Below are 57671 nucleotides of genomic sequence, written 5' to 3' on the forward strand. Positions count from 1 at the left end.
CGTAGCCGTCCGCCGGCATCACGAGCGCGTCACCCGCGCGGAACCCCTGGGCCTCGAAGACGGAGCGCAGCGCGGCCATGCCGCTGGCGTACGCGACACAAGCCTCCGCGCCCTCCAGCGCGGCCACCGCCTCCTCCAGCAGCGTCGTGTTGGGCGCGCTGATGCGGGCGTAGGCGTAGTCCTTCCCGTCCAGCGCCGCGTCCAGGTCCTCGCTGCTGTCGAACCAGTTCACCGCCGCCGGGTAGATGGGCGGCGACACCGGCACCGCCTTGCTTCCGGCCAGCCGTGTCCCGGCGTGCACCGCCACCGTCTTCTGCTTCGAGCTCATGGGCCTGAATGGGTCCTTCGCGGGAATGGAAAGGCCGGCCCTCGAAAGAAGGGCCGGCCTGGGATGCTCGTGGACTCTCGCGCGAGCGAAGTGGCTACTCGCCGTGCTCGATGAGCCAGCGCTCCGCATCGATGGCGGCCATGCAGCCCGTGCCCGCCGCGGTGATGGCCTGACGGTAGTAGTGGTCCTGCACGTCACCGCAGGCGAACACGCCCTCGATGTTCGTGCGGGTGGAGCCCGGCACCGTCTTCAGGTAGCCGCCCTGGTGCGTCTCCAGCACGCCCTGGAACAGCTCCGTGTTGGGCGTGTGGCCAATGGCCACGAACAGGCCCGTCGCCTTCACGAGCTGGCTGTCACCCGTCTTCAGGTTGCGCACCACCGCGCCATTCATGCCCTTGCCGTCGCCGACGACCTCCTCCACCGCGGAGTCCCACATGAAGGAGATCTTCGGGTTCTGCTTGGCGCGCTCCTGCATCACCTTGGACGCGCGCAGCGTGTCGCGGCGGTGGACGAGGGTGACGTGGTTGACGATCTTCGCCAGGTACGTCGCCTCCTCCATGGCCGTGTCACCGCCGCCCACCACCAGCACGTCCTGCTTCTTGAAGAAGGCACCGTCGCAGGTGGCACACGCGGAGACGCCGCGGTTCTTGTACGTGTCCTCGCCCTTCACGCCCAGCCACTTGGCCGTCGCGCCGGTGGAGATGATGACCGTCTCCGAACGGTAGCTGACGCTCTCTCCCTGGATGAGGAAGGGGCGCTGGGAGAAGTCCACCTTCACCACGTTCTCCATGTGGAGGGTGGTGCCGAACCGCTCCGCCTGCTTCTGGAAGCGCTCCATCAGCTCCGGGCCGGTGATGGCCTCCGGAAAGCCCGGATAGTTCTCCACGTCGGTCGTCACCATGAGTTGCCCGCCCGGAACGCGCTGCGGGTGCTCCAGCGTGGGACCGCCAGCGAACACCACCGGCTGCAGGTTGGCGCGCGCGGCGTAGATGGCCGCGGTGTAGCCCGCGGGCCCCGAGCCGATAATGGTCACCTTGTTGATCTTCTCCTCCGCCACGACTCCTCCCAAATCTCGTTGATGGCCCCAAGGTACCAGAGCGCCTTGGGCGCGTGATACGAAGCTGGCTCATGGATGCCGCCGTCCTCAAGAAGGTTGCGCTGTTCGAGGGTTTGACCCAGGGACAGCTCGCCAAGGTCGCGCAGATTGGCCACTTTCGGGCCTACCCGGCGGGCGCCTTTCTCTTCCGTGAGGGGGAGACCGGCCAGGAGATGTTCGTAATCGCCGAGGGCAAGGTTCGCATCTCCAAGTCCGTGCCCGGCATTGGCGAGGAGGCGCTCGCCATCCTGGAGCCCGGCCAGTATTTCGGTGAGATGGCGGTTATCGAAGACTCGCCCCGCTCGGCGGATGCCATCGCCCACGTGAGCTGCTCCGTCTGGGTCATCGCGCGTTCCCAGTTGGATTAGCTCATGTTCACCGACAAGGACCTGGCGTACGTGCTGCTCTGGACCTTCGTGCGGACCCTGAGCGAACGGCTCCGCGAGACGAACGAGAAGATCAAGGGCTTCTTCGCCCTCTCCCGCTTCTGACGCCTCTCAGCTCCTGAGAGACGAAGTGGAGCAGGACTGTCCGTCCGCCATCCGAGCCCGATTCTACGTGTCGGGACGGGTAGGCACGTCACTCCCCAGGTAGCACAAGCAGGCACACGAGTTGCTTTGTCCCCGCCTCGTGGAGGGCGGCGGGATGGAGCAGACGGCGGGAGCGGCGTGGGCGGACGGTGGGTCCGCGAGCGATGGGTCGGTGAGGGCGAGGGGTGAGGAAAGCGCGGAGGAGTCGCGAGAGCGCCTCTTTCGGCTGGGGGCGGCGGCACTCACCGACCCGGAGTTGCTGTGCGTGGTGTGGAACCCCGGGCCGCGGGCGCCCGGAGCCAGGGCGCTGGCGCGGACGCTGGTGACGCACGGCGGAGGGCTCAAGGCGCTGGCGCAGGAAGAGCCCCTCGCCTTGAGCCAGCGGCCGGGCGTGGGGCCGGTCCGGGCCGCGCAGGTGTTGGCGGCGCTGGAGCTGGGGCGCCGCTCGCAGCATGCCCGGGAGCGTCGGCCCAAGCTGCGCACGCCCCGGGAGATTGCCGGGTACCTGGCGCCGGTGCTGGGAGCGCTGCGGCGCGAGGTGTTCCACGTCCTGTGCTTCAACGCGCGCAACGTGCTGCTGCACGACGTGCGCGTGGCGGAGGGCACCATGAATGCGTGTCCGGTGGACCCGCGTGAGGTGTTCGCGGCGGCGCTCACGGCGCGCGCCACGGCCATCGTCCTGGCGCACAACCACCCTTCCGGAGACCCGGAGCCCAGCATCCAGGACGTGGCGCTGACGCGGCACCTCGTGGCGGGCGCTCGGCTGCTCAACATCAAGGTGCTGGACCACGTGGTGACGGGGGACGGCGGTTACGTGTCCATGCTGGAGCGGGGACTGCTGCCGGACGAGACACAGGAGACGGGGCGCGCATGGAGCGCGAATGGAGGCGGCGAATGATGGTGAGCATGGTGGGGCTGTGGGGCGCGGTGCAGGTGGAGCTGCTCGAGGACACGCGGGCACAAGTGGTGCGGCTGGAGACCGGACAGGCGTGCACCGTGGAGCGCGCGGTGCTCCCTCCGGAGGCGCGCGAAGGTGACGTGGTGGTGGATGGCCGGTTGGAGCCAGGGCAAACGGAGGCGCGGCGGCGGGACGTGGCGCGGATTCGGACGCGGCTGACTGTTCCGGTTCCACCGAACCTCGAGCTGTGACTGGAGGCCGCGCGGCGGCCTCGTTTCCGTTGACGGCTGGACCAGGATGATGAACATGCGCGCGATGCCGGTGGACCTGCCCTACCTCGAGGAAGCACAGCAGGGGCTGGAGCGCCACTTCGCCCTGACCCGGTTCCGGCCGGGGCAGGACCAGGTCATCTCCTCGGTCCTCAGCGGGCGGAACACGCTGGTGGTGATGCCCACCGGCGCGGGCAAGAGCCTGTGCTACCAGTTGCCCGCCACGCTGCTGCCGGGCCTGACGCTGGTGGTGTCGCCGCTGATTGCACTGATGAAGGACCAGGTGGAGCAGCTCGCCGCGCGAGGCATCCCGGCCACCTTCATCAACTCATCGCTGTCCGACCTGGAGCGCGCGGACCGGATGCGCAGGCTGCGCGCGCGTGAGTACAAGCTGCTCTACGTCGCACCGGAGCGCTTTCGCAGCCTCAGCTTCCTGGAGACGGTGTCCGCCCTGGGCGTGGACCTGCTCGCCGTGGACGAGGCGCACTGCATCTCCCAGTGGGGTCACGACTTCCGGCCGGACTACGCGCTGCTCGGACAGGTGCGCAAGCGGCTGCGGCCACCGCGCACGGTGGCGCTCACCGCCACGGCCACGCCGGAGGTTCGCGCGGACATCGTGCGCGTCCTGTTGATGAAGGACCCGCAGGAGTTCGCCATGGGCTTCGACCGCCCCAACCTCTTCCTGGGCAAGCAGGAGGTGGGCGGAGACGCGGACCGGCACGAGGCCTGCGCGCGGCTCGCGGGCATTGGCGGCAGCGGCATCGTCTACTGCTCCACGCGCCGGGCGGCCGAAGGCGTCTTCTCCGAGCTGCACGGCCGGGGCGTGAAGGCGGTGCTGTACCACGCGGGCATGGACGACGATGCGCGCCGCCGCGCCCAGGACACCTTCATGTCCGCGAAGGAAGCGGTGGCGGTGGCCACCAACGCCTTCGGCATGGGCATCGACAAGCCGGACATCCGCTTCGTCGCCCACGCCAACATCCCCCGGGCCGTGGAGGCGTACTACCAGGAGATTGGCCGCGCGGGCCGTGACGGACAGGCCGCGCGCGCGGTGCTCCTCTTCAACCACTCGGACGTCTTCACGCAGGAGCGGCTCATCCAGGGCAGCCACCCGTCCGAGGCCGTATTCGGTGACGTGTGGAACGTCCTCCAATCGGTAGAGGAGTTCGACCGGGGCGTGCACGTGCTCGCGGGCAGCGTGAACGCGAGCGAGTTCGAGGTCTCCGCCGCGCTCCGCGTGCTGGAGCGCGAGGGCAAGGTGGAGCGCGGGAGCCGCGGCGAGGGCGAGCACGGCATCACGCTGCTGGACAAGGCCACCTCCGCGCAGCCGCACTCGCCCGACGCGCAGCGGCTGCTCAAGTCCCTGCTCGAAACGTTCCCCGTGGGCCGGCAGGTGACGACGGAGCTGACCATCCTCGCGCGCCGCATCGGCCTGTCCGTGGACGAGGTCCGCCACGCGCTCGGGCTCCTGGAGAAGGCCCACGTCGCCAAGGTGCGGCGGCCCTTCGCCGGACGCTCCATCCGCGCGCTGGAGCGGGTGCCCTTCCGCGAGTTGGCGCTCGACCTGAGCCGCTTGCGGGAGCAGGAGCGGCTGAACCTGGCCCTCCTGCGGCGGATGACGGAGTACGCGTACACGGACCGGGACAAGAAGTGCCGGCGCGGCTCGCTGCTTCGCTACTTCGGCCAGCGGGATGTGGACGCGGCCTGTGGCAACTGCGACGTGTGTACGCCGGAGAAGATGCCCACGCTGCTGTCCCACGGGCCGTCCGCCTCACGCTCGCGGGGCGCCTCCTCGGCGGCGGCGCCGGTGGTGACGAACTACAGCGAGCTGGCCTCCACGGAGCTGCGGCGATGGCGCAAGGAGCTGTCGAAGGACCTGGGCGTCGCCCCCTTCATCATCTTCAACGACGCCACGCTGCTGGGCCTGTCCGCCGCGCTGCCCGTGGACCGGGAGGGCTTCCTCGCGGTGAAGGGCACCGGGGAGAGCCGCTGGGAGCGCTTTGGCCCCAAGGTGGTGGAAATCTGCCTCATGGCGCGCGCGGCGGGCCATGAGCCCCAGGCCGTCCCCGAGGCCGCGGCCCGCGCGCGCAAACCCACCGTCCGGCGACGGAGCTGAGCGCGGCCCCCCCGGGTCAGGGCCCGCGTCCACCCTGGCGATAGGCACGCCGCGCCAGCAGGGTCCGCACGCCGCCCATGAGCGTGCCCACCACCATGGCGAGCAGGAAGATGACCACCATGGTGGTGATGCCGAAAACGACGCGCACGCCGGCCTCGGAGATGCGGCCGGAGAAGTAGGCCGCGCGCAGCGGCGCCATGGCGCCCGTCAGCTCCAGCGCCCTCGCGGGGAGCGAGTCCAGCGACAGCGACAGCCGCTGGAGGAAGGGAAAGGGGAAGTAGCGCAGGGCAATCTCCACCCCGAGCCCCAGAAACAGGTAGATGAGCGACAGCAGGAACGCGTTCCCCCACATGATGCGCAGCAGGGGGGAGTCGGTCCGAGAGGAGGAATGCCGCACGCTACCTCGCCGCCTTCTTCTTGAGGCTGGGCAGGGCCTTCTTCACGCGCGCCGCCTCATTCGAGCCACCCGCGAGCTTCAGGAACGCCTCGTACGACGCCACGGCCTGCGGCAGCTCTCCGGGCTCGCGCACCAGCAGGTCCGCAAGCGCCAGCCGCGCCATGCCGTCCGCGGGCTCGAGCTCCACGGCCTTCAACAGCGCGGCCTTGGCCACGGGCTCCTGCTTCTGCTTGAGCGCCACCATGCCCAGGGCGAGCTGCGCCCGCCCGTCGAAGGGCGCCAGGCGCACGGCTTCGTCCGCGGCGGTGCGGGCATCCTTCACGGCCCCCGCCCCCAGCAGCGCCCGCGCCATGGTGGTCCGCGCGAAGGCTTTGTCCCAGACGGAGGGCGCCCGCGCGGCCAGGTCCTCGAGGGTCCTCGCCGCGCCACGGCCGCCACCGGGGAGCTGCGCGTACAGCTCACCCACGCGGCCGCAGGTGGCGTCCGGGCCCTCGCGTCGGGCCGCGGCGAAGGCCGCTTCCGCGTTGTTGCTGTTGCCCTGGCGCATGAAGGCCAGCGCGATTTCACAGAAGGTGTCCGCGTCCTTCGGGTCCAACTTGTTGGCGCGCTCCAGCGCGGAGAAGCCGCCCCGCGCGTCGCCCGCGGCGAACAGGATGGCCGCGCGCAGCTTGTGCGCCTCGGCGTCATCCGTCGTCAGTTTCACCGAGCGGGCCACCGCGGCCTCCGCGTCCTTGCGGCGGCCCGAGTGGTAGAGCGCCAGCGCGAAGCCCTTGTGCGCCGCCGCGCTGCCGGGGTTCTCCAACTGCCACGCCTCGAACTGCTTGAGCGCCTCCGGCGTCTGTCCCAGCGACAGCAGCGTCCGCCCCAGCGCATCCCGGGCCTCGCCGTGCGCGCCGTTGCGCTCCACCGCTTGCGTCAGCGGCTTGAGGGCCATGTCCGGCAGGCCGCGCGCCAGCATCAGGCGCCCCAGCGAACACGCGCCCTCGTAGTCACGCGGGTCCTTCTGGGCCTCCTCGAACTGCTGCTGCGCCTTGTCGTAGGCCCGCTCGCGCCAGTAGAGCTGGCCCAGCGCCAGCCGCATGTCGTTGCGCGGGCGCTTCGCCGCCAGCAGGGCCTTCTCCAGCAGCTCCCGCGCCTGGGTGCCGTTGCCTTCGGCGGCGTCCGCCAGGGCCAGCCAGGAGACGGCCTCGGGGGGATAACGGTCATTCACCCGGGTCCGCGCCAGCTCCGCGCGAGCCCGCTTCCAGTCCCCGAGCCGCGCGTAGGCGGCGCCGCGCACCAGGGCCACCTTGCGCCCCCCGTCCGCGTCCAGCCGGGTGAGCACCTCGCGCTCGCGGTCGCGGTCCAGCAGCGTGCGGCCCAACCCCTCGCGGGCCTCGTCGCTCTTCGGCCGCAGCTTGAGCGCGGCCTCATAGGCGGACTGGGCCGCGTCCAGCGTTCCGGCCGCGCGGCTGGCGGCACCGAGCGCCAGTTGGAACTCGAAAGCCAGCGGCCCCTGCGTGCCCTTCGCGAGCAGCGCCCGGGCCTCGGCATGCTTGCCCTGCGCGGACAGCAACTCGCCGTGCACCAACTGCTGACGCGCCTTGAGCCGAGGCGCCAGCTTCGGGTCCTCGGCGAGCGGCGCCACGTCCGCCAGCGCGGCGTCCAGGTCCTGGTACAGCGCGAGCCGGGCCTCCGCCTGACCGATGCGGGCGAAGGGGTGCTCGGGGGACTTCTTGCGCGCGCGCTCGTACATCTCGATGGCCTGAGGAAAGTCCTCGGAAGCCTTGTAGTAATCCCCCAGGGCCACCAGCGCGCGGACGTTGGAGGAAGACGCCCGCAGCGCGCGGTCGAAACGTTCGAGCGCCTGCTTCTCGTCCTTCGCCTCCAGCAGCAGGCTCCCGGCGAGCGCATGCACCTCCGTGCTGTCCTGCTCCGAGCCCAGCAGCGCGCTGCGCGCCAACGTGCGTCCGCGCTCGTCCGCAACCAACACGTTGGTGACGAGCACCAGCCCCGGCGCACCGTCCTTCACCCCCGGCCGCTCCAAGGCTTCCAGCGCCTGACGCCGGTCCTCCGAGGCCTCGCCATGGTCCGCGAACCGGAGCGCGTGCGCCCACGCCGTCAGCGACCAGACGCGGGGGCTGCTTTCATCCATCTCCTGGGCCTTGAGCAACTGCGCCAGGGCACCGTCCAGCGACGCGCCCGTGTCCTGGAGGATGAGGTCCTCGGCCCGGGCCAGCGTCTCGTTCAGCGTCTGCCCGCCCTGGTTCGCGCGGATGTTGATGAAGCTGACGACGACGATGGCCAGCACCACCACGCCCACGACGGCGCCGACGACCTTCACGCCGTGCCGGGCGATGAACGACGTCTTCGCGGCCTCGCGCGCCAGCTTGGCCCGGAGCTCCTTCTCGTACTCGGCCGTGAGGGTTTCCGTGTCCGGCTTGCGAGCCTTCGACTTCGCATTCGCCGCTCCTGAAGCAGGAGCCGCATCCGGGATGTCCTCGAGCAGGGAGCGCTTGCCGACCGACGAGGTCCGCCCCGCGGGAGTCACGGCCGCGCGGGGCGTCGACGCCATGGGCTCGGGCGGCGGGAGGTCCCCGAGCAGCCCGCCCATGCCACCAGACGCCGCGGCATCAGCGGCGATGGCCTCCGCCACGGAAGCGGGTTCGTCATGTGCCGCGGACCGAGACGCCTCCGCGTCCGACGCCGAGGAGGAATCCCGCGCGGAGAGCGCATCATCCGAACCCGCGGCCTGCGCGGCGTCGGCGTCCTGCCCCGCCTCGCCATCCCGCGCGGCGGGATCCTGCCCGTCGGAGTTCTCGTCCGCGGGCGCACCGTCGGAAGGCGCATCCGGGGCCGCGTGCCGCGCGTCTTGCTGGGGCGCGTCCTCGTCGTCACCCAGGCCGAGGTCGAGGCTCGGAACCTCCGAGCCCAACGCGGTCTGCGACACCGGCACTCGCCGGTCCAGCAGCCCCAGCGCCGCGCCTGCATCACGGGCCGGCACCTCTCCAGAACGGGAGGCACCGTCTGAGGCACCCGCCCCCGCCTGCGCCGACTCGGCGCTCCGCGAGGACGTCTTGCCTGAAGAATCCGTCCCGGCGCCACCCGAGGACGCGTTGCCCGAAGGCTCCGCCCCAGCGCCACGCGAGGACGCGTTGCCCGAAGGCTCCGCCCCGGCGCCACGCGAGGACGCCGTGCCTGAAGGCTCCGCCCCGGCGCGCCCCTCGGAAGCATCCCCCGAGGAAGCATCATCGCCCCCATCGGCGGAACCCGCGCCGTCCGGGCTCTCCTCACCCCGCCCCGCCGACTTCACCTTCGCGGCGTCGCCCAGCGCAGCGGCCCGCCGACGCGCGGCGGCCATGGGCGCCACGGTGGACGCGGGCGCCTCCGGTGGCTCGGCCTTCGGCTCATCGCCAGGCGAGTCCTCTTCGGCCGCGGGCTTCTCCAGCCCCATCAGGTCCGCGAACACGGGGGCGGGCCCACCCGCCAGCGCCTGTTGCGCCTGATCCAACCAGTTCTTCACGCGCCCATCGTTGGGCTGCAGCGCCACCGCCTTGCGGAGGATGGGCAGCGCGGACCGGTACAGGCCGCGCTGGAGCAGCACCTCGCCAATCAGGTTGTAGGCGTAGGGGTTGTCCTTCTCGATGGAGATGGCCTGGTCGAACTGCTCCATCGCCTCGGCGGGACGGCCTTGTTGGATGAGGCCCTTGCCCCACAACACGCGGCCGACGATGGACGCGGGGTGGTGGGAGATGCCTTGTCCGCAGACCTCGATGGCGCGCGCGGCGTCCCCCTTTTCTAGCAGGGCCTTGGCGAGTTCGACGAATACGGAAGAAGTGGGGTCCTGCCGGAGGAGCTGCTCGTAACGCTCCACCATCGACTTGGCCATTGCGCTCGCGACTCCGGTGCTCGGGCGGGGAGCCGGACCATAGCACCCCTCTCTCGTCCAGGGCTGCTGCAGGGTGCTACCCTGAGGGCGTGAATCGCCTGCCTGCCCTGCTCCTCGCGCTCGTCCTCGGAGCGTGCGCAACCACGGTCAAGAAATCCAACCTGGAAGCACTGAAGCCCACCGTCGAGCGCTTCCATCAGGCCGTCCGCTGGAAGGACTTCCAGAGCGCCGCTCGCATCATCGTCCCGGAGCGTCGCAAGGACTTCCAGAAGGCCCGCCTGAAGCTCAACGACGACAAGGACCTGTCCGTCACCGACTACGAAATCGAGGACGTGAAGCTGTCGGACGACGGGCTGCGCGCCACGGTGCAGAGCCGCATCCAGTGGATGCGCCTGCCCTCGGCGTCCGAGCGCACCGCCATCGTCACCTCGGAGTTCATCTACCGGAACGGGACGTGGCTCCTGGAGAGCCAGGATGACGGGCCATTCGAGGGCGAGCTGCCAGCGCCCTGAGGCACACCGTCTTCCCAAAAAGAAACCGCCCACCGTCTCGGGGCCGGCCGAGGCGGTGGGCGTCGAGTGCTCCCCAATGGAGCGCCCTACAAGAATCCGCCCTCCGTCTCGGGGCCGGCCGAGACGGGGGGCGTCGGGAGCTCCCCAATGGAGCGCCCTACAAGAGTCCGCCCTCCGTCTCGGGGCCGGCCGAGACGGGGGGCGTCGGGAGCTCCCCAATGGAGCGCCCTACAGTTTGACGGAGCGACACCGTTTGCCGGGCCCGTGTCGCCGCGCCGTGATGGGCAGCACCTAGAGCAATGGGAGTGCCAAGCTCCCCGCCCCCGCGAAGCACCGGCGAAGCGTTGGAGATTCAAGGACTTGTACGGCGGCGGGCTCGACGCGCCCCTGTCCCAGGGGGCGGAGCCGTGACACCCATGTCAGTGGCCCCCAGGCAGGACGTCGCGCCTGGGGTGACATGGATGTCAGGGGCCTTGGACTTCTGGGGGCGCTAGTCGCCCTGAACGGAACGGATGGTGTCGCGCATGGAGTGGCGCGGCTTCCAGGCGACGTCCTTCACCCAGCGGTTGCCGTCCACCGCACACAGGAACTGGATGTGGTCCAGCTCCGGCGGCGGGAAGTTGGCCAGCCGGTACTTGAAGAGCATGCCCAACAGCGGGCGCGCCACCGGGTGCGGCACGGGGATGGGCGAGTTCCCCAGCTCCCGCATCACCGAGGACAGGGGCACCTCGCCCGGGCCCACGACGTTGTAGACGCCCTTGGGCTCGGGGCGGAGCGCCTCCACCATGGCGCGCGCCACGTCTTCCACGTGGATGAGCTGCACCATCGGGTCGAAGCCCGCCATCATCCAGGGCCGGCGCATGCGCAGGTAGTTGGACGGCGCGTTCTTGATGGTGGGCCCGACGATGTGGACGGGCCGGAGGATGACGGTCTCGATGTGGGGGTGCTTCCAGAAGAAGCTGTGCGCCAGCATGTCCACTTCGATGAGGTCGCGCACGCCCGAGAAGCGGCTGGCGGCCATCAACGGCGCGTCTTCCGTGAGGAAGTTGGAGTTGTCCGGGCTGGGGCCGTAGACGTTGGCCGACGAGAGGACGACGACCTTCTTCACGCCGTACTTCGCGCAGTACTCCAAGAGGCGCGTGGTGCCCACGACGTTGAAGGAGTGGTGCTCCTCCTCGCTCATCCGCGGGTCATGCATGATGCCCATGTGGATGACGGCGCGGATTTCGTTCTTCCGGAACACGTCCTCCGCCTTCTTCTTGCGGAGGTCCAGCTCGTACATCTCGACGTCCTTCGGCTTCCCCATGAAGGGGCGCCGGTCGATGCCGATGATGCGCTCGTGCTTGTGCAGCAGCTTCGCGAGGGTGCGGCCGAGGTTGCCGCTGATGCCCGTGACGACGACGGCCGGTCTCATGGTGCCTCCCCTCTTAGCACCGCCGGACGCGCCGCTCACCAGAACACGCCCCGGCGCTCCTTGAGGCCCTGGTGGAGCATGGACTGGATGGACGCCTTCACCGTGCGGACCTTCTTGTCCAGCTCGCTGTCCTCGTCGTCCGGACGTCCGGAGAAGCGCAGCGGCTCGCCGAAGTAGATGCGGTACTTGGTGGGCAGGGGGATGGGCAGGCCCGTGGGGGTGATGGGGAAGGACGGGAAGCCCAGGAGCTTCGCCACCGGCTTGAGGTCCATCAGCGCGGGCGCCTGCTCCTCGGCGCCCACGACGGCCACGGGGACGATGGGAGTGTTCGTCTCCAGCGCCAGACGCATGAAGCCCAGGCCGAACTCCTGGAGCTGGTAGCGCTGGGGCCACAGCTTGTTGATGCCGCGGGCACCCTCCGGGAAGACGAGGATGGCCTCCTCCGACTCCAGGAGCCGCCGGCAGTTCTCCGGCGTGCCGACAATCTGCCCCACGCGAGCCATGAAGGTGGACACGTACGGGAGCGACGGCACCCACTTCTCCACCATGCTGCGGATGGCGCGGGGCGGGCTGGCCTCCAGCATCATCGACACGCCAATCATGGCGCCGTCCATGGGGAGCTGGCCGGAGTGGTTGGACACCAGCAGCACCCGACCGGCGGGCACGTTCTCGATGCCGTACGCCTCCACGCGGAAGTAGTTCCGGTAGAGCCACAGGAGCGGAGCCACCGCGGACAGGCTGTAGTCCAGGTCGAAGCCGAACGGGTCCACCCCGTACTCGTTCCCCGGGCGCGCCAGGGCCTGGAGCCGCTGCTTCTGCTCGTCATTGGCGAGCCGGTCCGTCCACTCGCGCAGGCCCTTCTTCACTCGGTCGGTGACGTTCTCCAGCATGGGGGCTCTTTACACCACCGGCCCCGTCGCCGGGAGTGGCCCGCCACCCAGGACATCGCGACAGGCCCCCGCGGACACCCCGGCGCCGCGCGGAAGTACGCTGTCGGACAAGAGCCCCGGGTGGGGCGCCCTACACCGTGGCGGACAGGCGCCCGGCGGCGTCGCGGAGCGTGACGACCTCGCGATCCGCCTTCAGCCAGCCGAACACCTCGCGCAGGCGCGCCATCTTCTGGGAGGCGCTGACGCGCAGGTCCCGCTGCTGCCGGACCAGCTCCGGGGGAATCCCATCCGAGGCGTCCAGCACGTCGACGCCGTGGAGTTCGAAGTTGAAGAGGGTGTCCCGGCGGCACGTGCGCCAGAGCTGGCGCAGGGAGGCGCGGGGCAGCGTGGTGGCGAAGGTGCCGATGAGCGGGAAGCGCAGGGCGGGCGTCACCGTCATGGGCAGCTCCAGCACGGTGCCCTCGCCCCGACGGTAGGGCTGCGCCGGGTCCGGCCGGTACGGCGCCCGGGGCGCCAGCAGCACGCGGGGCGTGTCCAGCACGGAGCGGGACGGACGGCCCAGCACCGACAGCGCTCCCATCACCGCCGCCTTGGCCGCGTAGTACGGCGCGGCGGGAAACGCCGACGAGCCGTAGCGGTAGCCCAGCGCCGCCGTGGCCGCGTACAGGTCCGCGTTCAACGTGTAGCCCGGGGCCCGGAACCCCACGGGACGCGCACCGGTGGCGGCGAGGATGGCCGCGTCCGCGCGCGACAGGTCCTGGAGGATGGCCTCCGCCCCCCGCCGCGTCAGGGCGTAGTCGTGGGCATGGCTGTGGCTGGCCACCTCGATGCCCGCTTTGTGGGAGGCGCGCATGCCCACCGCGGCGGCGGGGTCGGATTCCAGGTCCTCGCCAATGACGAAGAAGGTCCCCGGCGCGCCCAGCCCGTCCAGCAGCTCGCGGAAGCGGGGCACCGCCACCGCGTGCACCAGCGAACGGGCGCGGTCGTCGAGCATCGACTCCGGCAGCCCGTGAATCCGGCAGTAGTGAGGCAGCGAGTCGAGGTCGACGGAGATGGACGCCAGCCGCACGGTGCGCCCCTCCCCGCTCAGGTCCCGCGCACGCGGATGACGTAGAACAACTTGCCCACGTTCTTGAGCACGTTGGGCACGCGCTTGAACAGGTGGATGGACGGCTGACGCTTCTCGTGGAGCTGGATGGGAATCTCCATCACGCGGAGCCCCTCGCGCCACGCGCGGATGACGAACTCGCTGGCGAACACGTCCATGTCCACCACGCACTTCTGGATGACGGGCAGCAGCGCCTCGCGGCGGAACGCCTTCAGGCCGTGCGTGTCGGTGCCCTGGAAGCCCAGCGCCACCTTCAGCAGCTTGTTGTGCACCCGCGTAGCGGCCCGGCGAATCAGCGGGCGCTGATCACTGGCGCCCTTGGCCGCCTTGGAGCCCACCACCATGTCCGCCTCGCCCCGCTCCAGCCGCGGCAGCGCCGCGTCGTAGAAGGTCAGGTCGCACAGGTCGATTTCATCGCAGATGACGTAGGTGCCTCGGGCCTTGAGGATGCCGGCCTTGAGCGCCACCCCGTAGTTGGGCGTCTCCGAATGGAACCAGCGCAGGCGCGGATTCTTCGCGCACAGGTCCTCGAGGATGGTGGTCGTCGCGTCGCGCGAGCCGTTCTCCGCGAAGATGATTTCGTAGTCGAGCCCGCGTGCATCCAGCCCCTGGCGCAACTCCTCCGCCGCCGAGGCGATGATGGACTCCTCGTTGTAGACAGGAATGACGACGGTGAGGTGCGGGGCCATGAACTCGAATCGGGATGGCTAACACGCCCCAAGCCACCCGTCGACACATTGCGACGGGTGGGCAGGAGAGATGTCAACCGTTGAGTGTCCTCGCGCACGCACGCCCAGCGAGGATGGCGTCCTCCATGGAGGAGTACTCCCACTGCCCGTAGCGGCCGGCAATCTGGATTCCGGCATGCTCCAGGAAGCGCAGAATCTCCGTCTTCGCCGGACCATAGGCCTCGTCGTAGAGCACGTAGGCGTGGGGAATCTCGCGCGCCTGGGCGAAGAGAACGTCGTCCGCGGAGTGAATCATCTGCGAGCGCACCAGGTCCTCCACGGCGTACTTCTCCGCGGCGGCCGGGGACAGCTCACCGTGGTGGCTGTACTCCACGTAGAACGTGGACGTGTCCGGCGGCGCCAGCGGCGCGTACACGGCGGAGGGCGAGCCGATGCGGTACGTGTGGAACTCCGGCTCCGGCAGGTAGATCCAATGCCAGGGCTGGCGGTTGGCGCCCTTGGCGCCCACGGCCACGTAGGTGACGGTGGTGGCGCGAAGCTGCTTCGCCGCGGCCTGCACCGCGTCGGGCACACCGGACTCGCTCTGGGCCAGCAGCTTCACCAGCCCCGGCAGCGAGATGCTGGACACCAACCCCGCATAGGGCTGCACGGTGCCGTCCGACAGCGTCACCTTCCGGGCCTTCCAATCGACGGAGGTGGGCTCGGTGTGCGTGCTGAGCTGACCGCCCTTCAGGTGGCTGAGCATGGCGCGGGCGAGGCTCTCGATGCCGCCCTCGCGCGGGTACAGGAAGGACGCGTTGTAGCCCACGGCGTCGCTGCCGGCGCCCAGGGCCCCATCCACCACTTCCTTGAGGTTGGGGCGCGGCACGAAGCGGCCCACCCAGGCGGCGGACATCTCGCGCGGGTGCACCGTCCAGAGCTTCTGGTTGTAGGGCACCATGAAGTTCTTCGCGAAGCCCTCCCCCATGTAGCGGAGGATGAACTCCTCGAAGTTGGTCGGCTCGCGCTCGCGCAGCGCACGGCCCTTCTCACCGTAGACGGCCTCGACGTAGCCGGTGAGGTTCTCCGCCACCACCTCCGGTGGCAGGCCGTGCGTGTTCACCTGGTACGGGAAGCGGGTGAAGACGCCGCGCGTGAAGATGCCCGCCTTGCGCTGGATGCGGACCATCTGATCCGGCAGCCACAGCGTGTTCACCAGGGCCTGGATCTCCGGATCCCTCAAGTGGAGCCAGTGACCGGTGGGGTCGAAATAACACCCCTGGATGACCTCGGTCTTGATGAGACCGCCGACCCGGTCGGACTTCTCGATGAGTCGCCAGGGCTTGTTCAGGAAGTGGGCGGTGGACAGGCCCGCGAGGCCCGCGCCCAGAATGACGATGGGTTCCATACGAGGGCGGGTCTACCACCTTCCACTCCGGGAGCGGCGAAACGAACGCGGGGTGCTGACCGGTGGAACGCGGGGGCCCTCGCCCGCTCGCTCGGGAGGGTGCGGTTCAACCTCCTCGTGCGCGTTCTTTCCGGGCTGGAAACGCCTCTGGTAGCCTGCGCGCACCGCGAAGGCGCTCGGTCCCCCTCTCGCGAGCTCGGAACCCCATGAAAGTCTCCTGCCCGTCTTGCCAGACGAACTACAACATCGATGACAAGCGGATCCCCCCGGGCGGCGCGAAGCTCAAGTGTGCCCGGTGCCAGACCACGTTCCCCATCAAGCTTGATGCGGTGAGCGCGCCCCCGGCGACCGAGGCCGCCGTTCCCCTCCCGGGAACGTCCGCGCCCGCCCCGCAGGCCCCCGCGCCCCAGGCCGCCGCCATCCCGCTGCCCGGTGCCGCGTCTCAGGCCGCCGCCATCCCGCTGCCCGGTGCCTCGTCCCAGGCCGCCGCCATCCCGCTGCCGGGGGCGGCCTCGCACGCTGCGGCCATCCCGCTGCCGGGTGCCGCTGCGCCCCAGGCTGCCATCCCCCTGCCGGGAAGCCCCGCATCTCAGGCCGCCGCCATCCCGCTTCCAGGTTCGCCCGCGGCTGCCGGAGCCATTCCGCTGCCGGGTTCGTCCGCCGCCATCCCGCTGCCGGGTGGCCCTGGGGCTGCTGGAGCCATCCCGCTGCCGGGTGCCCCTGCGTCTGCCGGAGCCATCCCGCTTCCGGGTTCGCCCGCGCCTGCCGGAGCCATCCCGCTGCCGGGCACCGCCGCGCCCCAGGCCGCCATCCCACTGCCGGGCGCACCGACGGGCGCTGGCGCCATCCCGCTGCCCGGAGTGCCCGCTGGCGCGCAGGCCATCCCCCTCCCGGGTGCCACGGCCGGAGCCATCCCCCTCCCGGGCGCCACTGCCGGTGCCATCCCCCTGCCGGGTGCCACTGCCGGCGCCATCCCGCTGCCCGGAGCGCCCGCGGCCCAGGCCGCCATTCCGCTTCCTGGAGCCGCTGCCGGCGCCATTCCCCTGCCGGGCGTCTCCGATCCATTCGGAGCCGACCCCGGTGCCGCCATTCCCTTCCCCGGCGGCGACCCTGAGCCCGATCCGTTCGCCTTCGACATGAGCGAGCCCGAGCAGGCCGCCCCGCAGCCGGACGCGTTCGGCTTCGACATGGGCACGCCCGCCGGAGCCGCCCCCGAGGAGGACGCCTTCGCCTTCGACATGAGCTCGCCGGCCGAGGCCGCGGCGGCCATGCCGCAGTCCGGCGGAGATGTCTCGCTCGACGCGTTCGGGGGGTACGACGAGGACCCCGTCCAAGAGACCCGCGACGTGACCCGCGTGGTCGCCATTCCGATGCCGACCGACGCCTTCCGCGAGCCGCCCGCTCCGGACTCCGGTTATGGCGTGAACGAGCCCGCGGGCACGGCGCGCGACTTCGACTTCGACACCACCGAAGCCCCCGCGGAAGACGCCTCGCAGGGCTACGGGGTCGACGCGCCCGCCGGCACGGCGCGCGACTTCGACTTCTCCGACGACGCCCTGCCCGTTCCCGTGGAGGCCGCGCCCCCCGAGGACGCGTTCGCCTTCGACATCGAGTCGCCCACGGGCGACGCGCAGGCCGCGGTTCCCGAAGCGGACCCGTTCGCCCTGCCGCCGCCCGCCGCCAGCGCGCCCATGGACGACCCGTTCGCCCTGCCTCCGCAGGAGGACGCCTTCGCGCTGCCGCCGCATCCCGACGCGTACGCGATGCCCTCGGCGCCCGAGGACTCACCCTACGCGATGCCGCCGCCCGCGGCTGGCGCGCCCTCGTTCGACTTCGACGAGCTGCCTGTGCCCGCGAACGGGGACCCGTTCGCCCTGCCGCCGCCCGCCGCGGACTTCTCCGACCTGCCCGCGCCCGCGGCGCCCCAGGCCTTGGAGTTCGCGGACCTGCCGACCCCGGCCGCGCCCGCTCCGGACCTTTCGTTCGACTTCAACGAGCCCCCGGCGCCCTCGGCGGACCCGTTCGCCGTCGACTTCAGCGCGCCTCCGCCGGCCGCGGATCCGTTCGCCGCGGACTTCGGCTCCGTCCCGTCCGGGGACCCGTTCGCCGTCGACTTCAGCGCCCCGCCTCCGGCCGCGCCCGCTCCCGCGGCGGACCCGTTCGCCATCGACTTCGCAGAGCCCACCGCGCCCCCGGTCTCCGTCAACCCGGCGGTGGACTTCGGCGACGTGGACTTCGGCTCGCCCGCGCCGTCGCCCTCCATTCCGGACTCGCTCGAGTTCGACCCCACCGCCCGGCCGGATGACGACCTGGAGGCGGACCTCTCCGACCCGCTGCCGCCGCCGCCCAACGCCGGCCCCGCGGACGGCCTGGAGATGCTGTCCTTCATCGACGACGCCGCGGGCAAGGAGAGCGGCGCGCAGGCCGGCGCCAAGGTGCGCCGTTTCCACGTCCGCCGCCGCTCCGGCAAGGTGTTCGGCCCGTTCGACGAAGGCGTCATCGTCAAGATGCTCGAGGACGGGCAGCTCCTGGGGAACGAGGACGTCTCGCTCGACTCGGAGGCCTGGTCCGCCATCGGCACGGTGCCCACCTTCGCCGCCGCCATCCAGCGGCTGATGGAAGGGCCCGCCAAGCTGGTGACGCCCACCGCGGCCCCCGCCACCACCGTGGTCGACGCGCCCCATGTGGAAAGCGCCAGCCCGCAGGCCAACATGCGGCGCCTGGAGCAGCTCTACGAGGGCCGCATGGCCGCGGTCTCCGTGGTGGACCGCAGCGGCCACACGGAGAAGTGGAAGAAGCGCATCCCCGCGATGATCGCCGCCGGCGTGGTGGTGGTGGTGGCGGGCATCGGCGCGGCCACGGAGTTCGGAACGCGCTACGGCGCCTTCGGCCGCCGTGCCCTCTTCCCCGCGCGCATCTCCAGCGGCACCGCCGAGGCCAAGCAGGTCGAAGAGGTCCAGAAGGCGCTGCTCCAGGACACCTTCGAGAGCTACAAGCAGGCCCGCGAGCTCAGCGCCCAGGTGCTCCAGAAGAAGGAGTACCCGGAGGTCCGCTCGCTGTGGTGCCAGTCGGTCTATTACCTCCAGCGCCGCTACGCCGCGGGCAACCCCAACGAGATGACCCGCTGCCGGCAGGACCTGGCGGAAATCGGGATGCTGGGTGAGAAGGACGTGGCCGTCATCAAGGCGTCCGCGGCCATCGCCCTCACGGGTCGCCAGGCCGATACCATCATCCCCACCCTCAGCGGCGCCTACAGCCGGGAGGACACCCAGGGCGACCTGGAGCTGGCCTTCCTGCTGGCCGAGGCCTACGGCCAGAAGCGCGACGAGAAGCGCGCCCTGGACACGTTGAGCAAGGTGCTCGCGAAGGACCCCAAGTCCGCCAAGGCCCACCACGCCGTGGGCAACCTGCACCAGGCCGCCGACCGCGCCGACGAGGCCGTCGCCGCGTATGCAGCCGCCCTGGAAGCGGACCCGAAGCACGTGGCGTCCGCCGTGGAGCTGGCCGCCGTGGAGCTGCTGGTCCGCAAGGACGTCGCGAAGGGCACCGAGGCCGTGGAACGGGCGCTCGCCACGGACGTGCAGTCCGCGCTGGGGCCCGCGGAGCTGGCCCGGGCCCGGGGACTCAAGGGCGTGGCGCTGTTCCAGAAGCACCAGCCGAAGGAGGCCGAGGCCGAGCTGAAGGCCGCCCTGGAGATGGACGGCAAGTCGCCCTTCCTTCGCGGCCAGCTCGCGCGCGTGATGCGGGCCCAGCGCAACTTCGACGCGGCGCTCCCCATCTACGAGGCGCTGGCGGCGGAGGAGGCCGGCAACCTCGAGTTCGCGGACGGCCACATCACCGCGCTGGTGATGACCGGCAAGATGCAGGACGCGCTGGAGGCGGTGAAGAAGGCGAACGGCGTGTTCCCCAACGAGGCCCGCATCGCCTACCTCTACGGCCGCATCGAGGACGCGCTGGACAAGCTCGCCGACGCGGAGGGGCACTACAAGCGCGCCATCGCCGCGGACGAGAACCTGGTGGAGGCGCGCCTCTACCTGGGCCGCTTCTACCTGGCCCAGCGGCGCAACGCGGAAGCCCGCGGTCAGCTCGACGAGGCCGTGAAGCGGGCGCCGGAGCATGCCGGCGTGCGCGCGGGCCTGGGCGAACTGGCCCTGGCGGAGAACAACGCGCTGCTGGCCCAGCAGGAGTTCGAGCGGTCCGTGAAGATCGACCCCATCCTCGCCGACGCCCACCTGGGCCTGTCGCGCGTGGCCCTGCTGACGGACGACCTGGAGACGGCGAAGTCCGAGGCCAACCGCGCCCTGGAGCTGGACCCGCACCTGCTCAAGGACGGCCGGCTGCAGCGCGGCCTCGTGCTGTGGCGGCTGGGGCAGCTCGAGGAGGCCGTGGCCGAGCTGGAGAAGGCGAAGACGGAGGACCCCCGCTCCACCACGATTCCCATCACGCTGGGCGCGGTGCTCCTGGAGCGCGGTGACCTGCCGGGCGCGGAGAGCAACCTGGGCCTCGCGCTGAGCAACGAGCCCTCCAACCACGAGGCGCTCTACTACCTGGCGCTCGTCAAGGCGAAGCGGCTGGAGTTCACCCAGGCGATGGACAACATGCGCAAGGCCGTGGAGCGCGCGCCCAACCGCCCGGACTACCACTACGCCTACGGCGTCATCCTGCGGGACGCGAAGAACCTGCCGGACGCCATGGCCGCCTGGCGCAAGGCCGTGGAGCTGGACCGCAACCACGCGGACGGCCACGAGGCGCTGGGCCACGCCCTGCTGGAGAGCAGCCAGTTCGATGAGGCCATCGCCGCGTTCGAATCCAGCCTGAAGGCCGACCCCCGCCGCACCCGGGTGCTGGGCTCCATTGGCGACGCCTACTTCGCCGCCGCCCGCTGGAACGACGCCATCAAGCGTTACCAGTCCGCCCTGAAGGCGGACCCCAAGCTGGCCTACGTCTATTACAAGGTCGCCCGCGCCTTCACCGAGCAGGCCCAGCACGCCAAGGCCATCGACTGGTACCGCAAGGCCACCAATCTGGAGCCGGAAAACCCCATGGCCTACTACTACCTGGGCTTCGCGTATAAGGAGCGGAACAAGAAGCGCGAGGCCGTCCAGGCCTTCAAGGACTACCTGTCGCGCAAGCCGAACGCGACGGACAAGAAGGACATCGAGGACGAAATCTACGACCTGCAGAACTGAGGTCGCGTCCCACCGCCCCCGCTCGCCCGGCACGCCGTGGCGTCAGGGGGCGGGGCCAGGGGGCGTCCGGCCCTGAGCACCCCGGTTGCGAGGAACCTTGCTGGCCTCACCGGGGGTGACTACAAGGCGTCCTCCATGCTGGACCTCCGGAACGTTGCGCAGAACTTCGATGCGGTGGTCGCCCGGCTCAAGACGCGGGGCGGCAACCTGGATTTGGGCCCTTTCCAGCGGCTCTTCGCCGAGCGCCGCGAGCTGTACGTCTCCGTGGAGTCGCTGGCCGCGCGCCGCAACGCCGCCAACGAGGAGATGAAGCGCAAGGCGAAGGAGGACCCCAAGGCGCTGGACGCGCTGCGCGGCGACCTCCGCGCCGTCTCCCAGGAAATCAAGGAGAAGGAGGCGCGCCTCAAGGAAGTGGAGGAGGAGCTCAACCGCATCCTCCTGCTCATCCCCAACGTGCCCCATGAGTCCGTCCCGGTGGGCAGCGACGCCGAGGACAACGTCCAGGTGGCCCTCTGGGGCGAGAAGCCCGACCTGCTCTTCGCGCCCAAGCAGCACTTCGAGCTGGGTGAGAAGCTGGGCATGCTCGACTTCGAGCGCGCCGCCAAGGTGTCCGGCAGCCGGTTCACCTTCTACAAGGGCGCGCTGGCGCGGCTGGAGCGGGCGCTCGTCACCTTCATGATCGACGTGCACTCCCACAAGGGCTACACGGAGCTGCTCCCGCCCTATCTGGTGCTGCGCGAGACGATGATGGGCACCGGCCAACTGCCCAAGTTCGAGGACGACGTCTTCAAGACGGTGGGAGAGCCCGAGCGCTTCCTCATCCCCACCGCCGAAGTCCCCGTCACCAACTACCACTCGGACGAAATCCTGGAGGGCGAGTCCCTCCCCATCCGCTACTGCGCCTTCAGCCCCAGCTTCCGCGCGGAAGCCGGCGCCGCGGGCAAGGACACCCGCGGCCTCATCCGTCAGCACCAGTTCCACAAGGTGGAGCTGGTGAAGTTCGCCCAGCAGGAGAAGAGCCTGGACGAGCTCGAGTCCATGACGGACGACGCCTGCGACATCCTCCGCCGCCTGGGCCTCCACCACCGCGTGATGCTGCTGTGCACCGGGGACATGGGCTTCAGCGCACGGAAGACGTACGACATCGAGGTCTGGATGCCCGGGCAGAACGCCTACCGGGAGATTTCGTCCTGCTCCGACTGCGGCGACTTCCAGGCCCGCCGGGCGAAGATTCGCTACCGGGCCCAGAAGGGGGACAAGCCCCAGCTCGCCCACACGCTCAACGGCAGCGGCCTGGCGGTCGGCCGGACGACCATCGCCATCCTGGAGAACTACCAGCGCGAGGACGGAAGCGTGGCCATTCCGGAGGCGTTGGTGCCGTACATGGGCGGGCTGAAAGAGCTGAAACCGATTTGAGTCTGAATCCGGCTTGCAACGCGCGAAGAATCAGGTAGAAGGGCGGCCCCACGGACGTCGGTCCGGGGGGTGCCAAGTCGGCCCCGGTGGTATGGAGGCGTGGCCGAGCGGTTGAAGGCAGCGGTCTTGAAAACCGCAGAGGGTGAAAGCTCTCCGTAGGTTCGAATCCTACCGCCTCCGAAGTTTTGTTCTTGAATTTGTTGGCTCTTTGACAGAGAAGAGTTGGAGAGATGGCCGAGAGGCTGAAGGCACAGGTTTGCTAAACCTGCATACTCGAAAGGGTATCGAGGGTTCGAATCCCTCTCTCTCCGCCACTTGTTGTTGTAGCAGCGCCGGAAGAAAATGCTCCCTTAGCTCAGCTGGATAGAGCGTCGGACTACGAATCCGAAGGCCGGAGGTTCGAATCCTCCAGGGAGCGCACTTCTTTCGAGCAGTTCTCCATGAGTGACGAAGCTTTCATGCAGCAGGCGCTAACGCTCGCGCGGGAAGCGGCGGAACTCGGAGAGGTCCCCGTTGGTGCAGTTGCGGTATTGGACGGTGCAGTCGTTGGCACTGGCTTCAATCGCCGGGAGGTGGACCGAAACCCACTTGCTCACGCTGAGATGTTGGCAATGGATGCCGCAGCCCGGAAGATCGGTGCTTGGCGGCTCTCGGGTGTCACCCTGTATGTGACGCTTGAGCCTTGTGCCATGTGCGCCGGAGGCTTGGTGCAATCTCGTGTGACACGACTTGTTTTCGGTGCTTCGGATCCGAAAGCAGGTGCCGTGGGTTCGCTCTACAATCTCGTCGAAGAGCCTCGACACAATCACCGGCTCCAAGTCACAAGTGGTATTCTGGCGGACGAGAGTCGCCTGTTGCTGAAGACGTTTTTCGGACGCTTGCGTGCGAAGAAACGTGAAAATTGAATACTGGAGAGCTGGCCGAGTGGTCGAAGGCACCTGACTCGAAATCAGGCATACCGGTAACGGTATCGTAGGTTCGAATCCTACGCTCTCCGCTCCAGCTTTTATGGAGAGGTGGCCGAGCGGTTGAAGGCGCACGCCTGGAACGCGTGTATATCTGAAAGGGTATCGTGGGTTCGAATCCCACCCTCTCCGTTGTTGTTTCTGCAGCACGTCGTTACAATTTTTATGGTCGGGACAACGTGGGGGCGTGAACCCCGCCAGGTCCGGAAGGAAGCAACGGTAGCGTACTTCCGCGTGTGTCCCGGCCGTCCTTTTATGAAGAGCCGGTGTCCTTTTCGGGGCACCGGCTCTTCGCCTTTGCGGGCTTGCCGCGCCCTCCCCTACTCACCTCGGGAGAGCATCGTCTCTCGCCCAATCCGGCCGATGATGCGAAAGCCGCCGGCCTGGAGTTCCTTGAGGGCCCGGTCCTCGAAGGTGACGGCGCGGTTGAACCGCGCATCTCGCAGGGCGTGCTGGAAGGCAGCGTCTCGCGGCCAGTCGCAGGTGAGCCAGGGAATCCGCTTCCCCAGGTAGAAGAAGCCACCCGAGCCCCACAACCCTTCGTTGACGATGAGCAGCCCCCGCGCGTCGCCCCGGGTGGCGGCCACAATCGCGCGAATCTGGTCCGCCCGCAGGTCTCCGGACGGGAAGACGGCGCCCACCGCCAGCGAGCTGACCAGGGCGAGCCCCGTGAGACTCCACCGGGTGCGTGGCCCGAACTCTTGAGCCAGGAAGGTCACCACCGACGGAGCCGCGGCCAGGATGAGCAGCACCAGGGCGGGATAGAGGAAGCGCTCCTCCTTGTGCGCGGTGGCCAGCAGCACCCCGGCGTATGCGGTGGCGCACCAGAGCGGGAGGGAGATGGCGCGCCGCTGACGGAGCGCGGAAAGGGCCGATGGCACGGCGGCCCAGAGCCAGAGCGGGACGGCGGCGAGGAACGGCTTCACGTAGAAGCCAGGCGCGTCCGCGCCGAACTGGGCCGCGGCCCTCCCCGAGAAGACGTTGAAGCGGGCGTACGCGACGAAGGAATGGAAGGGTGTGCCCCAGGTCGCCCAGTCCAGTGTGCCCAGCGCCAGCGCCACCGCCAGGCCACTCGCGCAGGTGAAGGCGAGCAGCCGCCACCGCCTTGATGCCGCCAGCCAGACCAGGGCCGCGAGGACGAAGATGGCGGACGGGTAGCGCGCCACCACCGCCAGCCCCAGCGCCAGTCCGCCCACGAGCCCCGCGCGTGTCTCCCGTTCGCGGCGGTCCAACGCTTCCATGGCCACCACGAGGAGTGAGGCGGAAATCGACTCGGCCATGGTGCGGCCCGCGAAGACGAGCACCGGCCCATAGAGGCCTACGAACAGCGCCGCCCATCCGCCACCGGTGGGGCCGGCGCGGCGCTCGGCGAAGCGGTATGCGGCCCAGAGACTCCAGGCATGAAGCGCGGCCTGGGGAATCGCCAACACGGCGCGGTACGCCCGTGGCTCGGTGATGCCGAGCGCGTCCGCCAGCTTGAGGAAGCCCGCCAGCACGCCGGGCACGGCCCAGTTGCGGAGCCCGTCACGCCACTCCCAGGCCAGCACGCCGTAGCCATGCACCCGCCACCAGGCAGGCTCGAGCGCCTGGAACACCTCGTCCGGGTGGATTCGGCCCAGTTGCGCCACGGCGATGACGCCTGGGAGCAGGGCCACGGCGGACAACACCCAGCGGGTCCAGTTCCTGGCGGGGGCGCCGCGCGGCACGTCCTCCGGGAGTTCGACAGGTGCGAGCAACGGGTCGACAGCGGTGGGTGCGGCGAGGTCTGGCGCGGACACGGGCGCGGTCGACTCTTCCCCTCCGTGAAGCCGGACGCAAGGCTCGCGACGTTCGTCCGCCCGCCCCCCACTCGGCCCGGAGCGAAGGAGGACCACCGTGAGTGGAATCCCACCTCGTGGGAGGGCAACGACATGGATCATTCACGCCGCCGTGTTTAGATGACGCCCCCCATGAGCTACCTCGTTCTCGCCCGCAAATGGCGCCCGCAGAAGTTCGACGACATGACCGGACAGGAGCACGTCGTCCGGACCGTTGCGAACGCCATCAAGATGGACCGGGTCGCACACGCGTACCTGTTCTGCGGACCTCGCGGCGTGGGCAAGACGACGGCCGCCCGCCTTCTCGCCAAGGCCCTCAACTGTGAGAAGGGCCCCACCGCGCAGCCGTGCGGCGAGTGCCGCGCCTGCACGGAGATTGCCGCCGGCACCAGCGTGGACGTGGCGGAAATCGACGGTGCGTCCAACAACGGCGTCGAGAACGTCCGCGAGATTCGAGAGAACGCGAAGTACCTGCCGCAGCGGGACCGGCACAAAATCTACATCATCGACGAGGTCCACATGCTGTCGGGGGCGGCGTTCAACGCGCTGCTCAAGACGCTGGAGGAGCCGCCCGGGCACGTGAAGTTCATCTTCGCGACCACGGAGGCGCACAAGCTCCCGGACACCATCTTGTCGAGGTGCCAACGCCATAACTTCCGGCGGATTCCCGCGGCGCGGATGCTTCAGCGGCTCCAGGAAATCTGCAAGGCGGAGGGCGCTGGCATCTCCGACCGCTCGTTGTCGCTGGTGGTGCGCCAGTCCGAAGGCGGCATGCGCGATGCGCTGAGCCTGTTGGACCAGGTGCTCGCCTCGTGCGGCGCCAACCCCTCCGATGAAGAGGTGGCCGAGGCGCTGGGCGCCATCGACCGCACGCTGGTGCAGGACTTCGCTGACGCGCTGGTCCACAAGGACGCCAAGCGGGTGTTGGAGCGCGTGGAGGAGGTCTTCAACCGCGGGCTCGACTTGAAGCGACTGGCGGAGGAGCTCGCGTTCCAACTGCGGCACCTCTTCGTCACCAAGACGCTGGGCAAGGCCCCCGACGAGCTGGCCGAGTCCGAACAGAAGGCGCTGGTGGCGCTGGCGCAGGACGCGGAGCCCGCGCAGCTCACCCGGCTGTTCGACGTGGTGCACGGCTGCATCTGGGATGTGTCGCGCGCGGCCCAGCCTCGGCTGGCGCTGGAGATGGCGCTGCTCAAGGCCATCCAGTTGTCTCCGGGTGGCTCCATTCCCGAGCTGCTTGCCCGCGTGGACAAGCTCGCGGCGGGGATGGGTGACGGGTCCGCCAAGTCGAACGCTGGAGCGCCAGGAGGTCGCTCCAGTCCCGCCAACTTTCGCGCCTGAGACACGGCACGAAGCACCCGCACACGCCACCGCTCCGGCACCACGTCCGTGGGAGGCCCGAGGTGCGCCCGCAGCGGCGCAGGCTCCGAATCCGGACGCAGGCATGCGAACGGACTTCGGTTCGGGTCAGAGCCCTGTGTCCGCGCAGCCGGGCCACAGCGACATGCCGCGCGCCAGCGGGTTCAGCACTCCGGAGCAAGATGCATCGCCTCGACTGAGTCCTGCGTCCGCGAAGTTCGGCCATGACAGTCCGGCCGTCGCTGGCGGGCACCACGTAGGTGCCATGCGCCACGATGCGCCGCCCCCCGCCGGTGACTTTTCCGCGCCGATGCGTCCCGAGGAGCCGCCGCGCTTCAGCGCCGACGCGGCGGCCATCCGCCACGACGAGCCCCCGCGTGTCGCGACACCACCGGTCCCGCGCATGGACGACCTGTCCCCGTCGGCGGCCAGGCCCTTGTCGTTCCTGCGCAATGGCGGTGGAGCCAACGGTGGCGCGCCCTCCGAGCCCCAGGGCTATCAAGCCACGCAGATGATTCCCTCTGGGCCCGTGATGGAGGGCCTGTCGCCATCGGCGGCGCGTCCGCTCTCCTTCCTCCGAAACGGCGGCTCGGCCCAGCCTCCCGCGGTCTCCACGGAACCACCCGCTGGCGCCACGCCGCTGTCGCGCACCACGGAGCCCGCTCCGACGGTCCGGGTGACCAACATCCGTCGGCCGGAGCCCATCGCCGCCGAGGCAGCGGACTTCGCGGAAGAAGACGCGCGCTACTACCCCGAGGAGAACTCCCCCGAAGGCTGTGCCTCCGGCGAGTGCATCCCCGATGAAGCCGCGCCGGCATCGTCCGTGCCCCCGGTTGCGCAGGCACAGGCCGCCCCCCCACCGGCGCCAATTGAGCCTCCGCGCCCATCCGCTCCGATGGCAGCCACCCGCCCGCCAGCGCCGACCGAGCCCCCTCGCCCATCTTCTCCAATGATGGCCGCGCCTCCTGCGGCAGCGGCATACCGCCCTGCCCCGGCGGCACCCGAGCCCACACTCGCCAGCGAGCCCGAACCGGAGCCGCCCGCCCCCGTCGTCACCCGCTCTCGGGACAACCCGAACCTGCCCCTCATCGAGCGGTGGCGGGCCGCGGTGGAGACCGTGAAGTCCTCCCACCCCCGGCAGGGCGCGGCGCTGGCCAATGGCCGGCTGATGTCCATGCGGGGCGGTGAAATCGTCCTCGGCTTCCTGCCCGTGGCCGGATTCCACCGCATGGCCGTCAACTCCACCGCGGGCAAAGCCGCCGTGGACCGGGCCCTGGCCGAGCACTTCGGCCGCGCGGTGAAACTCACCCTTCAGGACGCGTCCCCGGACGATCCGCGACTGGGCCCCAGCCTGGCGGAGCAAGACGCCCAGAGCCGCGAGGCCCACGAGAAAAACACGGACAGCAAGGTCCGCAACCACCCGGCCGTCCGTGCGGTGCTCAAGTTCCTGGGCGGCGAAATCGAACACATCCAGGTCTACGAGCCCGAGCGCCCTGGGGCCGTGCCGGCGGCCGACACTCCCGACGACAGCGCCTGACAACCGTCGCGCGCAACGGTAGGGTGGCGCCCCATTCCACGCCGGAGCGGTGCCACGCATGGCACGCGCTCCCACGAGCACCGAGGAAGCATATGCCTGGCGTCGACCTGAACTACTTCATCCGGCAGGCGAACAAGCTGACGGAGAAGATTGAAGAGCGGAAGCAGCAGTTGGCCGAGGAGAGCGTCGAGGCCAAGGCCGGTGACGGCCGCGTCACCGTCGTCGCCAATGGCATCCAGGAGATCCGCAGCATCAAGATCGACAAGGAAGCCATCGACCCCACCGACACGTCGATGCTCGAGGACCTCATCACCGCCGCCGTGAATGCCGCCCTGGCGAGCAGCCGCCAGCACATGCAGCGCGAGCTCGCGAAAATCTCCGGCGGCGTCAAGATCCCCGGCATTACCTGATACCGGATGACCCCCGATCCGCTGAATCGACTCGTCGCCCAACTGGCGAAGCTGCCGGGCATTGGCGAGAAGACCGCGCAGCGCCTCGCGTTCTACATCCTGCGAGCGCCGGGTGAGTACGCGGCGGAGCTGTCGCAAGCCGTCCGCGAGGTGAAGGAGAAGGTGCACCTGTGCGTGCGCTGCTTCTCCCTCACCGACGCGGAGACCTGCAACTTCTGCCGGGACTCCCGCCGGGACGAACGCGTCCTCTGCGTGGTGGAGACCTTCGCCGACCTGATGGCGCTGGAGCGCACCCGCGAGTTCAAGGGCCGCTACCACGTCCTGCACGGCGTGCTGTCGCCGCTCGAAGGCGTGGGCCCCGAGCAGCTCCGCATCCGTGAGCTGCTGGAGCGGCTCAACGACGGCCGCGTCGAGGAGCTCATCCTCGCCACCAACCCGGACGTCGAGGGCGAGGCCACCGCGCTGTACCTGACGCGCCTGCTCAAGCCCATGGGCCTGCGCGTCACCCGCATCGCCCAGGGCTTGCCCATGGGCGGCGACCTGGAGTTCGCGGACCAGGCCACGCTCGCCAAGGCACTCTCCGCCCGCCGCGACCTGTAGGCCCCGCACGGGGGCGGCGCGAGGCTGCTCGCGCCGCTACTGCGTCACCCGCCACGTGAAGGGCATCACCACGGTGACTTCCTGGTCCCGATGCGCCGGGAAGCGCAGCCGCTCGGCCTGCGTCTCCAGGCAACGCCCCACGTTCGACGAAGCCAGCGGGCCTCGAGTCCCCGCACGCACCTTGCCCGACCCGACGATGGTGAGCTGCACCTGCACCTCACCCTGGCTCGAAGGCAGGTCCGCCTTGAAGCGCTCGAAGCAAGAGGAGATGCGCGAGCGGCCACGCGACACGACGCGCTGGACGTCCTCGATGCCCAACGTCACCCGCTTCTGCGCCGTCCCCTTCTTCGACGAAGCCACGGGCGCGGACTCCACCTGCTCCTCGTCCGCGTCCTCCTCATGAACCGCCTCGGCCACGGGCGGCTCGGAGTCCGGCGCCGCCACAGCCTGAGCGCTCCCAGCCGCGTCGATGGCCGCCGCACCTGAAGCACCGTCACCCGAAGGCACAAGCCCGGCAGCGGGCGGCGCGGCGACATCGCCCGCGACCGCAGGCGCATCCGCGGTCACCGCCGGAGGCACCGAAGACGGCGTCGTCATCCACTGCCGGTAGCCGACGATTCCCGCCGCCGTCAGCAACATGCCACCCGCGAGCCCCACCGCCAGCGTGCGCCAACGCGGCGCCGCGGCCGCCGTGGCCGGCTCTGGAGCCGAAGCCCCACGCGGCGCCGACGGCACATGCGCGGGCAACCCGCCTGGAGAAGAGGGACGCACGGACATGCCCGGCCGCTGCGCGGACGTGACATCGCCCTCGCGAGCGAGCACGCCGTACAGGTTCGTCCCCTGCGCTTCCGCCCCAGGCGTGGGAGCCAGAGCCCCCTCCCCCGTGGAACCAAAGGCCGCGGTCAGCGTCGCCAGCGTGGGAATGCGGGTGCGCTCGGTGTGGCGCTCCTCGCCGAAGTGCCCCTTCAGGAAGGGCCCGAGCTGCAACGTCCCGGAGCCGCTCAGGTGCTCGCCGAGGAAGGCCTCCAGGGCATTCGCGAACGCCTCCGCCGTGGGGTAGCGGTCCTCCGGCTTGAAGGCCATGGCCTTGAGCAGGATGGCCTCCAGCTCCTCCGGCAGGTCCGGCCGCAGCTCGCGCGGCGGCTTGAGCTCGCCCTGCAACAGGGCGTTGAGCACCGCGAGGTCGTTCTCCCGCGAGAAGGGCCGCACATGGGTGAGCGCCTCGTACAGGCTCACGCCCAGCGCGAAGACGTCCGCGCGGCGGTCCACCTCCTTGCCGCGCGCCTGCTCTGGCGCCATGTACATGTACTTGCCCTTCACCACGCCGGTGCGCGTGTTGACGAGCCGCGACTCGGCCTTGGCGATGCCGAAGTCCAGCACCTTCACCTGTCCCTGGTACGTCAGGTAGAGGTTCGACGGAGAGATGTCGCGGTGGACGACGTTCAGCGGCTGCCCGGCCTCGTTGGTGAACTCGTGCGCGAAGTGCAGGCCGCGCGCGGCGTCGATGAGGACACGCAGCACCACGGGCAGCGGCAGGTAGCTCCGCTTGCGCCCGGCCAGCCGCAGCGTCGTGGAGAAGTCCTCGCCCGCGAGGTACTCCATGCAGATGTAGTAGCAGCCCTCCGCGAAGCCCAGCTCCTGAATCTGGACGATGTTCGGGTGGGCCAGCTTCGCCGCCAGCCGCGCCTCGTCCCGGAACATCTCCACGAAGTCGGGGTTGTTCGTCAGGTGCGGCAACATCCGCTTGATGACGACATTGCGCTCGAAGCCATCCGCGCCGAGCAGCTTGGCGAGGAAGATTTCCGCCATGCCTCCTTCGGCCAGCTTCCGCACGAGCACGTACGGGCCATAGGGCTGCAACAAGGGCACGGGGGCCGCTTCCGGCACGGGCCGGGGGGTCGTCTGGGGGGGTGACATCCTCACGGCCCTCGCTGTTTCAAGGTGCGCACCGTATGGACCGCCGGGGCACCAGGACGCGTCATCTTAAACACCAACACGGGAGGCGAGCCCACCGGCTCCACCCAGGTGTTGAACCGGTGTTTGCCATCCAGCGGCACCGGGCGTCCATTGATGGACAGGCGGGCGTCCACCGGGGCAACCCCCGACGCTCGCACCCTTGCTCCCCCAGCCTGCCCATTGCGCGGTGCGGCCACGACGAGCTCCGGCACGGAGTTGTCGTACACCAGCTCCAGCTTGTTCATCCGCCCTCCCTTGAGCTGTGCACCCGTGGCGGAAAGCGGCGTGACGGACCAGAGGTAGCTGCCCTCGCCCAACGCGCCCGCATCCAGCGCGGCCCGCGTGTCCGTCACGGTGCGCTCCGTCACCGGCGAGTCCAGCGCACCCACGCGGTACACCGCCACGCGGTAGCGCGCGGCATTCTCTTCCGCGCCATAGGTGAACGTCACCGCCGGGGGCTTGTCCTGGTAGTAGATGGTCGTCTTGTCCGGGCCCTCGGGCACCACGTTGCGCACGCGCGCCAGTGAGCGCACCGCGCGCTCCGGCGCGAACGTCGCGTGTCCCGTCACCTGGGTGCCGTCCTTGCGGCGCACACGCCAGTGCAGGCTGCCGCGGGAAGGCGCGGGCACGTTGACGAAGGAGCGGAACACCGTGCCGGACAGCACCCGGCGCGTGAAGGCCGCGTCCTCGGCCACTTCCACCTCGGCCTCGCCCTCCCCCTCCCAGGTGAGCGCCACTTCGTGCAGCCCCGAGTGGAAGACCTCGGCGCCGTCGACGACGCCCAAGGCGAGCGGCGCCTGCGCCAACGGCGCCACCCGCGTCGCCGCGGCCACCGTGGCCCGCTCGCCCGCGCGCAGGGCCTGCCGCGCATCGCCTCGCACCAGCGTCACCTGCCCCGTCAGCGCGTCCACGAGATACCCCGCGGCCGTGCGCCGTACCGCCAGCCGCGCCTCGCCGCCGCCCTCCACCTGCAATCCCGGCAACACCAGGCGGCTGGTACGGCCTCGCGCGAGCTGCAGCCCCAACCAGCCCTTCAACAAATCCAGCCGCGCCTCATCGGTGGTGCCGCCCTGCTCCGCGGACGTCAGCACCACCTCCGCGTCCGACCCCAACGTCAGCACCGAAGCCGAGCCCGCCATCCCCAACACCGCCGTGCCCCCAGGCCGCGTGCGCACACTGTCGCCAGGCGACAGCGCCTCGCCCTGCTTCGCCACCTGACGCCAACGAGCGCTGCCCTTCCCCCGCACCTCCGCGCGCCCCGAGCCCAGGCGCACGGTCACCGCGATGGGCGCCAACTCCATGACGCGCGCGCCCTTCGCCACCAGCTCCGTCCGGCCCGACTTCGCCTCGACCGAGTCACCCTCGGCGGCGCGCACCGACTTGCCATCCCGTCCGATGAACTCGATGGCGCCCAGCCGCACTTCGACGCGGCCCGAGTCCTCCGCCACCTGCACGCGCACCTCACTGGGCTCCTCGGGGCCCACGCGCGTGAGGCCGAACGGCGTGCGGATGGTCAGCGCCACCTTCGAGCGCGGCCCCGTCTGCTTCACCTCGGCTGGCACGCGCGACAACAGGATGCCCCGTTCCACCTGGAGCACGATGCCGCCCGAGTCCTCGCCCAGCGCGAAGCGCGCGTCCGGCCCCACCTCCACCGAGCGGCCATCCGGAAAGCGCACCGTGGCGGCGCCGCCCGCGGACGTCTCCAGCGCGTCACCACCATAGAGCGGGCCCTCCGTGGCGGGCCCCTGCTTGCCCGCCCGCTCCAGGCGCACCTCGCCGCTCAGCCCCTCCAGCCGCCCGAGCGCCTCCCCCAGGCCCGCGTCCACCGACGCGCTGGCGGCGGGACGTGGCGCCTCCTCGTCCTTGTCACAGCCAACGAACACGAGCAGGAGGACCAGGAACCAACGACTCACCGTTTCCCCCTCGGGAAGAGGTCGACATTGAAGATGCTCCGCTCACCATCGCGCAAGGTGACGACCTTCGTCTGGGACTGATGCCCTCGCGCGGAGATGGTGATGCGGTAGGTGCCACCTCGCACCTGGACGTTGAAGGTGCCCTTCGCATCCGTGCGCGCGCGAACCCGGGCCTTCGTGATGAGGAGCGTCGCCACCAGCGGTTGACCGCCGCGCACGCTGCGGACCTGGCCCGACAACGTGGCCCGGACGCCCTTGCGGTCCTCCGCCAGCGGCACCGACAGCGAAGCCGCCTGCCCCGCGACGATGAACGCGGCCTCCTCCACCTTCCGAAAGCCCGCGGCCTTCACGGACACCGACACGGGCCCGGGCGGCAGCGACGCGACCTCCGCCTGCCCTGTCAGGTCCGTGCGCACTTCCACGGCCCCCACCGACACGGGGACACCGGGCAACGGAACGCCCGTGCGCGCGTTCACCACCGTCAGCCGAAGTGAGCCGGTCGGCGGCGGCAACGGGCTGGCCCGCACCTCCAGCTCCGAGCGCGCCCCGGCCTCCACCATGGCCGTCGCCTCCGTGTCGGCGTAGCCCTCCGCTCGGATGCGCGCGGACACCGCGCCGGGCGGCAGGGACTCCACGTCCACCCGCCCCTGCGCATCCGCCACGTGCTCTTCATCCCCCAGCGCCACGCGAGCACCCGGGAGCGGCGCGCCCGTGTTCGCATCCAGCACCCGGAACAGCATCCGCCCAGGCACCACCCGCACCGGCGGCGCCGCGGGCCGCGATGCCCTCGCACCGTCATGCCACGCCAGCTCCAGCGCCGCGCCCAGGCGCCGCAGTCGCTGCCGGGACTCCGTCCCATCCGCCAACGTCACCGCGTCCTGCACGTGCTGGAAGTCCAGCACCAGCGTGCCCGTCCACCAGTCCGCGCGCCGCAGCGGCACCAGCAACGCCCCGCCCGCCGAGAAACCCGTCGCCTCCGCGCGGCCTCCCGAGGCGTCCCGTACCGACAGCGACACCGGCAGCTCGCCACGCGCCTCCAGGCCCAACCCCAGGGGCAGCGGCACCCGCACCCGGCCATTCACCACCGCCGCGTGCCGCACACCTCGGAGCAGCACCGGCTCCGCTGAATCATGGAAGTGCGGAAGCTGCGCGAAGCCGTAGCCGGCGCCCACCTCCGCGCGCACCGGCCCCAGGAAGAAGCGCGCCCGGGGGCCCACCGAGGCCCTCAGCAGGCTGCCGCCCGTGATCCGCAGCGCGCCCTCCCGCAGGTCGAAGCCTTCCCGCTCCACCCCCGCCCAGGCGCCGAACCAGGACGTGCCCAGCCACGCGGTCCCCACCGCCGACAGGTCGTTCGGCGTGAGCCCCTCATAGGTGAGCCCGGGCCCTACATCCGCCTGACGCCCGTCCCGCAGGGCCACGCCATAACGAAGGCGCAACGAGGCGCGCTCGGCCACCTCCTCCGCCAGGACGGAGGGTGCGGCGAGCAGCACGAGGAGCACCAGCACCAGGCGCGCCGGAGGGGTACGCAGGGAAGGCGGGGGCGGCAAAACGCGGCGGAGTATAGAGAAAGCGGGGAAGGCCCCCAACCCCGCGTCCTGGCTGTTTCAGATGGATCCGCCGATCCGTGGCCTTTACCCCCCAAAGCCGCCGGGGGACCGGGGAAGCAGCACGGAAGTCCCTCCAGGAAGCGGATGGCTTCTTGCTGGAGTGGAGACGCTTTGCTAAGCATCCTGACGGTCGGTAGCGCCTCGTCTAACCTCGTGGATTCACTCCAGAAACATCGGAGCGTCGACGCGAGGCGGGGTGAGCGAACGCTGAGGAGCGCATACGCCCATGGGCACGCAACTGGTGATGTACGAAGAGGAGTTCACCAAGATCAACGCCGTTTGCGACCGGCTTACCAAGGACGCGAACGCGAAGGTGGTCTTCCTCGTCGACAAGAACGGGCAGCTCATCTCCTCCGCGGGTCAGACGCAGAACATCGACACGACGTCACTGGCCTCGCTGACGGCCGGTAACGTGGCGGCGATGGGTGGCCTGGCCAAGCTGATTGGGGAGAACGAGTTCCCCAACCAGTTCCACGAGGGGGCCAAGGACTCGCTGTACATGACCATCGTCGGCAGCCGGGTCGTGCTGGTCGTCATCTTCGACAACCGCACCAGCCTCGGCCTCGTCCGCCTTCGCATCAAGAAGGCCAGCGACGAGCTCACGAAGATCTTCGAGAGCCTGGTGAAGAAGACGGACAGTCCTGGAGCTGGGTCGCCCTTCGCCGAGATCTCCGACGACGATATCGACAACCTCTTCAGCGAGTAACCCGGGAAGCCATGTCCTTCATCAATTACTCATCCCGCGAAATCAACTGCAAGATTGTCTATTACGGGCCCGGGCTCTGCGGGAAGACGACCAACCTTCAGTACATCTACAACAAGACCGCCGCGGAGACGAAGGGCAAGCTCATCTCCCTCTCCACGGAGACGGACCGCACGCTCTTCTTCGACTTCCTGCCGCTGTCGCTCGGTGAGATTCGCGGCTTCAAGACGCGCTTCCACCTGTACACGGTGCCCGGTCAGGTCTTCTACGACGCCAGCCGCAAGCTCATCCTCAAGGGTGTGGACGGCGTGGTGTTCGTGGCCGACAGCCAGATCGAGCGCATGGAAGCGAACATGGAGTCGCTCGAGAACCTCCGCATCAACCTGGCGGAGCAGGGCTACGACCTGAACAAGATTCCGTACGTCATCCAGTACAACAAGCGCGACCTGCCCAACGCGGTGACGGTGGAGGAGATGCGCAAGGCGCTCAACCCCCGCAACATCCCGGAGTACCAGGCCGTGGCTCCCACCGGCGTGGGCGTGTTCGACACGCTCAAGGCCGTGGCCAAGCTCGTCCTCACGGAGCTCAAGAAGGGCGGTTGAAGCAAGCGCTCAGGCGGGCGACCTCGGTCCCCGCCCATGGCGTGGCAAGACGGCCCACGGGCAAGGGTGCTATGTCCTCCCTTGCCGTCAGGTCGGACCGTCTGCCCACTGAGGTCGTACAGTGCGTGTCGCCGCAACCCTCCCGCTCCTCGCCCTGCTGGGCGCCGCCTTCCATGGGCCGGCGCTCGCGCAGGAGCCCGCCGCACCCGCGGCTTCCTCCGCACAAACGGCCGCGACCGCGGACGAGGCGTTCAACACCCGCGTGAAGACGCTGGAGGAGAACGTCGTGGACCTGAAGGAGAAGGTCTACCGCTCCAAGGCGCGGCTGCTGCTGATGCAGGAGACGGTGCTCGGCGGGGACGTCTCCACCGGCTCGCGCGCCGTCATCGTCCACAAGAACGAGATGGGCGGCTCCTTCGAACTGGAGTCCGTGACGTACGCGCTCGACGGCGCGCCCATCTACACGCAGGTGGATGAAGAGGGCCTCACGGACCTGGGCAAGCGCGAGCGCTTCGAGGTCTTCAACGGCCGAATCGTCCCCGGGCAGCACCAGCTCGCCGTGCGCCTCGTCTACCGAGGCAATGGCTACGGCGTCTTCAGCTACCTGGAGGGCTACAAGTTCAAGGTGCAGTCCAGCTACACGTTCAACGCGGAGCCCGGCAAGACGTCCACCGTGCAGGTGGTGGGCTTCGAGCAAGGCGGCATCACCACCGACCTGAAGGACCGCCCCGCCGTGCGCTACGACGTCTCCACCGCACGCGCGTCGGGCAGCAAGGCTCCGCCCGCCGCGCCGCCTCCGGTCACCCGCACCACGCCTGGGCAGTAGAGGACCGCACGGTGACTGCTTCACTCCGTGCCCTCGCCCTCGCGGCGGCCCTGATGGGGCCCGCGGCCGTCGACGCCGCCGAGCCCGCCCCGGCGCAAGCGCCCGCCCCTCGCCCGACTTCGCGCGACCTCGCGCCGCGGCTCGACGCGGTGGAGAAGGGGCTGCGCGGCGCGGAGGAGACGCTCCACGGCGTGGAGACGCAGTACATCCAGCGCGCCGACCCCAGCGAAGCGGAAGCACACGCGCGGCGCTACTCCGACGGCGAAATCCATTACCAACTGGGTGACTGGCCCGCGGCGTCCATCCTCTTCTACGACCTGGTCAGCGACCCGCGCTTCCGCGCGCACCCGCGCTATCCGGACGCGCTGTTCTACCTGGCGGACTCTCTGCTCGAGCAGCGCAACTACATCGGCTCGCGCATGTACCTGCGCGAGCTGCTCGCCCTCCCCTCCTCCACCCGCCGCTACCGCGAGGCGCTGTCGCGCTACGTGACGGTGGCTGGACGCCTCAACCACTACGAGGGCATCGAGGCCTCCGTGGAGAAGGCCCGGACGCTTCACGGCGGACGGCTGCCTCCGGAGGTCGCGTACGTCCACGCGAAGTGGCTCTTCCGCCGCACGGACCTGTCTCCCTCCGAGCGCATCGCCCAGGCCCGCGCGGCCTTCATGCCGCTGGCGCAGGCCACTCAGGGTTCGTTCCGCTTCCAGGCCGCCTACCACCTGGGCGTCCTCTCCATGCAGGAAGGCGACCTGCCCGCGGCCATCGCGCGCTTCCAGAAGCTCGCCACGCCCCCCGCCGCGCAGGCGACGCAGGCCGCTCCCGGCAAGACAGGGCCCCGCCGCATCGCCCTGACGCCCGAGGAAGAAGCCAGGCACGTGCGCGAGCTGGCGCTCCTGTCGCTGGGGCGGCTGCTCTATGAGACGGGCCGCTTCGACGAAGCGCTGGACCGCTACGGACAGGTGCCCCGCGACAGCGAATCCTTCCCGGATTCACTCTACGAAGCCGCGTGGGTCCACGTGCGGCAGGGCCACTACCAGCAGGCGAAGAACGCGCTCGACATCCTGATGTTGGTGGCGCCCGGCTCGCAGCTCGCCGCCGAGGGCCGGCTCCTCCAGGGCAACCTGCTGCTGAAGCTTCGCCGCTACGACGAGGCGACCGACGCGTACACCCACGTCATCGACACCTTCCGCCCCGCGCGGGACCAGGTGGACACGCTGCTGGGTTCGAACCGCGACCCGGTGGCGTACTTCGACCGGCTGCTGGGGCGCACCGACGGCCCACCGGACCTGAACTCGCTGCTGCCGTCGCTGGTGCTGAAGTACGCCACCACGCAGCGCGAGGTCGCGGACGCGGTGCGGATGGTCGACGACATCGACAGCGGCCGGCGGGGACGGGACGAAGCGGCGGCCATCGCCCGGCGCATCCTGGAGGCCCTGGACACGCGGGCCCTGGAGTCCTTCCCGGAGCTGCAGGAGGCCAACCGGCGCGGGGACGCCGTCGACACCGCCATCACCCACGCGGACGCGGAGCTGGTGCGGGTGGAGACGCTCGCGTTGGACGGCGTGCTCACGCCCAGCGAACGGGCGCGGCTGAAGGCGCTCCGCGACGAGCGTGAGCCGCTGGAGCGGCGCTTCACCGCCCTGCCCACCACGCTGGAGGGGTGGGAAGCCCGGCGCGAGCGCATGCAGCGACGCGTGGACGAAGTGGACCGCGAGGCCCACCGGCTCACCTACGAACTCCAGTCGCTCCAGGCCATCGGCGCGTCCATCCGCCAGTGGGTGGATGACTCGCGACCGCAGCGGCAGACGCCTCCGGACGAGGAGCGCGAGTTCCTCCTGCAATTGCAGGCGGAGATTCAGACGCTCACGGACCTCCAGGCGGAGCTGGCCACCACGCGCGCGAAGCTGGTGGACGAGCGCAACGCCGTGGACACCACGCTGGCCGGAGAGCAGGCCATCCGCGTCAGCTACGCGGACTCCCTGCGGCGCGAACGCGCGGTGCTGCGCGAGGCGGAGTCCCGGGCGGACGCGGACGTCCTCGTCACGCTCCGGCGCGCCCAGGCGATGCGCCAGCGCATGGACGGCATGCACGGGCGCGTGACGAAGGCCCGGGCCGTGGTGCGCGAGCGGCTGGAGACGCAAGGCCGCGTCATCCGAGAGAAGGTCGTCGCCGAACAGAAGCTGCTCGAACGCTATGAAGCGGAGGTCGCCGCGGTGTCCGGTGACGCCCGCTTCCTGGTGGGCCGCATCGCCTACGACAGCATCCGCCGTGTGCGGCAGCAGTTCTACGAGCTGGAACTCAAGGCGGACGTGGGCGTGGTGGACGTGGCCTTCAACGAGAAGCAGGACAAGACGACGGACATCCAGACGCTGTCCACGCAGAAGGACGAAGCCCTGCGCGAGCTGGACGCCGATTTCCAGGACGTCCTGTCCGAGGTGAAGGAGTGATGCGCTCCCGCCTGCTCGCGGCCCTGCTCCTGCTGGGGGCCCCTGCCTCCGCCTCCGCCGAAGAGGCCCCGGCCGCGACGCCGCCCTCCCCCTATCTCCAGGGCATGGGGCGCACGGCCGAAGAGGAAGCGCTGTTCCAGGAGGTGAGCCGCGCGCTCGAGTTGTACGTGTCGGAAGCGCGCGAGTTCGACCGCGAAGTGCAGGAGCTGGTGGAGCGCCGCTACGAGCAGAAGCGCGGCGCGCTGGCGTCCTCGTACGAGAAGCGCATCAAGGATTTGGAGGCCCAGGAGCGCCGCAAACGCCTGGACGCCATCGCCCGGTTCGAGGCGTTCCTCCGCCGGTACCCCACCGAGCCGCGCTACTCGCCAGACGTCATGTTCCGGCTGGCGGAGCTGTATTACGAGCGCTCGTCGGATGACCACCTGCTCGCGATGCGCGACTACGCGGAGCGGCTGGAGGCGCACGACAAGAACCCGGACGCGGAGTTCCCCTCCGAGCCGCGCGTGGACTACGGGCCGTCCATCGCGCTGTACCGCAAGCTGCTGGCGACCTTCCCGGACTTCCGCCTCAACGACGGCGCCTGGTACCTGCTGGCCTACTGCCTGGAGAAGCAGGACCGGTACGAGGACAGCCTCGACGCGTACCAGCAGCTCCTCGCGCGCTACCCCCAGAGCCGCTTCGCCACCGAGTCGTGGGTGCGCATCGGCGAGTACTGGTTCGACAACTACGAGGACCGGCAGGCCCTCCCCAAGGCGGCCCATGCGTATGAATCCGCCACGCGCGACACCTCGCACCCGCTCTACGACAAGGCGCTCTACAAGCTGGGCTGGACGTACTACCGCATGGACCGCTTCGATCCGGCGGTGGCGTCCTTCCTGACGCTGGTGGACTTCTACGACGCCCAGCGCGCCGCGAAGGGTGACGAGACGGCCGGCGGAGACCTGCGCGAGGAGGCCCTCCAGTACGTGGCCATCTCCCTGGCGGACGAGGCCTGGGGCGGCCTGCCCCGGGCGGAGGCGCTCTTCGCCCAGCGCGGCCCCAAGCCCTACGAGGGCGAGGTGTACCAACGCCTGGGCAACGTCTACTTCGACCAGACGAAGCACGCGGCGGCCGTCGAGGCGTACCGGCGCGTGCTGCAGAAGGACCCGGACTCGCGGGACGCACCGCGGATTCAGCAGCGCATCGTCCAGGCCTACGAGCGGGACCGCATGCTGGCCGTGTCCTTCGCGGAGTCGGAGGCCCTGGCCAACCTCTACCGGCCCGGCAGCGACTGGTACGAGAAGAACAAGGGCGACTCGGAAGCCATCAACCGCGCCAACGTGCTGGCCGAGCGCAGCCTGTATGGCAGCGCCACGTACCACCATCAGCAGGCGCTGGTCTTCAAGCAGGAGGGCAAGTTCGAGCAGGCCCGGAGCGCCTTCGAGGTCGCCGCCCGCGCCTACGGCACCTACCTGGAGCGCTTCCCGCGGACGAAGAGCGCGGGCGACCTGCGCTTCTATTACGCGGAGTGCCTCTACAACGCCTTCCAGTTCACCGCCGCCGCGCGCGCCTACGCGCACGTGCGAGACTCCGACCCGTCCAACAAGCACCACGCCGACGCGACGCTCAACGCGGTGCTCGCGTGGCAGAAGCAGCTCGCCCAGGACGTCCAGGCGGGCACGGTGCCGGCGTCCAAGGCCCTGCGATCCACCGAGCGGCCCCAGGGCCAGGCCGTGACACGCCGGCCCTTCGCGCCCACCGAGCAGGAGCTCGTTTCGGCGGCGGACGCGTACCTGGCCCGGCTTCCCACCGGCGAGCGGGCGCCCAGCATCGCCTACCAGGCCGCGGAGCTGTACTACACGCACGATGACTTCCCGGAGGCTCGCAAGCGCTTCGAGGCCATCATCCAGGCCTACCCGAGCCACGAGGTGGCCCGCTACGCCACCAACCTCACCATCGAGACGTACCTCATCGACGAGGACTGGCGCAGCGTGGAGGCGGTCAGCGCGCGGCTGGCCAGCAACGACAAGGTCATCGACCCGAAGAGCGAGCTCCACCAGCAGTTGGTGCAGTTCAAGCTCGCCGGCCGCTTCAAGCTCGCCGACCAGCTCATGGCCCAGTCCCAGTACGAGGAAGCGGCGGCCAAGTACACCCAACTCGTGGACGAGGCCCCCCGCCACGAGTTCGCGGACAAGGCGCTCAACAACGCCGCGGTGGCGCACGAGAACACCCGCCGCTTCGACTCCGCGCTGAAGCTGTACGAGCGCATCTACAGCGAATACCCGGCCTCGCCGCTGGCGGGTGGCGCGCTGTTCCGCGTGGCGGTGAACGCGGAGAACTCCTACGACTTCGACAAGGCCGTCGTCAGCTACCAGAAGCTGGTGAAGGACTACCCCGCGTCCAAGGACCGGGAGGCGGCGCTCTTCAACGCCGCGCGCCTGTTGGAAGGTCAGCAGCGCTACCCCGAGGCCGCCGCGGCCTTCATGCGCTACACGGAGCTGTTCCCCAAGGCGGAGGACGCGCCCAAGAACCAGTACCGCGCCGCCATCATCTACGAGAAGCAGGGCAACCCACGCGGCGAGGTCCGCGCGCTCGAGGAGTTCGTGCGCAAGTTCGCCTCGCGGCCCGCGCAGGTGGAGCTGGTGGTGGACGCGCACCGGCGCATGGGCGACGCCCAGCAGAAGCTGGGCAGCGCGAACGAAGCCCAGCGCGCCTGGGAGCGCTCCGCCGCGGAGTTCGACCGGCGCAAGCTCCAGCCGGACACGCACCCGCTGGCCGCGGACGCCGCCGCGTACAGCCGCTTCCAACTGGCCGAAGCCGAGTTCCAGAAGTTCGACAAGCTGAAGATTGGCGGCCGGGGCAAGGCCCTGGAGAACAGCTTCGCCGCCAAGCGCAACGGCGTGAAGTCCGTCAACGCGGCCTACGCGCGCGTCTTCCCGTACAAGCAGTTGGAGTGGACGCTGGCCGCCCTGTACCGCCGGGGCTACGCGCTGGAGCGCTTCGCCAACACCATCATCGAAACGCCCGTCCCCGCCGAGGTGAAGCGGATGGGTGAGGAGGCGGTGGTCCTCTATCAGGACGCGCTGGTGCAGCAGACCACCTCGCTGGAGGAGGCGGCCGTGGAGAGCTACGCGGCGACGCTGGCCGAGGCGCGGAAGAATCGCCTCACCAACGAGTGGACGCGCCGCACGCTGGAGTCCCTCAATCGCTTCCGGCCCAAGGAGTACCCGGTGCTCAAGGAGCCCAAGCAGGCCTTCGCCTCGGACGCCACCTACCCCGATGGGCTCGTGGGCAGCCTCGCGGGGCCCGCGCGCGTGACGCCGCAAGAAGGCCCGCGCCTCTCCGGGGAGGGCACGAAGTGAGCCCTCGCCTTTCGTGCACCCGCGCGCTGACCACCGCGGTGCTGACCTCCGGCCTCTGGCTGTCCGCGTGTGCCACGACGGCCCCCCGGCCCGACGCCGCGAGCCCCGCCGCCACGGAGCCACCGGCCAGCGCCCCCGCCGCGGCGAAGCCCGACACGGCCGCGCCCGAGCCCGCCACCGCGCCCCCTGTCAATCCTCGGGGCACCGAGCAGGACTTCGCCCACGCGGTGGAGATTGCGCGCCGGGGTGAGCTGACCGCGGCCGAGGCGGCGCTGCGCACGCTCGTCGAACTGGATCCGAAGCTCGACTACGCGTGGACGAACCTGGGCATCGTCCAGGAGCGGCTGGGCAAGCCCGCCGAGGCCGAGCGCTCCTACCGCAAGGCCCTGGAGGCCGCCCCCGAGCAACAGTCCGCCTGGGACTGCCTGACGCGCCTGTATGGCCGCACGGGCCGCGCCGCGAAGCTGGAGGCGGAGCTGCGCGAGCGGCTGACGTCCCAGCCGGACTCGGTGACGCTGCGCACGGCACTGGCCATCACCCTGCTCCAGTCGAAGGACCCCGCCGCCGCCGCGGCAGAGGCCAAGCTGGCGCTCAAGGGCGACGAGCGGCACGTGCGCGCGATGCAGGTGCTGGCACAGGTCTACTACCGCGAGGGCAAACACGAGCTGGCGCGCATGGTGCTGGAGAACGCCCGCGCCATCGACGCGAAGGACGGGGCCACGCACAACGCGCTGGGGCTGGTGTACCTCGCGCTCGACGCGCGCCCCCAGGCGATGGAGGCCTTCAAGGAGGCCTCGCTGCTGCGGCCGGACTTCGCGGAGGCGCGCAACAACTTCGGCGCGCTGCTCAACGAGGCGCAGGACTACGCCGCCGCCGTCACGGAGCTGGAGGCCGCGGTGCGCGCCGCGCCGGACTTCGCCTCCGCCCGCCTCAACCTGGGCAATGCCTACCGGGGCACGGGCGACTTCGCGCGGGCCCGCGCCGAGTACGAGCAGGTCCTCCTGCTGCGGCCCACGGCGGCGGACGCCTACTTCAACCTGGCCATCCTCTACCTCGACGTGGAGCCGCCGGGGATGGAGACGCTGAAGCGGTACAAGACGGCGCTCTCCCACTTCGACAACTACCAGGCGCGTGGGGGCCGCGACGACCGCATCGCCCAGTACGTGAAGGACGCGCGCAAGCTCATCGACCGCGAGGAGCGGCGGCTGGAGCGCGAACAGAAGGACCAGCTCCGCAAGGCCGCGGAGGAGCAGAAAGCCGCCGCGGCGACGCCGCCCGAGGGAACATCGCCCGCCCCCGAGGTGTCCAAGCCTGCGCCGGACACGCGCATCGCGACGCCTGACGCCTCACCTTCCACCACCTCCGCCCCGGCGGCGCCTCCCAGCGACGCGCCGGATGCCCCGGTGCCCGCCGGCTCGGATAGACTCACCACGGACTCACAGTAGACCCGCCATGCGCCCCACCCTCGCCCTCATCGTGCTGCTCACCGCCGCGCCCGTGCTCGCGCAGGACGCCAAGCGTTCCGCCACGGCCAGCAGCAACGCTCCGTCGAAGAAGGCCCCGCGCAAGGTCATCCGCCTGGAGGCCCTCACCGTGGAAGGCCGCATCCAGAAGCCCCAGGCCATGTACATCCTCCAGCGCTCCAACCTGAGCTTCGACGACCTCAACCGCACCGAGAGCTTCCTGCCCAAGGTCGAGAAGAGCGTGGAACAGGAACCCTTCTAGTCCCATGGCCGCCACCTCGCAGAACAAGCTGCTCCGCGTCGGCGTCATCCAGAACGGCCGCATCGTCGAGGAGCACCACGTCCGCCGCGAAGCGGTCACCATCGGTCACGACGCGAAGAACACCATCGTCCTGCCCGTGGCCGAAGGCCGGCCCGCGCGCTTCGCGCTGCTGGAGAACCAGAACCAGCAGTTCCAGCTCGTCATCGCCCCGGACATGCAGGGCCGCGTCAACCTGGGCTCGTCCGACGTGGACTTCGACTCGCTGCGCACGCAGGGCCTGACCACCCGCCGCGGCGACCTGCACGTGCTGCCGCTCCAGGAGACGGCGCGCGGCAAGGTGGAGCTGGGTGACGCCACCCTCTTCTTCCAGTTCGTCACGCCGCCGCCCGAAGAGGCGAAGCCGGTGCTGCCCGCCGACGTCATGGTCAGCCGGTGGAAGACGATGGACCGCGTCTTCTTCGGCATCCTCGCCGCCTCGCTGCTGGTCCACTTCTCCGGTGCCGCGCTCATCATCTCCTCGGAGACGCCGCAGGTGGCCGAGCTGGAGCTGGACGAGTTGGATGACCGCTTCGTGCGCGCCATCATCCCCCAGCGTCCGGTGGAAGCGCCCAAGCCCGTGGAGGCGGGCCCGGCCCCCAAGGCGGACACGCCGGAGGCCGCGCCCAAGGAAGATGCCCCCTCCGAGCCCAAGGCCTCGGGCGACGCCGTGCAGCAGCGCCGCGCGGAGGTGGTGAAGAAGGTCTCCAACACGGGCCTGCTCAAGATTCTCGGCTCCAACCGCGGCGGCGGCCAGGGCGCGTTCGCGGACGTGCTGGGAAGCGCCAGTGGCGCGGGTGACATCGCCGAGGCCCTGGCCGGCGCGGGCGGCGTGGGCGTGGCCCGCGAGGCCTCCGTGGGCACTCCCGGAGGTCCTCGCGGCGGTGGCACCGGCACGGTGACGGACATCGGCGCCATTGGCACCCAGGGCGCCGGCAAGGTGGACCTGGGCGACAAGAAGGAGACGGTGGTGAAGGGCCGCGTCCAGGACGCCTCGCCCGAAATCGAGAGCGCGGACGTGGACCGGGACGCGCTCGCCCGTTACGTGCGCGCGCGCAAGGCCGCCATCCAGAGCTGCTACGAGAAGGAGCTCAAGCGGAACCCCAACCTCAAGGGCAAGGTGGTGGTGCGCTTCACCATCAAGACGTCCGGCCGCGCGGGGGACATCGAAATCGAGGAGAACACCCTGGGCAGCGAGGCGGTGGGAAGCTGCATCCGCACCACCATCCGCAGTTGGGTGTTCCCCTTCAAACCCGACGACGAGACCGCTGTTTCCTACCCCTTCGTCTTCGCGCCGGCAGGCTAGGCTCCCGCCCCGGAGCACCCATCCCGGGCCCCGGGGGGACTATGGAGAAGCTGTCCGTCATCGCCTCGTCGCCGCTCTTCGAGATGCTCTCCACCGCGGAGCTGCACCGCCTCGCGGAGCTCGCGCGGGCGCGGAACTTCGCGGCGGGCGAGGTCATCTTCGAGGAAGGTGATTTGGGCGACAGCCTCTTCGTCGTCGTGCACGGTCAGGTGGAGGTCGCGCGCCGTCAGCCCGGCGGCGGCATGCACTCGCTCGCGGTGTTGTCACCGCCCGAGTTCTTCGGAGAGATGGGCCTCATCGACAAGGACTTCCGCTCCGCCACGGTCCACGCGAAGACGGACGTGGACCTGCTCCAGCTCAGCGCACAGGACCTCCGCGACTTCCGGAGCACGCATGGAGATGGTTTCACCTTCATCGTGGTGAATATCGCCAGGAGCCTGTCTGCCCGGCTGCGCGAAGCCAACGTCCGACTCGCTTCGAAGGCGTGATTAACCAGTCATGACCACTTTCATCGCCCTCGTGTTGGTTTGACACCCCCCACCCCTGCCTCTACGCTCTGCGGCATCGTGAGCCGCATGCGCAACGTCGGAATGCTCGCCATCCTGGCCGCCGGCATGGCGACGGCACAAAGCCCGTCCCCCGCCGCGCCCCCCGCCCGTCCCGCCGCCACCGCGGCGCTGGAGAAGGCCAGCGACGTACCGGACTCGGTGAAGCTCACGCGCAGCACGCAGGCCCTGGGCGGCATGCGTGAGGTGCTCCGCGCCGTCATCGGCAAGGTCGAGGAGGCCCGGCGCACCAAGGACGTGGTGAAGCTCAACTGCGCCAACGAAAAGCTCACGCAAATCAAGGGCCTGCTGCGCATCTCCGAGCAGGCGGACGTGTCTCTTCAAGAGGCCGTCTCTCGCCAGGAGCCCTCGTCCAGCGAGCACGAATTCACCAAGGTGCTGATCGCCCAGCAGAAGGTGTCGCAGTTGCGCTCCGAAGCCGAGGAGTGCATCGGCCAGCTCGCGTTCCGCACCGATGAGAACCTCTTCGTGGAGGTGGAAGAGCCCACCAACCTCCCCGGCGGAGACCCCAGCCGTCCCATTTCTCCCGACATCGTCCTGGTGCGCCCCCCGCCCGCCAGCCCCGTCCGGTAGCACCGTCGCTCCACAACGAAACGTTCGGTCCGGCCCGACTCGCATGTTATGACGCCGCCGGCCGTCAGCACGAAAGGTGGGAGGACCTGCGCCTCACGCCTGGGAAGCCCCACTGAGCCATGAAGCAGCGCGCGACATTCTGGGGTGGACTGGGTGCGCTGGCGCTGCTTGCCCTTGGCGGCACGGCCCAGGCCCAGGGCATCTCCGCGCCGCCGACGGGGGGCAACGGCTTCAAGGTGGGCAGCGGGCGGCTGCACCCCTTCTTCGACCTGGAGACGCGGCTGGACAGTGGCGTGGGCTACTTCACGCCCCCCAACCTGCCCGAGCCCGACATGACGCCCGTCTCCGCCAACCTGGCGAGCGACGTGGCGCTGCGTTTCCGCCCCGGCTTCCGCCTGGAGATTCCGTCCTCCAAGCTGGAGTTCAACCTCGGCGCCAACCTGGACTACGTGATGTACACGGGCCTGGTGACGAAGAGCGCCACCACGGCCTCGCGGATGGAGGGCGCGGCGAACCTCAACGCGCGCTTCAATCCGGACGCGCCGTTGTCGGTGGAGGTGTCGAACCAGTTCGCCCGCTCGGACCGCACGCGCACCGCGGCGGTGGGCGTGGGCGTGCTCAGCCTCTTCAACGAGGCCCGCGTGCGCACGCCGTGGCGGCCCGGTGGCGGCGCCCTGGAGCTGATTCCCAGCGCGGCCTACGCGGTGGAGTTCTTCCAGCCGCTGAGCACCGTGAGCCCCATCGGCTGCAACGAAAGCGTGTGCGCCCCATCCGAGGTCGAGCGCTTCGACTACGGCAACCTGCGCGTGGGCGCCGAGGGCCGCTGGCGCTTCCTGCCGAAGACGGCGTTCGTGCTCGACACGAACCTGGACGTCCGCAGCTACTTCAATGACGTCACGCCCAGCGCCTCGCTGCTGCGCGCCATGGGCGGCGTGGCGGGGCTCGTCTCGCCCAAGGTGGCCGTCGTGGCCAAGGCGGGCTGGGGACAGAATCTCGCCAGCACGGGCGGCGGCACCTTCCTGGGACAGTTGGAGGGCACCTACCTCTATAGCCCCACGCTGACCTTCAAGGCCGGCTACCTGCGGATGATTGAGCCCGTGGCCGCCTACAACCTGTTCGTCGACAACCGGGGCTACGGTGAAGTGCGCGCCCTCTTCGGCGGCAAGCTGACGGTGGCGGCGCTCGTGGCGGTGGACTTCCTGCGCTTCGACGGTGGCCGCAACGACACCCTCTACAGTGTGAATCTGGGCCCGGAGTATCAGTTCTACCCGTGGCTGACGGGCGCGGCCGGCTACATGCTCGGCAGCCGCTCCTCCTCCGTGAGTGGCGGCGGCCTCAACTTCACGCGGCACGAGGGGTTCGCCCGCCTCTCCGTGACGTACTGACGGAGGCCCCCATCCGCGTGGAGCTGAAGCGCTTCCTCACCGTCCTGTCCCTCGCCGCGCTGCCCGCGTGCTTCGGGACGTCGCAGCGTCCGCCGCCGCCCGCGCCCACACCCGCCGCGGAGACCGCCACGCCGGCCCGTCCCGGCGGAACCTTGGGCCCCGGTGACGTGGTGGAGGTGCGCGTCTTCCAGGAGCCCGAGCACTCCGGCACCTGGCGCGTCTCCGGTGAAGGCACCATCGACTATCCGCTGTGCGGCAAGGTGCCGCTGTCGGGGACGACGCCCAGTTCGGCCGCGGACCTGCTGCGCGACTGCCTGGCGCGCTACGTGCGCCGCCCGCAGGTGTCGGTGCTCATCCGCGAGTACAACTCCCAGAAGGTGTTCGTCTTCGGCGAGGTGCAGAAGCCCGGCACCTTCCCCGTGGACAACGAGATGTCCATCGTCCAGGCGATCACCCTCGCGGGCGGCTTCACCAAGCTGGCGGCGAAGAACAACACGCTGGTGACGCGCGTGGTGGACGGGCAGGAGCGCAAGATTCGCGTGCCCGTGGAGGACATCGGCGTGGGGCGGGAGAAGAACTTCATGCTCCAGCCCGGCGACATCGTCTTCGTGCCGGAGAGCTTCTTCTAACCCGCGCCTCAGCCGCGCGGAGGACTCTCGCGCAGGCCGTCCACGAAACGCTTCGCCTCGGCCAGCAGCGACGGGGCCAGCGCGGGGGCGGACGCAATCACGTCACCGCGCCGCACGTCGAACGGCGCGCCGGAGATGTGGCGGATGACGCCGCCCGCCTCCTCCACCAGCAGCGAGCCCGCGGCGATGTCCCAGGGCTTCAGTCCGAACTCGAAGAAGCCGTCGAAGCGGCCCGCGGCCACGTAGGCCAGGTCCATGGCGGCGCTGCCCGTGCGGCGCATGCCCTGCGCGTGGAGGATGAGCCGGCTGAAGAGGCCCACGGGCCCCTCGGGCCGCTCGCGCACGTCGTAGGGGAAGCCCGTGCACAGGAGCGCGCGGTCCAGCGTGGACACGGTGCTGGCGCGCAGCGGACGGCCGTTGAGGGTGGCGCCCTGCCCTCGCGCGGCGGAGAACAGCTCGTCCAGCATCGGGTCGTACACGACGCCGGCCAGCACGCCGCCGGGGCCTTCCACCGCCACGCTGACGCAGAAGTGCGGCACGCGGTGCGAGTAGTTGGTGGTGCCGTCCAAGGGGTCCACCAGCCAGCGCAGGCTGTCCGAGCCCTGCGTGGCGCCGCTCTCCTCCGCGAGGATGGCGTGGTCCGGGTGGCGCTCACGGATGAAGGCCAGCAGGGCCTCCTCAGAGGCCTTGTCCGCGTCCGTCACCAGGTCGATGCCGCCCTTGAACTCGATGGTGCGCTCGCCCAGGAAGCGGTCCGCGAGGATGCGGCCGGCCAGCCGGGCGCCTTCCTCGGCGGTGCGGCGCAGGCTGGCGGGGGACTCCTGGGACATGTCGCGCTCCTCTAGGGGCTGGGCTCGGCGAGCAACGCCTCGAGCTCCGTCTGGTACTTCGCGAGGAACTCCTCCGCGAAGCCCTCGTGGACGTGGCGGACGCGGCCCTTGCGGTCGATGAAATACGTCGTGGGCATGCCCCGCACCTTCAGCGTGCGCTCGGCCACCTGGGCGTTCTGGTCCACCAGGATGGGCAGCGTCACCTTCGTCTCCTCCAGGAAGGTGGGGATGGCGCGCGCGTCTTCATCGATGTTGAGCGCGTACACCTTCAGGCCCTGGGCCGCGTACTCGTTGGCCAGGTCCTGGTAGTAGGGCAGCGCGTCCTTGCAGGGCTCACACCACGTAGCCCACACGTCGAGCACCACCACGCTGCCCCGGTCCGAGGCGATGTCGTAGGACTCACCGCCCGGGTACCGCTTCACCTGGAACTGCAGCGGCTGCCCCGACTTGAGGCCGCTGCGCTGGCTCGCGGCCGCGTCGGGCGGCGGGATGTCCCGACGGGCGCAGCCGGTCAGCGCGAGCACGCCTGCCAGAACGGTGAACGCATGGCGCTGCATCTCAGGCCCCCTTCCCAGCCCGGGCCGTCAGGGCCGCGAGCAGCTTGTCGATGAATCCCCCGAAGGCCCCGTTGCTCATCACCAGCAGCACGTCACCGGGACGGGCCTCCTGGGCGGCCAGGTCCACCAGCGTCTGCACGTCCGTGGCGCCCTCGGCGGGGATGCCCTGGGCCTGGAGGTCCGTGACGAGCTTGCGCACGTCCAGCTCCTCGCCCACGGGCACCTTGTCGTGGCGCTCGGGCACCTTGAGGCTCGCGCGGGCCGCGCCGGTGAAGGCGTGGGCGTAGTCCTCCTGGTGGATGTTGCGGCGGCTGGTGTTGGAGCGCGGCTCGAAGATGGCCCACAGGCGCCGCTGCGGGTAGCGGTGGTGGATGGCCGCGATGGTCTCCCGCACCGCCGTCGGGTGGTGCGCGAAGTCGTCAATCACCATGACGCCGTCGGGCTCTCCGCGAATCTCCTGCCGGCGCTTCACGCCGCTGAAGCTGGCCAGGCCCTGGGCGATTTCGTCGAACGAGAGCCCCAGGCCCCGCGCGGCGGCGATGACGGCCAGCGCGTTCTCCACGTTGTGCGCGCCGCCCATGGGGAGCCGCACCGTGCCCAGCGACTCGCCGTGGGCCACGACGTCGAAGCGCGCGCCCTCGGGGCCGAAGGACAGGTTGCGCGGCGTGTAGTCCGCGTCCGCGCCCTCCTTCGCGATGTACGTCACCACGCGACCCTTGCAGCCCTCGCGGGACAGCTTCACCGCGTTGGGGTAGGCGGCGCAGACGACGAGCTGTCCGTCCTCGGGGATGAGGCGCACGAACTTCTCGAAGGTCGCCTCGTAGTGCGGCAAGTCGCGGAAGATGTCCGCGTGGTCGAACTCCACGCTGGTGAGGATGGCGGTGCGCGGCCGGTAGTGGAGGAACTTGGAGCCCTTGTCCCAGTACGCGGTGTCGTACTCGTCGCCTTCGACGACGAAGTGCGCGCCCTTCCCCACGCGGTAGTTGCCCGCGTAGTTCTGCGTGACGCCGCCCACGAGGAAGGACGGGTCCTTGCCCGCCGCCACCAGCACGTGGGCCATGAGCGAGGACGTCGTGGTCTTCCCGTGCGTGCCGGCCACGACGACGGAGTGCGAGCGGTCCAGGAAGAGCGAGCCCAGTGCCGCGGGGAAGCTCATCTGCTTGAGCCCTCGCTCGCGCACGGCGGTGGCCTCGGGATTCACGCGGCGGATGACGTTGCCGATGATGACGAGGTCCGGCTTCGCCGCGTCCAGGTTCTCCGGGCGGTACGGCGTGGAGGCGGGGATGCCCCACGTCCGGAGCATGTCGCTCATGGGCGGGTAGACATTCTCATCGCTGCCGGTGACGTCGTAGCCGGCGGCCTTGAGCATGCCGGCGAAGGAGCCCATGCCCGTGCCGGCCACGCCCACCAGGTGGATGCGCCGCACGCTGCCGGGTTCGAGGGTGTCGAGGACGTTTCCGTTGTCGTCAGCCATGATGTCCCTGCTTGAGTTCGGTGAGCCCGAGCGCCTCCACGACGAAGTCATGGAAGAGGGGGCGGAAATCCCGGATGCGCGTTTCCTGGCGGCCGTTGGCCACGCGGTTGGTCACCAGCGCCACCACCAGCGAGCGGCGCAGGTCCACCCAGAGGCTGGTGCCGGTGAAGCCCAGGTGCCCCACCGCGCCCGGCGGCGTGTCACCGATGTAATGGCCGGCGCTGGACACGCCCTCGGAGGGTGAGTCGAAGCCCATGGAGCGCGTGCTGCCCTGGAGCAGCGGGTCGGTGGCGAGCGCGCGATGCCACAACGGCCCCGGCGCGAGCACGCCCGACCCCGAGCAGCCGTCCAGCACCGCCTGGCCGAAGCGCGCCACGTCCACGGCGGTGCCGAAGAGGCCCGCGTGCCCCGCGACGCCGTCCATCACCCAGGCGTTGTCGTCATCGACCTCGCCCAGGCGCGTGGGCTGGACGGGCACATCCTTCCACAGGCCCTCCTGCCCCGGAGCCGGCTCGCGCGGACGGGTGGCGCCGGTGGGCGCGGGCGCGGCGTCGGCGGGGAAGTCGGTGAGGCGGTGGAACCGGGCACCGAGGCCCAGGGGCTCGGCGACGTGCTGGGAGAACAGCGTGTCCAGCGGAGCGCCCGCGGCCCGCGAGAGGATTTCGCCCAGGAGGATGAAGCCCACGTCGCTGTAGGCGGCACGCGTCTTGGGCTCGGCGGCGAGCGGCGTGCTGGCGGCGGCCTGGATGACCTCGTCGCGGACGCGGGCGCGCAGGGCGGAGGGACAGTCCGCGTTGAGCAACTCCGGGTGCGCGGTGAGCGCCTTCGCGAAGAAGGGCACGAAGGGGGGCAGACCGGAGCGGTGGTAGAGCAGGTCCGCCACGGTGACGCCGGCGTCGCCCACGGGCGTGCCCGGGAAGTAGCGGGACACCAGCGTCTCGGGGCCCACCTTCCCTTCCGTCCAGAGACGGAGGAAGAGCGAAGTGGTGCTGAGGACCTTGGTGAGCGAGGCGAGGTCGAAGCGCGTGTCGCCGGAGACGTTGCCCGCGACGCCGCCGAACACCTGGACGCCCCGGTGCAGGACGACGGCCTGGGCCGAGGGGAAGACGCCGATGCCACAGGCGTCATCGAGGACCTTCTGCAGAATCGCGATGGGGTGCGTACCGCCACTCATGCGAGCACGGCTCCTTCGAGGAACGTGAGGCGCGCGGCGTCCGCGTCCAGGCGGACCTGCGTGCCGAGCGCCACGGGGTAGTTGATGTCACCGTGGCCAATGGGAAAGCCCGCGGCGCAAGGGAGGCCCGCCTCGCGAGCGAGCTCTCGGAGCACATCGGCGCAGGAGTAGTCAGCGCCCTTCTCCTCGCAGCCGGTGAAGTCGCCCAGGACGATACCGCGCACGCGAGAGAACACGCCCGCCAGGCGCAGGTGGGTCCACATGCGGTCGATGCGGTACGGGCGTTCGGTGACGTCCTCCAGCAGGAGCACGGCGCCGTCGAGCGGCGGCATGTACGAGGTGCCGATGAGGCGGGACAGCACGGACAGGTTGCCGCCGACGAGGTGGCCCTCGGCCATGCCCGGCACATAGGTGGCCGAGCCCGTCAGCGGCGGCGGCGGCTCCGGCGACTCGAGGAGCCGGAACAGGTACTCGCGGACCTCGGAAGGCTGCCGGCCGAGCTGGGTGAGGACGGGCCCGTGAAACGAGACGCGCCCCAGCGCCTGAAGCGCTCCGTGAACGGAGGTGAGGTCGGAGAAGCCGACGAAGGCCGCGTGCGAGGCATCCGCGAAGGGAAGGTCCGGAAGGAGCCGGGCGCTGCCATAGCCTCCGCGAGCACTGAAGATGGCGCGAACATCCCGGTCCAGCAGCGCGCGCGACAGCTCCCCGCCCCGGCGCGCGTCATCCCCCGCGAGGTAGCGGTGCGAGGCGAAGATGTCGGGGGCGTGGATGGGGCGGTAGCGCTCGGCGATGACGGCCAGCCCGACTTCGAAGGTCGGACGGTCGAAGGGCCCTGCGGGAGCGACGACATGCACGGCGTCGCGAGGACGGAGCGGGAGGGGCTTGAGCCAGCGCACGGTGCGCTTCATAGCACCCAGGGCCCGAGGGGCACGGTGATTCGAGACCCGGGCGGGCGAAGCGTTGAGTTCCCCCGTCCGTCGGAACACGAACACTGCGACCGCCCGTCGCCCCCGCCCCTACCCTGCCGAGCGCTCCAGGACGGCCGCGAAGAAGGCGTCCGTGCCATGCCGGTGGGGCGCGACGAAGAGGAACCCGTCTCGGAGACACGCGTCCGGGAGCCACCCCGCCCCGGGCCGCACGAGGCGGAAGTCCGGGTTGGACGCCAGGAACTCCGCGACGACGTCCTCGTTCTCCAAGCGGTTGACGGTGCAGGTGGCGTAGACGAGCCGCCCGCCGGGACGCACCAGCCGGGCCCCGCGCTGGAGAATCTCCTGCTGCAGCGCCGGGAACCGGGTGAGCACCTCAGGCTGGATGCGGAAGCGCTGGTCGGGCCCCCGGCGAAGGGAGCCCAGCTCCGAGCAAGGCGCGTCCACGAGGACCCGGTCCGCGGAGAGCCCCTCGGGAAGGCTCCGGAGCACCTGGACCCGGGTGAGGTGCGCCCGGGCGGAGCGCTGGAGGAGCCGGTCGAGCCGCTCGGCATCCGGGTCATAGGCCAGGAGCCGTCCCGAGTCCTTCATGTCCGCGCCGAGCTGGAGCGTCTTCCCCCCGGCCCCGGCACAGAGGTCCAGCACGGTCTCCCCGGGCTGGGCGCCCACGACGAGCCCCAGGAGCTGGCTGCCCTCGTCCTGGACCTCGAGCAGGCCCTCCTGAAGCGACCGGAGGCCATAGAGGTTGGGCCGAGGCCCCTCGATATGGAGCGCCAGCGGGCTCCAGGGCCCCAGGCGGGTCTCCACGCCCTCGGAGCGAAGCCGCTCGGCCAGCGCCTCCCGGGAGATGCGGAGGACGTTGGTCCGCAGGGTGATGGGGCCCGGGACGTTCAGGTGGGCACAGAAGTCGTCGGCCTCGGGGCCGAACTCCCGGGCGAAGTGGTCGGCGAGCCAGTCCGGCAGGGAGGCCCGGAGCGCGAGCGTGGGGGGCGCTTCCGACACCAGCGAAGGCGGAGTCTCCTCCCCCAGTCCGGCCAGAGCGGCGGCCTCCGGGGCCTGAACGCCCGCTAGGCCATGAAGCAGGGCATGGAGCAGGAAGGGAGGCGCGGCGTCCTCCCGACCGAGGAGGAACCCAAGGCGGCGGCGCCAGAGCCCGACGTTGAAGACGGCCTCCTTGAGGGCCTGGCGCTGCTCGCGAGTCAGGGAGCGATGGTCACGCAGAGTGCGGTCGAGCACGCGCTCAGCGGCGGACCCGGCGAGCACCTGGGCAATGGAATCGGCCGCCACGGGGCCCAGTCCGGAGAGTGCGGACCAGGGCTGGAGGTGGAGCCGGGAGAATGGATCAAAAGGGACTGTTGACAGAGCGGGCACCATTCTCTAGAAAGCGCCTCATCACGGCAACGCGGTTCCGCCGGGACGACATATTCCCCGATAGCTCAGCCGGTAGAGCGGGTGACTGTTAATCACTAGGTCCGTGGTTCGAGTCCACGTCGGGGAGCTACTTGAAGGGCCCTACCAACTGGTAGGGCCCTTTTTGTTTAACAAGGGCCTCGCGATGATATCGCGGGGCCTTCGTGCTAAGCCGCTGAATCCCAAGGGATTCTGGCTCGCGGTGCTGAAGAGGGCGCTCTCGGCTCTCCACCCCGCAGAGCAAGATGACCCCTCTCCTCCGCCGCCAACCGGGCTCTCCGGACCGCTCTTTCACCCGTTTTGGGGAGAGAGAGACCAAGAGCGGTTAACAAGTGCTGTTAACTTTTGGGGAGGCGGTTAACAACATTTCCCTGGATATCCACTCTTTCCTCTTTGAGGTTTCTGAGAGGGCGCCTCTCTCTGGTTTTTGGTTGCGTCTTTCACCTGCTTTGCTGGTCTCTGAGGGGGTGGCACAAAGTCGGCGGGAGCCTTCCCCCCAGTACTCAAAGTGAAGGTACGTTCGGAAGCCTCGGATCAGTCGCCTCCACTGACAATCTCGAACGGGCTCCCCAACCAGCATGGAGGCGAGCAGCCAAGCACTGGCGTGGTCCTCGAAGAGGAAGCCGCCGCCACCCGTGTTCCTCAGCGGAGCGACGCTACTGGCCACGGGCACCTCCCTTGGTCGGACGCGAGGTTCCCCTCTGATCCTCGAGTTCGTGCCACCCCGGTACGTACGCACTCATGAGTGCCTTGAAGAGGCGACCGTGAGTCGGTACGCGCAGGTGTAGCAACTCATGGGCGATGACAAAGTCCTGGAAGCGCGGGTCCTGGTCGACGAGATCGCTCGCCAGCGTGACGGTGCCTGAGGACGAACACGAGCCCCACTTCCGCCGCATGTTCTGCACGCGGATGGTCCTAGGGTTCACGCGCAGCTTCACCGCCCAAGCCAAGGCTCGGCGTCGAAGTTCCTGCGTGGGATAGAGGGAACTCTTCATCATCAGCTACTCAGCAAGAAGCGTCGCGACAACCACATCCACGACGCGAGAGCGCTCGTCCTTCTGGAGCGCCAGCAAGGGGCGGTAGAGGCCGGCGCGCAGTCGGCGCTGCTCGTCAGCGTTCACCACCGCATTGGGGAAGCGAGCGAGGAGAGCCTCGGCCTCCTTGGCGAGGTCCATGGGCGAGACGCTTGACTGCTTCAGCGCTGCGTCATCACGCAGGACCCAAAACACCGAGAAGGCGCGTGTGGAAAGACCGCTCGCCTTAGCGGACTTGATCGCCGCATCCTTCTCGGCGGCAAGGGCCGCGAGAAGGTCCATCGCCGCGAGGCCATCGATCTTCCGGGACTCGAGGTCCTTCAGGATGCGATCCGCGCGTTCCTTCAGCGGGTTCAGTACAGGCGCCGCGCTCGGGTCGTCGTCGATGTCCTTCTGGAGCCCGCGTACCAGGTTAAAGACTTTGCCCTCATCAGGGCCGTCCCCGCCCTTCAGCGACTCAAGTGTCTTCACGTCGAACGTGATGCTCTTCGTGAGTCGCCCAAGTCCAGCTTGCGTCGCGTTCTCTTCAATCAGGCGCCGCGTTTTATATGCGAGGTCAGCGACGAAGCCGACCTTGTCCGAGTAGGCGTTGCGCACTGCCGCGTAGAGCTGCGCGAGCCCCTTGAAGGTCTTGATGTGGTCGCGCAGTTCGGGCGAGGGCGAGAGAATCTCCCAAAGGCTCTCGATCTCCTTGTAGGCTTCGAAGAACACCTTGCGCACGGCTGGGTCGAGGAACTTACCATAGACGATCTTCTCAAGGCGCTCGTCGGCGCTGCCGCCTTCACCAGCCTCGAGATACTCGGTCGTCGCCTTTCCGATCTTCGTCTTGAAGTCGGCCATGAGGACATCGAGGTCCTCAATCACTTCGCTGACGTCGGAGGAGTCGAAGCGCAGGGCCTTCTTCAGCTCGCGCAGCACGCCGACGAAGTCGATGACAAGGCCGATGCGCTTCTGCACGCCCTCGACGTCGACGTAGGGCCGGTTCACCCGGGCGATGGCCTGCAGGAGCACGTGGTCGCGCATCGGCTTGTCCAAGTACATGCAGTACAGCAGCGGCGCGTCGTACCCGGTCAGCAACTTGTCCGTGACGATGAGAATCTTGGGGCCCTTGTCGGCTTTCTTGAAGAGAAGCCGCACGTCTTCCTCGCGCTCCTCGCTGAGCTGAAGCTTGGCGACGAGAGGCCGGTCGATCGCGTCGGCGGCGTTCTCCGTGTAGACGGCCTCGGTCCACTCGGGCGGCAAAATCTTGTCGAAGGCGCGCTTGTACTTCGCGCACGCCTCCCGGCTCACAGCAACGACGAACGCCTTGTAGTGCAGCGGGAGGACGTTCTCTTTGAAGTGCTCTGCGACGAACTTCGCGACGTTCTCGATGCGTTCGTCGGCGGCAAGGAACGTGCGCAATCCGACGGCGCGGTCGAGAACCTTGTTCAGCTCCTCGATATCGGTGATGCCCTCAGCAGCGGCGAGGTCGAAGAACTCCTTGTCGAGGAGGTCTACGGGCGCGGCCATCTCACTCGGAGCCATCACGTGTTTGATGGGCAGAGTCGTCTCGTCTGCGATCGACTCGGCGATGGAGTACTTGTCGAGATAGCCCAGTTCGTCCTGCGTACCGAAGATCTTGAAGGTACCTTCGCCCTGCGAGTTCCGCGCGATGGGCGTTCCCGTGAAGCCGATGATAGTCGCGTTCGGCACGGCGGCCATCAGGTACGTGCCGAGGTCCTTCGCGACTGAGCGATGTGCCTCATCGATGAAGACGTAGACGTTGTCGCGGAGGCAGCTGTCCTTTCGGATCTCCTCGAACTTGTGGATCATCGCGACGATCAGGCCACGAAAGTCGCTGTCGAGGAGGCGCTGCA

The 57671-nt window shown here is 69.8% G+C and carries 45 protein-coding genes, 6 tRNA genes and 1 other RNA gene (2 of these 52 running past the window's edge); 31 read left to right on the forward strand and 21 right to left on the reverse strand.

Annotation, left to right across the window (positions count from 1 at the left end):
- Together A176_RS24340 and trxB are read right to left on the reverse strand one after the other, a co-directional pair.
- Positions 1 to 328 carry the beginning of a trans-sulfuration enzyme family protein gene (locus A176_RS24340; RefSeq protein ID WP_002637298.1) on the reverse strand. 857 nt of this gene lie to the left of the window's left edge, so only the first 328 of its 1185 coding nucleotides appear in the window; the start codon lies at positions 326 to 328; the stop codon falls past the left edge of the window.
- A gap of 94 nt (positions 329 to 422) precedes the next feature.
- Positions 423 to 1385 (reverse strand): thioredoxin-disulfide reductase, encoded by a 963-nt coding sequence (trxB, locus tag A176_RS24345; protein ID WP_002637297.1) that lies wholly within the window; start codon positions 1383 to 1385, stop codon positions 423 to 425.
- Between the two features lie 71 nt (positions 1386 to 1456).
- Here trxB and A176_RS24350 point away from each other — a divergent pair, with 71 nt between their 5' ends.
- The 4 genes from A176_RS24350 to A176_RS24365 all read left to right on the forward strand — a co-directional run bounded on the left by A176_RS24350 (position 1457) and on the right by A176_RS24365 (position 5237).
- The gene (locus tag A176_RS24350; RefSeq protein ID WP_002637296.1) at positions 1457 to 1792 is read left to right on the forward strand and encodes a cyclic nucleotide-binding domain-containing protein; all 336 of its coding nucleotides are present in this window, start codon (positions 1457 to 1459) and stop codon (positions 1790 to 1792) included.
- A 277-nt stretch (positions 1793 to 2069) separates the two neighbouring features.
- Positions 2070 to 2852: a RadC family protein gene (gene radC / locus A176_RS24355; protein WP_002637294.1), complete on the forward strand. Its 783-nt coding sequence runs from the start codon at positions 2070 to 2072 to the stop codon at positions 2850 to 2852.
- On the forward strand, positions 2852 to 3103 hold the full coding sequence (locus tag A176_RS24360; protein WP_044890967.1) for a hypothetical protein: 252 nt from the start codon (positions 2852 to 2854) through the stop codon (positions 3101 to 3103). Before radC ends, A176_RS24360 begins: the two co-directional genes overlap by 1 nt.
- A gap of 46 nt (positions 3104 to 3149) precedes the next feature.
- Positions 3150 to 5237 (forward strand): RecQ family ATP-dependent DNA helicase, encoded by a 2088-nt coding sequence (locus A176_RS24365; RefSeq protein WP_002637292.1) that lies wholly within the window; start codon positions 3150 to 3152, stop codon positions 5235 to 5237.
- 16 nt (positions 5238 to 5253) lie between these two features.
- On the opposite strand, the gene A176_RS24370 is transcribed toward A176_RS24365, so the two are convergent.
- Both A176_RS24370 and A176_RS24375 read right to left on the reverse strand, forming a co-directional pair.
- Complete coding sequence (locus A176_RS24370) at positions 5254 to 5634, reverse strand: hypothetical protein (RefSeq protein ID WP_044890949.1); 381 nt, start codon at positions 5632 to 5634, stop codon at positions 5254 to 5256.
- A gap of 1 nt (position 5635) precedes the next feature.
- The gene (locus tag A176_RS24375; RefSeq protein WP_002637290.1) at positions 5636 to 9502 is read right to left on the reverse strand and encodes a tetratricopeptide repeat protein; all 3867 of its coding nucleotides are present in this window, start codon (positions 9500 to 9502) and stop codon (positions 5636 to 5638) included.
- Between the two features lie 89 nt (positions 9503 to 9591).
- Here A176_RS24375 and A176_RS39365 point away from each other — a divergent pair, with 89 nt between their 5' ends.
- On the forward strand, positions 9592 to 10014 hold the full coding sequence (locus A176_RS39365; RefSeq protein ID WP_002637289.1) for a hypothetical protein: 423 nt from the start codon (positions 9592 to 9594) through the stop codon (positions 10012 to 10014).
- A 490-nt stretch (positions 10015 to 10504) separates the two neighbouring features.
- Here A176_RS39365 and A176_RS24385 read toward each other — a convergent pair whose 3' ends face one another.
- From A176_RS24385 to A176_RS24405, 5 genes are all read right to left on the reverse strand, one after another.
- Positions 10505 to 11428: an SDR family oxidoreductase gene (locus tag A176_RS24385; protein WP_002637288.1), complete on the reverse strand. Its 924-nt coding sequence runs from the start codon at positions 11426 to 11428 to the stop codon at positions 10505 to 10507.
- Positions 11429 to 11463: 35 nt separating this feature from the next.
- On the reverse strand, positions 11464 to 12318 hold the full coding sequence (locus tag A176_RS24390; protein WP_002637287.1) for a lysophospholipid acyltransferase family protein: 855 nt from the start codon (positions 12316 to 12318) through the stop codon (positions 11464 to 11466).
- A gap of 130 nt (positions 12319 to 12448) precedes the next feature.
- Positions 12449 to 13387, reverse strand: coding sequence for a polysaccharide deacetylase family protein (locus A176_RS24395; protein ID WP_002637286.1), 939 nt, complete (start codon positions 13385 to 13387; stop codon positions 12449 to 12451).
- A gap of 17 nt (positions 13388 to 13404) precedes the next feature.
- The gene (locus A176_RS24400; protein ID WP_002637285.1) at positions 13405 to 14115 is read right to left on the reverse strand and encodes a glycosyltransferase family 2 protein; all 711 of its coding nucleotides are present in this window, start codon (positions 14113 to 14115) and stop codon (positions 13405 to 13407) included.
- 73 nt (positions 14116 to 14188) lie between these two features.
- Positions 14189 to 15502: a protoporphyrinogen/coproporphyrinogen oxidase gene (locus A176_RS24405; protein ID WP_002637284.1), complete on the reverse strand. Its 1314-nt coding sequence runs from the start codon at positions 15500 to 15502 to the stop codon at positions 14189 to 14191.
- Positions 15503 to 15708: 206 nt separating this feature from the next.
- Between A176_RS24405 and A176_RS40900 the strand changes: the two genes are divergently transcribed.
- The 9 genes from A176_RS40900 to ffs all read left to right on the forward strand — a co-directional run bounded on the left by A176_RS40900 (position 15709) and on the right by ffs (position 23327).
- Complete coding sequence (locus A176_RS40900) at positions 15709 to 20691, forward strand: tetratricopeptide repeat protein (RefSeq protein WP_044890950.1); 4983 nt, start codon at positions 15709 to 15711, stop codon at positions 20689 to 20691.
- Positions 20692 to 20826: 135 nt separating this feature from the next.
- Entirely contained in the window at positions 20827 to 22107 is a 1281-nt protein-coding gene (gene serS / locus A176_RS24415; RefSeq protein WP_002637281.1) for a serine--tRNA ligase, read from the forward strand.
- A 93-nt stretch (positions 22108 to 22200) separates the two neighbouring features.
- Positions 22201 to 22287: transfer RNA gene (locus A176_RS24420), tRNA-Ser, on the forward strand.
- A gap of 44 nt (positions 22288 to 22331) precedes the next feature.
- Positions 22332 to 22421: transfer RNA gene (locus tag A176_RS24425), tRNA-Ser, on the forward strand.
- Positions 22422 to 22451: 30 nt separating this feature from the next.
- Positions 22452 to 22525, forward strand: a tRNA-Arg gene (locus A176_RS24430).
- A 22-nt stretch (positions 22526 to 22547) separates the two neighbouring features.
- Entirely contained in the window at positions 22548 to 23012 is a 465-nt protein-coding gene (gene tadA, locus A176_RS38185) for a tRNA adenosine(34) deaminase TadA (protein WP_044890969.1), read from the forward strand.
- Positions 23013 to 23017: 5 nt separating this feature from the next.
- Positions 23018 to 23104 (forward strand) — tRNA-Ser (locus A176_RS24435).
- A gap of 13 nt (positions 23105 to 23117) precedes the next feature.
- Positions 23118 to 23204 (forward strand) — tRNA-Ser (locus tag A176_RS24440).
- 30 nt (positions 23205 to 23234) lie between these two features.
- Positions 23235 to 23327, forward strand: an RNA gene (gene ffs, locus A176_RS37640) — signal recognition particle sRNA small type.
- A 65-nt stretch (positions 23328 to 23392) separates the two neighbouring features.
- On the opposite strand, the gene A176_RS24445 is transcribed toward ffs, so the two are convergent.
- Positions 23393 to 24850: a glycosyltransferase family 39 protein gene (locus A176_RS24445; protein ID WP_044890951.1), complete on the reverse strand. Its 1458-nt coding sequence runs from the start codon at positions 24848 to 24850 to the stop codon at positions 23393 to 23395.
- Positions 24851 to 25021: 171 nt separating this feature from the next.
- Between A176_RS24445 and dnaX the strand changes: the two genes are divergently transcribed.
- The 4 genes from dnaX to recR all read left to right on the forward strand — a co-directional run bounded on the left by dnaX (position 25022) and on the right by recR (position 28795).
- On the forward strand, positions 25022 to 26230 hold the full coding sequence (dnaX, locus tag A176_RS24450) for a DNA polymerase III subunit gamma/tau (RefSeq protein ID WP_002637277.1): 1209 nt from the start codon (positions 25022 to 25024) through the stop codon (positions 26228 to 26230).
- Positions 26231 to 26333: 103 nt separating this feature from the next.
- On the forward strand, positions 26334 to 27785 hold the full coding sequence (locus A176_RS24455) for a DNA polymerase III subunit gamma/tau (RefSeq protein ID WP_144429596.1): 1452 nt from the start codon (positions 26334 to 26336) through the stop codon (positions 27783 to 27785).
- A 92-nt stretch (positions 27786 to 27877) separates the two neighbouring features.
- Entirely contained in the window at positions 27878 to 28195 is a 318-nt protein-coding gene (locus tag A176_RS24460) for a YbaB/EbfC family nucleoid-associated protein (RefSeq protein WP_002637275.1), read from the forward strand.
- A gap of 6 nt (positions 28196 to 28201) precedes the next feature.
- Positions 28202 to 28795, forward strand: coding sequence for a recombination mediator RecR (gene recR, locus A176_RS24465; protein ID WP_002637274.1), 594 nt, complete (start codon positions 28202 to 28204; stop codon positions 28793 to 28795).
- Positions 28796 to 28831: 36 nt separating this feature from the next.
- On the opposite strand, the gene A176_RS24470 is transcribed toward recR, so the two are convergent.
- Genes A176_RS24470 through A176_RS24480 form a run of 3 tightly spaced genes read right to left on the reverse strand, consistent with a single transcriptional unit; the run spans position 28832 to position 34169 of the window.
- A complete protein-coding gene (locus A176_RS24470; protein WP_044890952.1) occupies positions 28832 to 30712 on the reverse strand; it encodes a protein kinase domain-containing protein in 1881 nt (626 codons plus the stop codon).
- Between the two features lie 2 nt (positions 30713 to 30714).
- Positions 30715 to 32664 (reverse strand): FecR family protein, encoded by a 1950-nt coding sequence (locus A176_RS24475; protein WP_002637272.1) that lies wholly within the window; start codon positions 32662 to 32664, stop codon positions 30715 to 30717.
- Entirely contained in the window at positions 32661 to 34169 is a 1509-nt protein-coding gene (locus tag A176_RS24480; protein ID WP_002637271.1) for an MSCRAMM family protein, read from the reverse strand. Before A176_RS24480 ends, A176_RS24475 begins: the two co-directional genes overlap by 4 nt.
- A 328-nt stretch (positions 34170 to 34497) precedes the next feature.
- Here A176_RS24480 and mglB point away from each other — a divergent pair, with 328 nt between their 5' ends.
- From mglB to A176_RS24540, 12 genes are all read left to right on the forward strand, one after another.
- On the forward strand, positions 34498 to 34977 hold the full coding sequence (gene mglB, locus A176_RS24485) for a gliding-motility regulator GTPase-activating protein MglB (protein ID WP_002637270.1): 480 nt from the start codon (positions 34498 to 34500) through the stop codon (positions 34975 to 34977).
- Between the two features lie 11 nt (positions 34978 to 34988).
- Positions 34989 to 35576, forward strand: coding sequence for a gliding-motility regulator Ras-like GTPase MglA (gene mglA / locus A176_RS24490; RefSeq protein ID WP_002637269.1), 588 nt, complete (start codon positions 34989 to 34991; stop codon positions 35574 to 35576).
- A gap of 121 nt (positions 35577 to 35697) precedes the next feature.
- Positions 35698 to 36402, forward strand: coding sequence for a hypothetical protein (locus A176_RS24495; protein ID WP_002637268.1), 705 nt, complete (start codon positions 35698 to 35700; stop codon positions 36400 to 36402).
- Positions 36403 to 36413: 11 nt separating this feature from the next.
- Positions 36414 to 38849, forward strand: a complete 2436-nt coding sequence (locus A176_RS24500; protein WP_002637267.1) for a coiled-coil domain-containing protein — start codon at positions 36414 to 36416, stop codon at positions 38847 to 38849.
- Positions 38849 to 42190 (forward strand): tetratricopeptide repeat protein, encoded by a 3342-nt coding sequence (locus tag A176_RS24505; protein WP_193409877.1) that lies wholly within the window; start codon positions 38849 to 38851, stop codon positions 42188 to 42190. Before A176_RS24500 ends, A176_RS24505 begins: the two co-directional genes overlap by 1 nt.
- Entirely contained in the window at positions 42187 to 43635 is a 1449-nt protein-coding gene (locus tag A176_RS24510) for a tetratricopeptide repeat protein (RefSeq protein WP_002637265.1), read from the forward strand. The genes A176_RS24505 and A176_RS24510 overlap by 4 nt, the downstream gene beginning before the upstream one ends.
- Before the next feature lie 7 nt (positions 43636 to 43642).
- The gene (locus tag A176_RS24515) at positions 43643 to 43915 is read left to right on the forward strand and encodes a hypothetical protein (RefSeq protein WP_002637264.1); all 273 of its coding nucleotides are present in this window, start codon (positions 43643 to 43645) and stop codon (positions 43913 to 43915) included.
- A gap of 4 nt (positions 43916 to 43919) precedes the next feature.
- Positions 43920 to 45257, forward strand: a complete 1338-nt coding sequence (locus tag A176_RS24520) for an AgmX/PglI C-terminal domain-containing protein (protein ID WP_002637263.1) — start codon at positions 43920 to 43922, stop codon at positions 45255 to 45257.
- A 41-nt stretch (positions 45258 to 45298) separates the two neighbouring features.
- Positions 45299 to 45745 carry a cyclic nucleotide-binding domain-containing protein gene (locus A176_RS24525; RefSeq protein ID WP_002637262.1) on the forward strand — a complete coding sequence of 149 codons (447 nt, stop codon included), beginning with the start codon at positions 45299 to 45301 and terminating at the stop codon, positions 45743 to 45745.
- Between the two features lie 87 nt (positions 45746 to 45832).
- Complete coding sequence (locus tag A176_RS24530) at positions 45833 to 46396, forward strand: hypothetical protein (RefSeq protein WP_002637261.1); 564 nt, start codon at positions 45833 to 45835, stop codon at positions 46394 to 46396.
- Between the two features lie 119 nt (positions 46397 to 46515).
- Positions 46516 to 47781, forward strand: a complete 1266-nt coding sequence (locus tag A176_RS24535; protein WP_002637260.1) for a hypothetical protein — start codon at positions 46516 to 46518, stop codon at positions 47779 to 47781.
- A 17-nt stretch (positions 47782 to 47798) separates the two neighbouring features.
- On the forward strand, positions 47799 to 48410 hold the full coding sequence (locus tag A176_RS24540) for a polysaccharide biosynthesis/export family protein (protein ID WP_002637259.1): 612 nt from the start codon (positions 47799 to 47801) through the stop codon (positions 48408 to 48410).
- Positions 48411 to 48418: 8 nt separating this feature from the next.
- On the opposite strand, the gene A176_RS24545 is transcribed toward A176_RS24540, so the two are convergent.
- From A176_RS24545 to A176_RS24570, 6 genes are all read right to left on the reverse strand, one after another.
- Positions 48419 to 49240, reverse strand: a complete 822-nt coding sequence (locus A176_RS24545) for an inositol monophosphatase family protein (RefSeq protein WP_002637258.1) — start codon at positions 49238 to 49240, stop codon at positions 48419 to 48421.
- Between the two features lie 11 nt (positions 49241 to 49251).
- A complete protein-coding gene (locus A176_RS24550) occupies positions 49252 to 49797 on the reverse strand; it encodes a TlpA family protein disulfide reductase (protein WP_002637257.1) in 546 nt (181 codons plus the stop codon).
- A gap of 1 nt (position 49798) precedes the next feature.
- On the reverse strand, positions 49799 to 51271 hold the full coding sequence (gene mpl, locus A176_RS24555) for a UDP-N-acetylmuramate:L-alanyl-gamma-D-glutamyl-meso-diaminopimelate ligase (RefSeq protein ID WP_002637256.1): 1473 nt from the start codon (positions 51269 to 51271) through the stop codon (positions 49799 to 49801).
- Positions 51264 to 52445, reverse strand: a complete 1182-nt coding sequence (locus tag A176_RS24560; RefSeq protein WP_002637255.1) for a serine hydrolase domain-containing protein — start codon at positions 52443 to 52445, stop codon at positions 51264 to 51266. Before A176_RS24560 ends, mpl begins: the two co-directional genes overlap by 8 nt.
- On the reverse strand, positions 52442 to 53353 hold the full coding sequence (locus A176_RS24565) for a S66 peptidase family protein (protein ID WP_002637254.1): 912 nt from the start codon (positions 53351 to 53353) through the stop codon (positions 52442 to 52444). The genes A176_RS24560 and A176_RS24565 overlap by 4 nt, the downstream gene beginning before the upstream one ends.
- Before the next feature lie 108 nt (positions 53354 to 53461).
- Positions 53462 to 54658: an RsmB/NOP family class I SAM-dependent RNA methyltransferase gene (locus A176_RS24570; RefSeq protein WP_002637253.1), complete on the reverse strand. Its 1197-nt coding sequence runs from the start codon at positions 54656 to 54658 to the stop codon at positions 53462 to 53464.
- A 138-nt stretch (positions 54659 to 54796) separates the two neighbouring features.
- Between A176_RS24570 and A176_RS24575 the strand changes: the two genes are divergently transcribed.
- Positions 54797 to 54869 (forward strand) — tRNA-Asn (locus tag A176_RS24575).
- A 568-nt stretch (positions 54870 to 55437) separates the two neighbouring features.
- On the opposite strand, the gene A176_RS24580 is transcribed toward A176_RS24575, so the two are convergent.
- Complete coding sequence (locus tag A176_RS24580) at positions 55438 to 55779, reverse strand: YgjP-like metallopeptidase domain-containing protein (protein ID WP_002637252.1); 342 nt, start codon at positions 55777 to 55779, stop codon at positions 55438 to 55440.
- Between the two features lie 3 nt (positions 55780 to 55782).
- Positions 55783 to 57671, reverse strand: the 3' portion of a protein-coding gene (locus A176_RS24585) for a type I restriction endonuclease subunit R (RefSeq protein ID WP_002637251.1). 1048 nt of this gene lie beyond the right edge of the window; only the last 1889 of its 2937 coding nucleotides appear in the window; its start codon lies beyond the right edge, outside the window; it ends in the stop codon at positions 55783 to 55785.

The sequence above is a fragment of the Myxococcus hansupus genome (assembly GCF_000280925.3).
In the GTDB taxonomy this organism is placed as follows: Bacteria; Myxococcota; Myxococcia; order Myxococcales; family Myxococcaceae; genus Myxococcus; species Myxococcus hansupus.

Bases quoted from the DNA above. Each gene is read 5' to 3' on its own strand.
- A176_RS24350 (WP_002637296.1), top strand. From the start codon at position 1,457: ATGGATGCCGCCGTCCTCAAGAAGGTTGCGCTGTTCGAGGGTTTGACC.
- radC (WP_002637294.1), top strand. From the start codon at position 2,070: ATGGAGCAGACGGCGGGAGCGGCGTGGGCGGACGGTGGGTCCGCGAGC.
- A176_RS24360 (WP_044890967.1), top strand. From the start codon at position 2,852: ATGGTGAGCATGGTGGGGCTGTGGGGCGCGGTGCAGGTGGAGCTGCTC.
- A176_RS24365 (WP_002637292.1), top strand. From the start codon at position 3,150: ATGATGAACATGCGCGCGATGCCGGTGGACCTGCCCTACCTCGAGGAA.
- A176_RS24375 (WP_002637290.1), bottom strand. From the start codon at position 9,502: ATGGCCAAGTCGATGGTGGAGCGTTACGAGCAGCTCCTCCGGCAGGAC.
- A176_RS24385 (WP_002637288.1), bottom strand. From the start codon at position 11,428: ATGAGACCGGCCGTCGTCGTCACGGGCATCAGCGGCAACCTCGGCCGC.
- A176_RS24390 (WP_002637287.1), bottom strand. From the start codon at position 12,318: ATGCTGGAGAACGTCACCGACCGAGTGAAGAAGGGCCTGCGCGAGTGG.
- A176_RS24400 (WP_002637285.1), bottom strand. From the start codon at position 14,115: ATGGCCCCGCACCTCACCGTCGTCATTCCTGTCTACAACGAGGAGTCC.
- A176_RS24405 (WP_002637284.1), bottom strand. From the start codon at position 15,502: ATGGAACCCATCGTCATTCTGGGCGCGGGCCTCGCGGGCCTGTCCACC.
- A176_RS40900 (WP_044890950.1), top strand. From the start codon at position 15,709: ATGAAAGTCTCCTGCCCGTCTTGCCAGACGAACTACAACATCGATGAC.
- serS (WP_002637281.1), top strand. From the start codon at position 20,827: ATGCTGGACCTCCGGAACGTTGCGCAGAACTTCGATGCGGTGGTCGCC.
- tadA (WP_044890969.1), top strand. From the start codon at position 22,548: ATGAGTGACGAAGCTTTCATGCAGCAGGCGCTAACGCTCGCGCGGGAA.
- dnaX (WP_002637277.1), top strand. From the start codon at position 25,022: ATGAGCTACCTCGTTCTCGCCCGCAAATGGCGCCCGCAGAAGTTCGAC.
- A176_RS24455 (WP_144429596.1), top strand. From the start codon at position 26,334: ATGCGAACGGACTTCGGTTCGGGTCAGAGCCCTGTGTCCGCGCAGCCG.
- A176_RS24460 (WP_002637275.1), top strand. From the start codon at position 27,878: ATGCCTGGCGTCGACCTGAACTACTTCATCCGGCAGGCGAACAAGCTG.
- recR (WP_002637274.1), top strand. From the start codon at position 28,202: ATGACCCCCGATCCGCTGAATCGACTCGTCGCCCAACTGGCGAAGCTG.
- A176_RS24470 (WP_044890952.1), bottom strand. From the start codon at position 30,712: ATGTCACCCCCCCAGACGACCCCCCGGCCCGTGCCGGAAGCGGCCCCC.
- mglB (WP_002637270.1), top strand. From the start codon at position 34,498: ATGGGCACGCAACTGGTGATGTACGAAGAGGAGTTCACCAAGATCAAC.
- mglA (WP_002637269.1), top strand. From the start codon at position 34,989: ATGTCCTTCATCAATTACTCATCCCGCGAAATCAACTGCAAGATTGTC.
- A176_RS24505 (WP_193409877.1), top strand. From the start codon at position 38,849: ATGCGCTCCCGCCTGCTCGCGGCCCTGCTCCTGCTGGGGGCCCCTGCC.
- A176_RS24515 (WP_002637264.1), top strand. From the start codon at position 43,643: ATGCGCCCCACCCTCGCCCTCATCGTGCTGCTCACCGCCGCGCCCGTG.
- A176_RS24520 (WP_002637263.1), top strand. From the start codon at position 43,920: ATGGCCGCCACCTCGCAGAACAAGCTGCTCCGCGTCGGCGTCATCCAG.
- A176_RS24525 (WP_002637262.1), top strand. From the start codon at position 45,299: ATGGAGAAGCTGTCCGTCATCGCCTCGTCGCCGCTCTTCGAGATGCTC.
- A176_RS24530 (WP_002637261.1), top strand. From the start codon at position 45,833: ATGCGCAACGTCGGAATGCTCGCCATCCTGGCCGCCGGCATGGCGACG.
- A176_RS24535 (WP_002637260.1), top strand. From the start codon at position 46,516: ATGAAGCAGCGCGCGACATTCTGGGGTGGACTGGGTGCGCTGGCGCTG.
- A176_RS24545 (WP_002637258.1), bottom strand. From the start codon at position 49,240: ATGTCCCAGGAGTCCCCCGCCAGCCTGCGCCGCACCGCCGAGGAAGGC.
- A176_RS24550 (WP_002637257.1), bottom strand. From the start codon at position 49,797: ATGCAGCGCCATGCGTTCACCGTTCTGGCAGGCGTGCTCGCGCTGACC.
- mpl (WP_002637256.1), bottom strand. From the start codon at position 51,271: ATGGCTGACGACAACGGAAACGTCCTCGACACCCTCGAACCCGGCAGC.
- A176_RS24560 (WP_002637255.1), bottom strand. From the start codon at position 52,445: ATGAGTGGCGGTACGCACCCCATCGCGATTCTGCAGAAGGTCCTCGAT.
- A176_RS24565 (WP_002637254.1), bottom strand. From the start codon at position 53,353: ATGAAGCGCACCGTGCGCTGGCTCAAGCCCCTCCCGCTCCGTCCTCGC.
- A176_RS24580 (WP_002637252.1), bottom strand. From the start codon at position 55,779: ATGATGAAGAGTTCCCTCTATCCCACGCAGGAACTTCGACGCCGAGCC.